Raw genomic sequence first — 56,620 nt, forward strand, 5'->3', positions numbered from 1 at the left:
GACAGAGGACAGTATCCCCTGCCCTCTTCTTCCGGACCTTGCTCTTATCCTGATTAGACAGCTGCTGTTGTTGCTCTACTATTCAATTATCGCTGTTTTATACCCACTTTTTCGGTGGTCATAGCGAAGAGGCTCCACCCGTTCCCATTCCGCACACGGTCGTTAAGCTCTTCTGCGCCAATGGTACTGCACGGGCAACTGTGTGGGAGAGTAGGTCGCCGCCGAATTCTTTATAAAAAAAGGGACAGTCCCCACAAAAGGGACTGTCCCTTTTTTTTGATATCGCACCAAACCAACTCATCTGTCTCCGATGATTTGCAACCGGCCATCGACGCTTGGCCGTATCGCGTTTACGGATGAGCGGACAATATCGGCCAGGGCCTGGGTGCAACTCAACCCAATCGCTCGAAACGGACGATCGGCCAGCAGTGTGTAACCGTCGCCGCCGTGCGTGAAGAAGGAACTACCGGCCACTCGATATGAAGCCGAAGGATCGACAGGCTCAAAGCCATTTCCGGAATCGACTACTACATCCCCAAGACTGCCATCTCGCCGATAAACAACGCGCAACCCGGAGCAATGCAAAAGACTGGTTCGCCGTATTTCCAGGGGATTGGTCAAACGGTCCGGAGCCGTCAGGGCGGAGGCTGAAAGTTCAAGAACGCGCAAAATATCCCGTCCGGTCAAATCAAAAACACAAAGGGCACCACCAAAAGGCAGGATGCGGTATACAGCGGCCAGATCGATGGAGCCGGCTGTCCAAAAGGCATCGCCCGCCAGCTGACTGGCGCTGATCAGGGCCACGTCAGATCCGGCTCGCTGCCGCAAGGCATCAGCTACGAAATTGGCCAAAGACGATTCCCCTTCGCTCACGATTCCCCTCCTCCCGTCGGCGTCTACTGCCAATTCGCCGACGACACAAGTCAGGGCGGTCTGCACTTTCGCTTCGGCCCGATCAAGATACATCTCCACGTTCGGGTCGGGTTCGACGTTCTGGTCGATCGGAACGAGAGTCCACTTCGTTTTTTCCGGATCAACCCGTCCGTCCCGCAGGGTTAGCGACAAATGCCCCAACGATGCTCCAGCCGTTCCCGCCTGAGTAACCAGCGTTTGCCAACCATCCGGAGAGCCAATAATCTCCGGACGGCTGGTCGGAGTGTGGGAATGGCCGCCGAAGATGGCATGGATACCCGATACCCGAGCTGCCACCTGGCAATCGCTCGGGGTGCCGATATGAGTCAGGGCAACGATGACCTCGCAGCCTGTAGCCCTGAGGATGGCCACCTGCTCCTGAGCCGTTTCGATAAGGTCTCTGGTCTTGAATAGAGGGTCGGGAGCAAGCCTGGCACCGGGCCCGGCCATAGCCAGTCCGAATACGCCGACCCGGGTCCGGCCACTGTTGAAAACCGCGTGGGCGGTAACGGTGCCCGCCAGGTTCGAATGAGCCGGTTCGAGATTTGCAGCCAGGATGGAAAATGGAACAGATCCCAAGACCGCTCCGGCAAGATCAGGTCCGGATTCGAACTCGTGGATGCCCGGCACGGCAGCGACAAAGCCGGCCATGTCCAAAGCCGTCATTTCAGTCTCGCCACCGAGCAATTCAAGTCCGGGCCCCATGAGATCCAGACCGGCCACCAGTGGAATGACGAGAGTCGGGCCCTCCTGTTGAAGCCGCTTGATGATCGTCGCCGCACGCGCTATGCCGCCGCGTTCAGATGGGGCTTGTTCCCCTGCCATGAAAGGCCGAAAGGGGTGGAGCCGTCCCAGAAAATCACTCATAGTCACGATGTGGATGGTCATACTTCTCCTTGATAAAAATTCGCTTCGGGCACATGTAGCATATGCTCGCCGATCAGTCCGCTCTAACAAATCTTCCCCGAATAATGTCAACGACGGGCCCGAACCGCCGCCTCACCTAGCAGACCCATCCATTGTCGAGATCATGTGTCTGCCCTTTATCCGGGCCGAACGGTGCATCGGGCTGCTCAGCGCAGCAGTGCGTCGCCAAACGTTCAATGAACTCGACAACAAATTCATTCACCTGTTCGGTGCCACCTTCGCCGATCGTATTTCCGATCTTTTGCTACGCCAACAGGCCACGGAAATCTTGATTCATAAAGCCATCCGTGATCCCTTGACCGGCCTGCTTAACCGCGGTGCCATCATCAATCGCCTCGAGAGTCAACTCGCTCTCTCCCGGCGCGACGGCCAACCATTGAGCATCATTTTATTGGATATCGATTTTTTTAAAGTCGACAACGACAGCTACGGTCACCTGCCCGGCGACGAGGTGTTGCGAGAGATAGCCCATCGTCTCAGTGCTGAAACCTGCTGCAGTGATAGCCTCGGGCGCTTTGGCGGAGAAAGATTCCTCCTGGTCCTCTATCCCTGAAGCGATAGAGACGCCGTTGTCTCGGCGGAACGGTTTCGCAAATGCATCGCCTCGGAACCTTGCACTATCTCCGACAACAACACCCCTCTCCAAATCACCGTCACCATCAGTCTGGGAACAGCAACAAGCGGACAACCAAACGACGTAGGCATGCAGGACCTTCTCAAACAAGCCGACAACGCCCTCTATCACGCCAAATCAACCGGCCGCAACCGACCACGACGATTGACGCTCCCGGTACCGAGCAAACAGTGCCGGACCAGAGCCGCTGCTCAACCCTTTCTGTCTGCTTTGCCACCCGATTCAACCCATATCAGTGCCTGCCAAGATAATACTCGTCAGTCATTCTGATCCATTACCGTTCTCACCATTATCCGTCTTCTGTACACCTCGACGCCGGGCCTGAGACAATCCCCCCGGCTTTTTCCCTACGTGATTCGCGTCTGCACGATTGTTTGTCGACCAGCATATCGGCCTGGAAGGCAACGGCACCGACATCGGTTTCTACACCGAAATCCGGCACCGATCACAACGCCTAATTTTTTTAATCATTGAAGAAAACGACGTATCAGCTGGTCCGTCTGGGAATAGACGGTTTCAATCCGGAACAGCAGATCCTCTAGCCACTCCGGCGATACGTCGCCATCACGGCACCCCGTTTCCAACTCGACGAACAACTGCTGCAATGAAGCGGCGCCGATAATTGCCGCTGTCCCCTTCAGTTTGTGGGCCTGGGCGACATTCTCGGCTGTGTCTCTTTGTTTGATGAATTTCGCCAATTGTTTGAGATAAGAGGGCATCTCCTGCAGAAACAGACGCAGGATTTCCTCGAGCATCGCCTCGTCACCCATCAAATGATCGAGCAGGCCGTGATGTTCTAACACAATGGCTCCGCCCTCCGCATCGCCGGCAACGGTCTGGGCCTCGTTCATCTGACCGGCAGCCTCACCCAGGCCATCTGCCTCGACAGCCTCAAGGGGGGCTTTGCCCGGCAGCAACCAACGCTTGATGGTTTCGGAAACGGTTTTCGGATTCACCGGTTTGGCCAGATAATCATCCATCCCGGCGGCCAGACAGGCCTGTCGATCCTCTTCCATTGCATAGGCTGTCAAGGCGATGACCGGTGTCCGGGATACCTGTCGGTTGATTTCCTCACGTCGGATGTGTTGGGTTGCCTCCAGTCCGTCCATCTCCGGCATCTGCACGTCCATGAAAACCAATTCGTAGGTCGCTCGCTGCAACGCCGCCACTGCCTCCATGCCGTTGCTGACCGTATTGATCCTATAAAAGCCTAATTTGTTGAGGATGCCGATCATGATCTGGCGATTGATTTCATTATCTTCGGCCAACAGAATCCGTTTTTGCCGGTGATGTCTGGCAATAGGCGTCATTCCCTCGGTTTCAGCGCCCCGGGAGTAGCTCGACCTTTTACCGGTCAGCAGGATCGCCAGGCTCTCAAGCAAGTCGGCATGACGTATCGGCTTGATCAGATGGGCTCCCCTCTGAAGCCCCTGAAACAGTTCCGAACCGTCGATCGATCCATCCAAGGTCGACATTGTCAGCACGTTGCTGGCGGACAATTGCTTTTCCGACCTGAGCGCATCCAAAAGCGCAGGCCCGCCGCGGCCGTGCAGATTCAGATCAATAATGATCACCGTGAATGGCGCACCGCCCTGCTCCGCCCGGCGGATCTGCTGCAGTGCTGCCGCAGCGCTGTCTGCTTCTTCGACGGTAGCTCGCCAGAAGGTTAGTTGCCTGGTCAGAAATCGCCGACAGGCGGCACTGTCGTCGACGATCAGGATCCTGTGCCGCTCGATTTCAAGCAGCCATGACGGACTTTCTCTTTCTTCACCGCCGGGACGGAATGCAACGGTAAACGTAAATCGAGACCCCTGCCCCGGTTGGCTGCTCAAAGAGATCTCACCACCCATTAACGTGACCAGTTGTTTGCATATTGCCAGACCAAGGCCGGTGCCACCATATTTTCGGGTTGTAGAAGCATCCGCCTGAGTAAAACTCTCGAAAATGCTACCCTGTTTTTCAACGGGAATGCCGATGCCGGTGTCACTGACCGAAAAGCGCAACAGAACAGCATGCTGCGCCTGATCCAGCAACTCAACGTCGATGCACACTTCACCGGCAACGGTAAATTTGATGGCATTGCCCGCCAGATTCAGCAGAACTTGGCGCAGGCGGCCCGGATCACCGACCAGGCGGCTCGGTAGCTCGGGAGCTGCCGCACAGATCAGCTCAAGTCCCTTCTGATCAGCCCTGATGGCAATGGTTCGAGACAGGTCATCGAGCAAGGTGTGCAGATCGAACTCCACCTCCTCGAGTTCGATCATGCCGGCCTCAATTTTTGAAAAATCAAGAATATCGTCGATAATAATGAGCAACGATTCGGCGCTGATTCGAACCGTTTGCGCGTAGTGCCGTTGATTATCGTCGAGGTTGGTCCCCAGAAGCAGATCGGTCATACCGAGCACACCGTTCATCGGGGTGCGGATTTCATGGCTCATGATCGCCAGAAACTGACTCTTGGCCTTACTGGCTTCTTCCGCTTCCTCTTTGGCCCGTTTCAATTCTGCTTCGGCACGTTTTCGCTCGGTAATATCCCGACACACGCAAAAAACCATCTTTTGGCCACGGACATAGACTGCATTCGATCCGATCTCGACATCGAAAGTTGAGCCGTCCTTCCGCCGATGACGAGTTTCAAACATTTCCCCATTCTCATCAACCAGTCCGACCATTGTCAACAGATGCTCACGGTCCCACTGGTCATCCCAGTCCCAAACATGCAATCGAAGGACCTCGTCCATGGTATAACCGAGCATGTCGGCATAACTCTGGCTCGCCTCGAAAACCCCGCCGTCCTGATCGAGAAGGACGATTCCGTCTCGTGACTGCTCGATCAATATTCGTCGCCGGACCGACTCTTCCCGCAGGGCCTCCTCGGCCTGCTCGAGTTTGTCTATTGATGTCGTTTTTTGACGCAGATCGCGAAGCATCTGGTTGAACGCTACGGCCAGTGCCCCGATCTCATCTCGGGTCCTGACGGCAACCTGGTGATTCCATGCCCCTTCGGGAATCAGTTTCGTCGCCTCGATCAATTCATGGATCGGTCGCAACGTATAGCCTATCAGCACCGACGAAGCGGCGACGAAGATCAACAGGATAACCGCGGCTATGGCAAAGAGTAGATTGACCGTCCTAGTCAGTGTGGCCATGGTCACTCGATACGGGATGGCGATAGCGACGAACCCGAGCTGGTTATCGGCAAAAGAGAGCGGCACCAGAATCGTTTCATACTCTTCGCCGAAACGATCAGACATCGTGACGATTCCGGCACCGGCAAGAGAACGATCAGCAGCACCCAGGTCGCCAAAGACAATATCTCCGCCGACCTGGCCGCCATCCCGGTTGAAAACGGCAAAACCGAGCTTGATCTCTTCCCGGAAGGCATCCCACAACTCGGCAAGACTGCTTTTGATTATGAACCCGCCGATATGCTCACCGGCCGTAGTCCCCGGCAAATTGACCGGAGTCGTATAGTCGAGGCGAAAAACAATCGAGGTTTCAGTACCATCTACCCGCTCGAAAGAGATCCACTGCGCTTCGACGAATTCCCGGGGAAAGGATGCCAGTAGCGAGACTTCCTTTTCATCGTAATATCCCTGCTGGTTGATCAAAAACAATGTGGTACGGCCGTTTTCCTCAACTCTGAACAGGCCGCCGATCTCGGCGTTATACAGATAGCGCAGAAGACCGGGCTGTCCGGTGTCATTGGGATAATACATGCCGAAAGATGCGGCATGAAGCGTTTCGGCAAAAGTATAGAGATTGCTGACCAGATTGCTGTCACTGACGGACAGCCCACTCCTCAGGAGATTTGTCTCCGTCGTTACCATTAAGGCGACATCGGGCTGGTTTGAAAAATACTGATAGTGCTGAAGAAAACCGGAAAGATAGGTGTCGATTCGCCGCTGGAAGTTGATCGAAGCCCCGGTCAGACGCTGCTCGTTTTCTCGCGTCGTCTCGATATAATTGAGATAGATGGCTCCGGCCATGGTTGCCAGCGCTGTCAGGAGGACCAGGACAAACGTGTAGATGATGAGTTTGAATCTGATCTTCATCGCCGATCTTACCGACTTTCCATAAGCCTTAGAGACACCTGCGGTTTCGACCCATCGAAAAGCCGATCACCGATGCGCCGCGGCACCGATCAACTCTTCATGACTCCTGGCGACTTGTTCAGGACCGATCTGCAGTTCGAACAATTGATGCACCAGGAGTTTATGCGCCTCGGCCTGGACCGGCGGCAGAATCTGGTCCCAATAGAGTTGTACGTTCTCCGCTTCGTCGAAGATGCGGGCAACCCGGCGCGCCAGCGGGTTGGTGACATAGTCGTCGGCATTGCGTACCGGCGGAACGAATCCCTGATCGGCCAGCGCCTGGAAATACTCGGGCGAGCAGATGTAATCGCGGAGAAACGACATGGCAGCTTCCGGATCTGCGCTGTCCGCAGATACCGAGAGGTAATCCTGGCCCGGACTGCCGATCAGGCTACGGGTCGTCCCCTGTCCTCCGGCAACCTCCGGAAAGACAAAAAAATCGAAGGTGTCTCTGATCTCAGCAGGCAACTCATTGAGAACTCCGAGAAACCACGTCCCCATCAAGTACATGCCGGCCTGGCCTGAAATGATCAGGGAATTCCAATTTCCCGACTCGTCACGCTGGCGATTGAAGCCTTTCGGAAAAAAATCTCTTCTGACCAGATCCTCTAACATCTCGCCGGCCTGGATGAAGGCCGGGTGCAGAAATGACTGGCCGGCCTGACCGGCGGAAGCGTTGCGAAAAAGGTCGGGGCCGCCGACTCGGTCGACGAGATACATATAGAAGAACGACCCAGGCCACTTGTTCTTGTTGGCTAATGCAATCGGTATTATACCGTTTTTTTTTAATATTTCACCGACACGTAAAAATTCTTGCCAAGTTTTCGGCGGCTGCAGATGATACCGGGCAAAGACATCTTTGCGATACCAGAAAAAAACACCTGCCAGGCCGCTGTAAGGAACACCGTAGACTCGACCGTCAAACGTGACTGGATCAAGGGCAACGGGTAACAAAACGTCTTTGGCCCGATCGACTATGGGGTCCAAAGCAATAACCCGGCCCTGTTCGACAAGAGACTGAATTGAGCTGGCGCCCCAATTGTGGAAGAGATCGGGGGCCTGGCGATTCTCAACCGCAGTACGCAGTTTAAATTTGTAAAAATTATTATCGAAATGGACCGACTTCAGATGCACCCCTTCGGTTTCTTCGGAAAATCGGGTAGTCATCTGATCGGTCAAAGCACAGAACGGCGTGCCGGGATTTATGCTCCACAATGTCATTTGCTTCTCACCATGGCAGACCTCTGCCGAGATAAAAAAAAGCGTGAGGCAGATCATCAGAAAACAACCGTATCGTTCTGCTCTCGTCTCCATCTCATATCCGTTTTTGGGTCGACGCCACGGCAATCGGCTCCTTGTGCACGACACTATCCTCAGGCCGGAAGCAACCAAACCGTCCGTCTTATTTAACCTGCAATGGATACGAAAAGTCAAACTCAGGCGGGATTTTTGTCCCCGGAATCAAGGGGAGAGATGGACCCAACAGACGATACGGCGCTGCCACTCAATGTGGCCCCGGACATAATCGCTCGGCGTAACCGAGCAGGGTCGGGGTATCTCCGTTACGGTTCTTGCCGGCCCGCGCCGTCGCCATGACGACACGGGCCCTGTCCATGAACGGTCCGGATTTATATGAAACTTCAAAGCTTCATGCTTCGTTGTGACGCCCCGTCATTGGGGTTAGCTCATTGACTAGCGGCCTATCTTCTGCAGCGCCTGCTCGGCGGCGATGGTAATCGGCTCGGCGCTCGGCTCCGAAGAAATGTCCGGGTTGCAGGCCGACGTAAAGGTGGTCAGCTCCGCAATGGTTCTGCCGCCCAGGATAAAAGCACTGACCGCATCAATTTCCCGGGCCGGCGCGATATCGTAACTAACGATCTGACCGCCAATCAGGCGCTGATTGTCACGGTTGAATACCAGTTTAATCTTCCATGGCCTCACCCCCGGAATCATGCCATGTTTACTTCTCGAATCAACGACAGCTGAGACCGTGGCTATCCCTTCCTGAGCGGCCCGCTCTTCGGTGAGGCCGGTTGCCGCGATGGTCATGTCGAACATCTTACACCCACCGGCATCGATTACTCCGGGAAAAGCAACGCTATAGCCGGCCAGACGTTTGGCGGCCAGTCGACCCTGGACGACGGCTGGCCCGCGCAACTGTCCCGGGGTGGGCTTGCCGGTCAGGAAATTGATCTTCTCCACGCAATCACCACCGGCCAGGATATCGGGGTCGGACGTTTCCTGGAACTCGTTTACCTTGATGCCGAATCGTCCCATTTCCAAGCCGATGCTCTGGGCGAGGCCGACGTTGGGGCGGACGCCGACATTCATGAACACGAGGTCGGCATCGAGTACGACGCCCGAGGCCAATTCCACCCCGACCACCTTACCGTTTCTTCCGACCAGGCGTTCAACCCTCTCGCCGGTCAGGATATGCAGCCCCTTTTCCTCGAGGTATTGTTTGACGAATGCGGCCATATCCCGGTCGAGCATTAGCGGCAGAGGGCGATCCAACAATTCCACAACGGTGATAGCAAATGCGGAACCCGGCTTCTCGGCCAGCAAGGAGGCAACCTCCATGCTGATAAAACCGGCCCCGATACAGACAATCTTCCCGTTTTTCGAGCGATCGAGCACTTCTCTGATTCTCTCGGCGTCGGGCACACCACGCAAAGTCAGCACCCCGTCCAGATCGCTGCCCTCGATCGGCGGCACAAACGAACGCGCCCCGGTGGCCAAGTACAGCTTATCATAAGCAAGGGTTCCGCCAGTCGACGTTTCAACCTTTTTCCGCTGCGAATCAACGGCCGTCACTTCATCGTGAACCACCGTTATACCCGCCCCTTCAAGCATCTTGTCCGGAACCACGATCGATGCACTGGTGACCAGACCGGCCACAACATGAGGAAGCGCTCACCTGACGATGAAAAATTCCTCTTTGCGGATCACCGTAACGTCCACCGACGGCATCAGTTTCTTTGCCATCATCGCCGCCGGGCCACCCGAACCGCTGCATCCGACAATGACCAATTTTTCACCATCTTTCATAACGCCTCCTCTCTGTCTGACCTATTGGTTGCTGAAGGACGCGATACCAGTCACTTCCTCCGGCAGCTTTCTTCCCGGGCATTCTCTTTGTCCCGCGACGACGCTACTGTTCCAAGCATATACTCACAACGAACTCAAGTCAAACACCGGCCGCTCCAAAGCCATCAATATCCGAAATCGCCCGCCACCTCCTTCTTGGAGTACCTCTTTCCTGTTGCCTCTGGGGCGTTATCCTGGCATTGCTAAGGTTCGACGCCTGAGCCTGCTGCGTAATCCCGACAACTATTGGCCAGCTGCAGCGACATCCCCGCTCACGACAGGAGAACGCCCCTGACCGACAGGTTTTCCAGGAAAAACGTCATGGTGGAAACAACGCGCTCTGTTCTTGTCACACCGACCCTGTCACTGCTGTTGACCACACCATCATGGTCCGAACCGGTCAAACTGGCGGTATTCCAAGCCAACGATCCGGCCAAGCTCCATCGCGTGATAGACGTCATAGCCCGGTATCGCGTTGCCGGAAGCAGTCCATTACGCGGAAAAACTGCGAACAATTTTTCAGGCTCCCCTTAAGAGCACCGTTTCGCCGGCCCGATCCGCATGACTGCGAGTTTCGGCGTCGCTCAATACGAATGGGGAGAAAGCGTGGACACCTTACTGATACGGGCGGAAAGCAATCTTTATCAGGCCAAACGGGCAGGCAGGGATGTTGTCGTTGCGGAGGGCGGCAGCAAAAAGCGAGGGATTGAAGCAATCGCCTGATGGGCAAGCACCGGGCTTACCCATCAGGCTCTCTGGAGCGGTTTACAACAGACTGGCGATAGCTTCACGCTCGCCGACCAGTTCGGCCTCGGTTTTAGCCATCATATCACGGCTGAACTCACTGATTTCGAGCCCCTCGACGATCTTCCACTGACCGTTTTCACAGGTAATCGGGAAAGAATACATGATGTTTTCATCGATGCCGTAAGGATTGCCGGCGGCAAAAACCCCCATGCTCACCCACTTGCCGTTACTGCCAAGGGCCCAGTCCCGCATATGATCAACTGCGGAACAGGCTGCGGAAGCAGCACTCGATGCGCCCCGGGCCTTGATGATAGCCGCCCCGCGCTGTTGCACGGTGGGAATGAACGTGTCCACATACCAGTCGTTATCCACTACCGACTTGACCGCTTTGCCGTCAACGGTGGCATAGCTGATATCGGGATACTGAGTCGCCGAATGGTTGCCCCAGACCACCACCTTCTCGACCTTGGTGGTATGACTGCCGGCCTTTTCAGCAATTTGTGACATGGCCCGATTATGGTCGAGCCGCATCATCGAAGTGATATTTTTCGGATTGAGGTTCGGCGCATTTTTCAAGGTGATCAAGGCATTGGTGTTGGCCGGGTTGCCGACGATCAGCACCTTGACATCTTTTGATGCATGATCGTTGAGAGCCTTGCCTTGGACGGAGAAAATTTTAGCATTCGCCTCAAGCAGGTCGGAACGCTCCATACCCGGTCCCCGTGGGCGGGCACCTACCAGGAATGCGTAATCGACATCCTTGAAGGCAACGTTCGGGTCGTCACTGGCGACGATTCCGGCCACCAGCGGGTAAGCACAATCCTTGAGTTCCATAACAACGCCGTTGAGCGCGCCCATCGCCGGCGGTATTTCAAGCAGCTGCAGGATTACCGGCTGATCAGGTCCAAGCATATCGCCATGGGCTACTCGGAAAATCAGGGAATAAGCGATCTGACCGGCGGCTCCGGTAACTGCTACACGTACTGGTGCTTTCATCTTCATCCTCCTCGATAACGTTTATTCGTTCGCATTGAGCCTCTTTCCGCATCGTGCCGGTATCGTCCAGTCGGTTACCCCGCCGGGAGATGTGGACAAGACAGCCATATATCTGTTGTGGTTTTACCAGTTTGCCGAACGGTGGTACAAGCCTGCTAAATTCCAATCAGCTCATTTGTAACCAATTGGAAACACGGAGGCAAAAATCGGTATCTGGAAAATCCCTCGTTATCTTAGTCCATCAACAAGCGGAAAGCAAGAGCAACCACCTGGTATTACCAGACACCAACTACACCTATCCGGACAACGCCCTCCCCCGATCAGACCTTCTCATCGATCGCCCGCTGAGAAGGCAGGGATCATTAGAAATCTTCGAGTCGCCGTCCTCTCTCGATAATTTGGCCGACTTCACGACAGCCGTTCTGCACGGTTCTGGCCATCAACACAACGTGATCAACCACCGGATCATCCGCATCGAGCACCGCGTCCGCCTGTTCCAGCAACTCCTGGCTGGCGTGCAGCAAGAGGTGCAACCGTTCCTGCAATTGCTTTCTCTGTTCATGTTTGCGCTTTTCTTCCCTGAGCAGCGGCATGATTCGCTCGATCGACGATTCGACCAGCGTATCGCGAGGAGTCTGAAACCGTTTCGAGACCCGCTCGAGATTTTCCAGGGTCCGCCGGGAAATGACATAGGTCTTCGCTACCCGATCGTCCGTCGTACCATCACTCTGCACCGCATCACGTGCCAACGCGTGGAGGGCCTGAGTATCGTCGACCAGATGATCGACTATGGATTTTTGTTTAATCCCCAGCTGCCCGGCCAGCAGGCTCAAGGCGTCGATACAACGGGGCGACAGCTTAAAGGTGGTTCGTACTGACTGCCGCCCTTTCAGGTCGGCACCATACGTCTGCGAAACCAGCATCACATCGACCCGTTCTCGTTCATCTTCCATGCCTGCATCCACGTATGAGCAAAGTAATTATTATCATATCGGCTCGGCAACTATTGATAACAACACGATTGCGCACGAACCTCGATGTCATCATACCAGGTTCCCAAAAACGATAAAACGAAAAAGAAAGCGAGCATTCACGAGCGATTGGGCTCTTGTTTTTGCTTTACAAGCGATTGTATTCCTGGTCTGCTGAAAGGGCTTCTGCTCCATGGGGAACACGATGGAGCAGATCAAACCAGGCATTTATCGCAAATATCTCAGCCCGGGCTTTGCATGAAACGACTTTTTCTCCACGGCCTTGACTCCTCCGGATTCGGCACCAAAGGGAAATTTTTCGCCGAGACCTACCCGGACGTGTTGCGTCCCGACTTCGACGGTTCACTCACGGAACGGATGGAACGGTTGCGTGCCATTGTTGCCGATTTGCAGGATCTGATCATCGTCGGCTCAAGCTTCGGCGGCCTGATGGCAACCTGTCTGGCCGTGGAACGGCCTGAGTTGGTCAAACGCTTGATACTGCTGGCACCGGCCCTTAACTTCAAAGAATATCAGCCGCCATCAACCAAATTGGCAACACAGGCCATTCTCATCATCGGCCATCACGATACAGTCACACCTCCGGATATCGTCATCCCGGCCGCCGAGGACACCTTCGCCCGGCTGGAGACGGTCATGGTCAATGACGATCACCTGCTCCATGAATCTTTCCGGCAACTGGACTGGAATACCCTGCTTGCCTGACTAACGGTTTTTCGCCCCATCCGGAAAGACGGAAACACACCGGCCTATCGGAGCTGTTCAAGCAAGCAACATCGAGTCGTTGGCCAACGCTTCTCCCTGGATAAGATAAAACTGCTCGAGAAGATCCTCGACGCCCAGCCGGCGCTTCTCCTCCCCGCCGACATCGAGAATGATCCGACCCTGGTGCATCATGATCAATCGATTGCCCAGCGTCAGCGCGTGCCGCATGTTGTGGGTGATCATCAGCGACGTCAACCCTTGATCGGCGATGATCTCACGGGTCAACTCCAGGATCTGGCGCGCCGTTTTCGGATCGAGAGCGGCGATATGTTCGTCGAGCAGCAACACTTCCGGCCGCACCAGCGTTGCCATGACCATGGTCAGTGCCTGCCGCTGCCCACCCGAGAGCAGACCAACCCGGTCCTGAAGCCGTTTTTCCAGGCCGAGCCCGATCCGCGCCAACTCCTCGCTGAAACGCTGGCGATCCCGAATGCGCACACCCGGGCCGAGTCCCCGCCGCTGACCGCGCCGCGCGGCAAGAGCCATGTTCTGCTCGATGGTCGCCGATGGGCAGGTGCCCAGCAGCGGATCCTGGAAGACCCGGGCGATCAGGGCGGCCCGACGATATTCGGGCCAACGGGTCACGTCCCGGCCGTTGATGACAATGCGGCCCGCATCAAGAGAAAAACCGCCGGCTATGGCATTGAGCAGGGTCGACTTGCCGGCGCCGTTGGAGCCGATGACCGTGACGAAATCACCGTCGTCGATGGTCAGGCTGAGCTGGTCCAGGGCCCGTACCTCGTTAACCCCGCCCTGGTTAAAATCTTTCATGCATCCTTGCAGCTCGATCACCGGAACCTCATCTTCTGCCTCAGTTGCGGGGCAATCAGCGCACCGATGACAAGCAGCGCGGTGATCAGGTTGAGATCACTCGGGCTGAACGAAAATCCTCCTATCTCCAAGGACAACGCCAATGCGATGGCAAACCGGTAGAGCACTGAACCAAGGACCACGGCGATCACCGCCCGGACGATCGAGTGTGCGCCGAAAACGGTCTCACCAATAATCACCGATGCCAGCCCGGCAATGATCGTGCCGATCCCCATGCCGACATCTGCGGCACCCTGGTTCTGGGCGACAAGGGCACCGCTGAGCGCCACCAGACCGTTTGACAGCCCGACTCCGACGATGATCACGACATGGGTATTGACGCCCTGACTGGTGATCATTTGCGGGTTGTCGCCGGTCGCCATCAGGGCTTGGCCAAACGCAGTTTTCAAGAACCAGACAAGTACCGCCATGACGATACCGGCAGACCAGGCGAACACCACCAACCCGGCCAAATGAGCAGGTACTCCGAGGGCGACGACTGGATCAAATACCGTGGGCGAACCGATCAGGGCGATATTGGGACCGCCCATAATCCGGATATTGATGGAATACAGGGCGATCATGGTGAGGATCGAGGCGAGCAGGTGCAGAATCTTGAATTTCGTGTTGAGCAGCGCCGTAACGGCACCGGCGGCAAAACCGCCGCACCCGGCAAAAAACAGGGCAAGATAAGGAGAGAGCCCGCCGGTAATGGCCACCGCGGATATCGCCGCACCGAGTGGCAGACTACCGTCAACGGTCAGGTCGGGAAAGTCGAGGATGCGAAAGGTCAGGTAGACTCCGACCACCATGATCCCGTAAACCAGCCCCTGTTCCAGAGCTCCGAGGGCGGCATAGACCGTCATTGCAGCAGATCAGCCGGCAACACGTCAGCGATAGAGCTTGGCCGCACGATCGAGTAACTCCTGGGGTGGCGGCGCAGCCATCGCATCGGCCGCTCTGAGATTGATGTGCAATTGCAGATCTCGCTGAAATTCTACCGGCAGCTCCGAGATCTTGGTACCCGCCAGAATCCGCCTGGCCATGGCGCCGGTCTGCCGGCCGTGCTGGTAATAGTCGAAGCCCATCGCGGCAACGGCGCCGCGCTCGACCGAATCGACATCGGCGGCAAAGACCGGCAGCCGATTCTCGGCTCCGACCTTGAGCACCGATTCGAGAGTGGCGACGATGGTGTTGTCGGTCGGGATGAAGACCGCATCACACCGGCCGACCAAGCTCTTGGCCGCTGCATGGACATCGGCTGTTTTGGCCGCGGTTGCCTCAACCACCTCGACACCCGCTTCGGTACTGAGTGCCCGCAGGCTGGCGACAGTGGCCCGGGAGTTGGCCTCGCCGCCATTGTAGAGGACGCCGAGTCTTTTGATCGACGGCCGATAGGTCAAAACCATCGCCAGGTGCTTGTCCAAGGGAAGAAGATCGGACACACCGGTGACAAAATCGCCGGGCCGCTCAAACGCCTCCACGAGACCCGCCGCCACCGGATCGGTCACCGCGGTGAACAGGACGGGTCGTTTCAACGAAGCCGGCGCCTTGGACATGGCCTGCACGGTTGCCTGGGCCGACGGGGTGGCGATGGCCAGAAGCAAATCGGCACGTTCACCGACCATCTGCTGGCCGATCTGGGTCGCCGTTCCCATATTGGCCTGGGCATTGTGCACCTTGAAGCGCGCTGTCACGCCGTGCTCCTGCAGATCGTCCTGGAACCCCTTGAGCACGGCGTCCAAGGCCGGATGTTCGACAAATTGGTTGACGGAAATAAGATATGAGTCAGCGGCATGGCCCTGCCCGGCTACGGCCAGACAGATGCCGAAAATCATCGTTTTCAGGCAATTCATTGCACTCCTCCGATAGTGGTCCATCATCGATGCCGGCCGACGATGCTCTTCATGGGCGATACACGGGAGAGAACAATAGCCCTAAATCGAATCGGGGGCAAGCACTCTCACCGCTGCCGCCCCGACGCACGCTACAGCAAACGCATTCCGGATGGAGAATCGAGTTCAGGAGAAATCATTACGGAGCTGACGCACGGTTTGAAAGACCGACAACGGGCTATGGTCGGTCAAGCCATGCCGAGCCGCCAGTGTATCGATCAGTTCCTTCTGCTGGACCCTCAGAAACGGATTGGTCTGTAATTCCTCGCTGACGGCAGACGGGCTTGACGGCCTCTCGGTTCGCCGTAGTTCGGCAACCGCCTGCAGCCGCTCGCCAATGGCGCCATTACCCGGCTCCAGCTGCTGCGCGAAACGCAAATTGACCATCGTATACTCATGACCGAAATAGAGGCGAGTCCGCTCGCCGCAGGCAACGATTTTTGCCAGGGAGTCGGCCATCTGGGCGGCCGTACCCTCGAACAGCCGGCCACAGCCGGCACCGAACAGGGTATCGCCGACAAAAAGGTGCTCGCCGAATCGATACACGACACTGGTTGTCGTATGTCCCGGCGTCTGCATGATGCTGCACTGCTGGCCGCAGACAGTGAACTCGTCGCCGTCGTCAAGCAATTCGTTGAGCAACGGAATGCGCTGCCGGTCCGGCCGAAATCCGACGACGCGAAGATCGGGAAACTCATCGAGCAGCTCATCAATCCCGCCGACATGATCCTGGTGATGATGGGTGCACAGCACCGCCGTCAGCTTCAGCCGGCGGCCCTGGACCAGACGCAGTACCGGCCAGGCCTCGGCCGGATCGACAACCGCCGCCTCACCGGTGGCATCGTTGACAATCAGATAGGCATAATTATCAAAGAGACTGGGGATAGTGATTACGTCCATGGTCGTCTCCACTTGGTTGGAGTGACGTGTCGACATCGTGACCGATGCCATTCTTGCCTGCTGCCGATACATTTGTTACACCATAACCAACAACGTTCTCTTTTCCAGTACGAACACTTCCCGGTCAACCAATGATCTATCGACGTTTCGGCAAGACCGGCCTGGCCATGCCGGTCCTCAGCTTCGGCTGCATGCGAAGCATGCACGCCTGGCCGGATGATCCGGCCAAATCGATCCCGACAACGGCCCAGCGACAGCTGACGGCCATTGTCGAAGAGGCCCTGGTACACGGCATTACCCATATCGAGACCGCCCAGGGCTATGGCTCGTCGGAGCGACAACTCGGCACAATCCTAACTAATCTGCCGCGCCGCAGCTACCTGCTGCAGACCAAAGCGCCTCCCCGTTCGGATCCTGAAGACTTCACCGCATCGGTCCTGCAGTCCCTCGAACGGCTTCGAGTCGACCGCCTCGACCTGCTGGCCATCCACGGCATCAACGATCATCGTACACTATGGCAGAGCTGCCGGAAAAACGGCTGCCTGGCGGCCGCCCGCAGACTGCAGGATCGTGGTATCATCGATCATATCGGGTTTTCCGGCCACGCACCGCTGGAAGTAATCCGAGCGGCGGTGGAGCACGAGGAGGACGGCGGCTTCGATTATCTCAACCTGCACTGGTACTATATCTTCGATGTCAACCGACCGGCCATCGAGGCCGCCGCAGCCCGGGACATGGGGATTTTTATCATCAGCCCGACCGACAAAGGCGGTCACCTGCACAGTCCGAGCAAACCGTTGCGCGAGTTGACCAGCCCGCTGTCTCCAATGCTCTTCAACGACTTCTGGTGCCTGCAGCAGCCCGGCATCTGCACCATCAGCATCGGCGCGTCGGCACCGGAGCACTTTGCTGAACACCTGCGAGTACTGCCGCTGCTCGAACAGCAGTCGACTCCGCTGCTCGACGGCATCGACGGTCGGTTGCGCCTGGCCATGGCAGAAGCGACCGGCACCGAACGGCCCGATGCGCACTGGTTGCGGATGCCGTCCTGGGACAACGCCCCCGGTCTGATCAACCTGTCGATGGTCATCTGGCTCTACAACCTGCTTCGCGGGTGGGGCATGAAGGATTACGCCAAGGCCCGCTACCGGATGCTGGGCCGGGGCTCGTCCTGGGTACCCGGAAACCATGCCGGCTCAACGGCGGCAGTCGACTTTTCCGGCATCTCCACCAATGCCGCCATGACGAGCGGCGAATTAAGAAAACTGCTGATAAAGGCCCACCGAGCCCTCAATTGAAAACCGATCCCAGCCGCGGAGGATTATTCCGCCGATTATGACTACCGATCAAACAGAACTACTTGTCGGCCGTGTCATATTCGCGTCTGGCCTTTTCCCAGGAGTCGTTCATCGCCTGATAGGCATCTGAAAATCCCTTTTTCATCTGTTCCCAGGCTCCGGCAGAGCTATTTTTGAAACTTCCATACCACTCGGCAAGTTCCTTTCTCTGCTCGCGCAGAGTTTGCAGGTTAGCCCTCGCTTTCTGACGGGCAGCCTGGGTCATCTTGTCCCAGTTATCGTCAATGCGACGTTCCAACTCGCCAATTCTCCGATCAAGCTTCGTGAGTGCCTGCCCTGCCTCTTCGATCGCCTGATCGCGCTGCTCAACGGTGTATTGTTGCAGGGTTGTCAACAACTCTTTCGTTTCCTTTTTGACATCCTGACCAGTCACCGTGTCATTGTCGGACTGCGCCTGTGCTATTGACAGGCAACCGAACAACATCAGGGCGATAACGTTAAGAAAGAAAGTATTTTTTCGCATAGTCGGTCTCCTGAATGGAAAATGATGAGCTCTGTTCTTGTCCCGTACTCACTATGAGGCCGTCCGTTTCGACTGTCAATCACCATTCAAACGGGCTTCTGTAGAACCCAAGAACGTTTTCGCTCCCGGAGAAATCATGCGACGCCAATGAGAGAGGAGATACACCGTGCTGACAGGAACCAGAGAACTGCGCCCTAAAACCAGAATTCCGGGTACTTTCTCGTTTTCGGAATATTATTGATAACCAGCGCCACCACCAGCATGATCAACGACCCGGCGGCGACCGGCATCAGCACGTAGAGAAACCCGAGACGATGGATGCCGTCGCCGCCGAGCACGGCAATCAGGGCCGTGGCGCCTCCGGGCGGATGCAGCGTCTTGGTCAGGTGCATCACGGCAATGGCCAGGGACACGGCCATCGCGGCGGCGACAAAGGGGGTCCCGCTCAGCAATTGCCAGACGCTCACACCGATGATTGCCGACAATACATGACCGCCGACCAGGTTGCGGGGCTGGGCCAGCGGGCTGCGAATGGCGCCGTAGATCAAAACCGCCGAAGCCCCGAACGAGCCGATCAGCAACAACAGTTCACTCTGACCGAGCAGCCGGTAATGGACCAAGGCGACGGCAGCGATCCCGAGAAAACTGCCGACCCATGACCATAAAATTTCGGTGGTGCTCACCCGGGGCGGACTCTGTCCGGCGCCGCGCATCTTCTGCAGAAAAGTCATGACCGCTCTCCTATCCCGAGCAGGCAATGGCAATGCACCAGGTCGGTACGAGTGACGATGCCGATCGGTTGCCCGTCGGGATCGACAATCGGCAGCCTGTTGATGCGCTTTTTGGCAAACAGCGCTGCCATGTCGGCCGCATTGATCTCCGGCCCACCGCTGATCGGCGGCCGGGTCATAATCTCTCCCACCCGGTGATTGCGCAATGCTGTCACCAGACAGCCCTCGTTGTTCAGACAGTGAGAGATGATCTTCATAAAGGTCGGCTCCAGACCAACGCCCATCCGCAGCAGAAAATCCTTTTCCGACAGCACACCGATCAGCAGTCCCTGATCATTGACCACCGGGGCCCCGGAAATACCCTTTTCGGCCAGCAGCAGCGCCGCCTGCTGCAGATCAAGTGCGTGGTTGAGGCAATGAACCGGCCGACTCATGATCTCTCCGGCCGTCCGGTGTCGGGTCAGGCGATCGACGGCATGGTGGTAGGCGAGCAAAAAAATTTCCCGGAAATCGCCTGGGCTGATATCGATGTACCCTTCAATGTCCCGCATCGCCTCGACAATATCGGTTTCACTGATCTCAATCTGGATATCGTCTGCTAGCCGGCGCTCTTTCATTGCTGTTCCTCTCTCTTGGGAAAATGGTAATCGCACTAGAAACATATAAAAATATTTTATCTTTGACTTAAGTCAAATGCTACACGACAAAGTCGTACTATGCTAAAAGAAAAAGAGGCGTTGACAACCCCGCAATCTTGTCAGGCTATCTTCAGACACGATCGAGACGTAAAGACCTCCAATCATAATCGCTTTTTCAGGCGATCAATACCCGAACAGGAGACCAGTATGAAACTCGACAGAAGAACCTTCCTTCAGGCGGCCATCGGCAGCGGCTGCGCCTATGCCCTCGGCCTGCAGTTTTTCGATCTGGCCGGTCTCTCGGAGGCCCAGGCGGCAGAGTTGACCGAATTGGTCCGCTCGACCTGTTCGCCGAACTGTACCGGGGCCTGCGGCTTCAAGGCGCAGGTGGTCAACGGCAGGATCAGCACGCTGATCCAGGCCGCCGACTATCCCGAGCAATCCTATAACCCACGCGGCTGTTTGCGCGGCTTGTCGATGATGGATCTGATCTACGGCAAGGACCGGCTCAAATATCCGCTGATCCGCACCGGTGCCCGCGGCAGTGGCGAGTTCCGCCGAGCCGGTTGGGACGAGGCCCTCGACTATTGTGCGGCCAAGCTGACCGAGATTGCCGAGAAATACGGCCCGGAGGCTATCGCCACCACCGTCCAGGTGCCGGGTACCGGCTACGTGCAGAAAGGGGCGATGGTGGCCCTGGCCGGTCTGGCAAACTGGACCATGCACCACGGCTACGACCAGAACGGCGACCTGCCGATGTTCTGGCCGATGACCTTCGGTGTGCAGAGCGAAGAGCTGGAATCGCTCGAGTGGCCCAACGCCCGCACGACCATGATCTTCGGTTCCAACGTGATCCAGACCCGGCTGCCCGATGCCCATCACCTGATCGAGGCCAAGCGGCGCGGCCGGGTCATCGTCGTTGATCCCGATTTCTGCAGTACCGCTGCCAAGGCCGACCACTGGTTGCCGATCAAGGCCGACACCGATGCCGCCCTGGCCCTGGGCATGGCCCGGGTGATCATCGACAACGGCCGCTACAACCGGGCCTTCATGCAGGACTTCACCGATTTTCCGCTGCTGGTCCGCCGCGACACCGGCAAACGGCTGCTGGCCGAAGAGACCGCCGTCCTGGCCGAGGCAGCCCGGCAAAAGGAAATCCCCGATTATCGCCGCTGCTTCGTCGTGCATGCTGGCGGTTCTCTGCAATTGCTCGATCCGGAAGACCTGCGGCCGACCGACGCCGACCTGGAAGGGGAGTTCCAGGTGGAGCTGATCGACGGTCGGCGTATTGTCGTTGAAACGGTCTTGACCGCACTGCGCCGCACCCTGACCGATTATGATCTCGACCGGGTCGCCGAAATTACCGGCCTTGATGCTGATCAGATCGAGCAGGTAGCCCTCGATGCGGCAGCCAATACGCCGCTGCACATCATCTACGGCGCCTCCAATTACCAATGGTACAACGGCGATCTCAAAGGCCGCGCGCTGTCCCTGCTGCCGGTGCTGACCGGCAGCATCGGCGTCAGCGGCGGCGGCATCTCCACCTACGCCGGTCAGTATCGCATCCGTTTCAACCTGAAGAGCTGGTGGTTCCCGGAAGGCTCAAAACTGAACTGGGTGCCGTACCTGCACTTTCTCCAGGGTGACGGACCCGGCTACCCGAAACACGGCATCAAGGCCATGGTCGGCGGCTGGGGCAACCCATTCGACCAGCACAACATGAGCAACATTCTCAAGGACCGGGCCACCTCCGGCGAGCTGGAATTCATCCTGACCACCGATTTTCAGATGTCCACCAGCTGCGTCTGGTCGGATGTGGTGCTGCCGGCCCCCTCCTGGTATGAAAAGCACGACCTGACCGCCACCATTCTCCATCCCTATCTGCAATTACAGCAGCCGGCCATCAAACCGTTGTTTGAGAGCCGCTCGGAACTGTGGATCTTCCGGGAACTGGCCAAACGGCTCAACCCGGCCTTCGAAAAACACTTTTACCCGGAGCTGGACGAAAACGAGGCGGCCATCAAGGCCATCGAGGTTCTACTGGCCACCGGCGGCAGAGAAACCGAAGGAATCACGCTGGAAATGCTGCGCCGCGGACCGATCCGCCTCAATTCCCCGGCCCCGGACAATCGCCAGATCCCGTTCTACGAGGAAGTACAGCACCGCCGGCCGTTTCCGCCGCGCAGCTATCCGGCACCGCTGACGGCAACCGCCCAGTTTCTGCGTTCCGGACGCATCGAGTTCTACAAGGACGAGGATCTTTTCCTCAGCGAAGGCGAACAGCTGCCGGTCCACAAGGAAACCTACCTGGAGACCGAATACAAGGTCAATCCGGACAGTCGCGTTAGCTATCGGCTGCGTTTTGTCACGAAAAACTCGCTGTATCGAGTCCATTCCACCCATTCCAACAATTCCATTCTGCTCGAATTGCAGGACAACAAACCCAAGGTCTTTCTCCACGAGGCGGATGCTCACGAGCGACACATCGACAACGGCGATCTGGTCCAGATCTACAACGATCGGGGGCAGACCAGGGCCAATGCCGTCATCGATCCGGGCTGCAGCCGGGGGACGGCGATTTTCGAGGAGGGCTGGTGGTCACGCTATCTCGCCGAGGAAGGCTACAACACGCTCACCTGTCCGTGGATCAAGCCGTTACATGAAATCTATTTCGTCCCCGGCATCTGGTCTCCGACCACGGTGTGGAACGAATGCCTGGTAGACGTCAGGAGGATCAGCGCATGAAAATGGGAATGGTCATCGATCTGGAAAAATGCATCGGCTGCCGATCCTGCATGGTGGCCTGTAAGCAGCATAACGCCCAACCGCCGAACACTTGGTGGAACCGGGTCTTCACGCCGGGCAGTCACCGCCACCTGACCCCGCCGGCCAAGGGGGTCGAGTATTTTCTGCCGGTGCACTGCCAGCACTGCGAGAACGCCCCCTGCGAAAAGGTGTGCCCGGTGGGCGCCACCTACCATGCCGAAGACGGCGCGGTACTGATCGATTTTGAGCGCTGCATCGGCTGCCGCTACTGCATGTCGGCCTGCCCATACGGGGTGCGCCAGTTCAACTGGGAGGACCCGGAAACGGCGCATCAGCGAGCCGGCTATCAGGAAGACTACCGCTTCGGCTACCCGGAAGACCATCGTCATCACGGCCGCCTGGTTTACACGCCGCTGCGCCCGAAAGGGGTTGTCGAGAAATGCACCTTCTGCGCCCAATACCGTGACCGGGGAGAATTACCGGCCTGCGTGCGCGGCTGCCCGGGCAAGGCCCGCTTCGTCGGCAACCTGGACGATCCGGACAGTGAAGTGAGCCTGATGGTCAAGAACCGCAGCGGTTTTTCCCTGCTGCCGGAAAAAGGGACCAAGCCCACCGTTTTCTACCTGCCGCCCAAAGTCAAGGAGGTGTAACATGTCAACACCCATGAAAGTCGCCCTCTGGATCAGCGGCTCGCTGTTTCTTGTCGCCTGTGCTGCCTGGATCTACCAGTTGCGTGAAGGGTTGATCCTGACCAACCTGCAGAATTCCTACTCCTGGGGGCTCTACATCTCCGGTCTCGCCTTTTTCGTCGGCAACGCCGCCGGTGGCCTGGTGCTGACCTCGTCAATTTATCTCTTCGGCGTGAAAAAGCTCAAGCCGCTGGCCAAACTCGGGGCACTGACCGCCTTTGCCAATGTCACCGCGGCAATGCTCATCGTGCTGCCCGATATCGGTAAACCGTTTCGCCTCTACCAGATGCTGCTCCACCCCAACTTGATGTCACCGCTCATCTGGGATGTCGTCGTCCTCAACCTCTATGCCCTCGCCTCGGCGCTCTATCTCTATATCCTGCTGCTGCCCGATCTGACCGGCAGACTGGCGAGATTTGCCATCCCGGTCGACGACCCGCACGCCTTCTCGGAAAAATGGGCCAAGCGCATCGCCCCGCCGGCGCTGCTCTTCGCCATCGGTATCCACGTCGTCACCGCCTGGATCTTTTCCACCCAGGGCGGCCGCGACTGGTGGCATTCCCCGGCTATGGCCCCGGACTTCGTATCTGTGGCCATCGCCGTCGGCACCACCGTGGTGCTGCTGGCCGGCGTGCTCGCCTACGGCACCGGCGAGCGTTACCAGGACGCCTACCGGACGCTCGGGCTGGTGATCTTTATCGCCACCTGTATCCATCTGTTCCTGATGATGAATGATCTGGTCATCCATGCCTGGTACGGTGGTGCTGAAACCACGAGTATCATGGCCGTCGCCTGGGGTGATTTCGCCTGGGCCCATATCCTGGAAGTGGTCGCCCCGCTGCTCGGCGCCGTGCTCTTGCTTCGTGAAGGGGTCAGGCGCTCACTGGCCGCAGTGTCCCTGGCCTCGGCACTGATCATCGGCGGCGTCTTTATCCATCGCTTCCTGCTGATGCCGGCTGCCTATAATGTCGTCCCGATGTCCCTCTCACCGCTCGGCCTGCCGGGCCACCACTGGTCGCTGCCGATCGCCTCCGGCCGCTTCTTCCCCGACCTGAGCACGTTTGTCGAGCACTATTCCTACGCTCCGTCACTGGTGGAAATCGTCATCCTGCTCGGCATCGTAGCCTATGCCGTGTTTCTGGTACTGTTGGCGGTAAGCCGCCTGCCGATCCTGCAACGGGAGGGGACATGAACGAGACGACCGATCTGTCGGCCGACCTGCGCTGTCTGTCACTGCTCTTCAGCTACCCCGATGAGCAGTGGGCGGCGGCCCCGATACCGCACAGCAAGGGAAAGGCGCTGTTGCAGGAGATGCGTGACGCAACACGAGTCACCCTGCAAAACGAATATGTGCGCCTGTTCATCAACGCCCTGCCGACCCTGCCATGTCCACCATACGGCTCTGTCTTTCTTGAAGGAACTGTTATGGGGCGCTCAACGGTGGAACTGGCCCAACGCTATAGAGCGTACGGTTTACACTCTACGGAGATGGCCGACCATATTGGCGTTGAGTGCGAATTCCTCGCACTGCTCTCTTCCATGAGAGATCGCTCGGAAATCGCAGCCGATTGCGCATTCGTTACCGATCATCTGAACAGCTGGACGGCGCCTTTTTTCGATCTTGTCGAGCAGCACGACCGGCTCGGCCCATATCACCATTGCGCCGCCTTCGGACGACAGGTTTGTGCCGCGACATCTCGATCATTACTCAGCTGGTAGGGGCTCGGCGCGCCGGCTTAATCCGGCTGCTGACACTTACCCGATGCCTTGCAACTCTCCACGTAGTGCGCTGCGGCCAGTGCCGCGGTGCAGCCGTCGGCGGCGGCCAGCACTATCTGGTTGGCGTACTTCTGCCGCAAATCGCCCACGGCGAAGATACCGGGAATACTCGTCTCACATTTTTCGTCGGTAATCACGTACCCCGTGGTGTTCTTCTTGATGCCGGCCGGCACCAATTGGTTGTTCGGGGAAAAGCCGACAAAGATGAAGACCCCCTCGGTAGCCAGCTGCCGCTCTTCACCGGTCTTGGTATCCTTCAAGGAAACACCGGTCACTCCACCGGCATCACTATCGATTTCGCTGACCACGGCATTAAAGACAATTTCGATCCGCGGTTCGGCGAAGACACGCTGCTGCAGGATTCTGCTGCCACGGAACTCATCGCGTCGATGAATCAGGTACACCTTACTGGTGATCTTTGCCAGGTACAGGGCGTCTTCCAGCGCAGTATCACCGCCTCCAACAACGGCGACGACTTTGTTCCGGAAAAAGAAGCCGTCACAGGTCGCGCAATACGACACCCCTTTGCCGAAATTCTCATGTTCTCCGGGAACCTTAAGCTTCCGGGCGGTGCCACCGGCGGCCATGATGACCGCATGACCTCGCAGCACGGTTCCGTCGGCAAGACGGACTTCGTGATAATCCACGCCCGGTTCCGTTGCGGCAACTTCCTTTTCCCTGATTTCAAGATCATACGCTTTTGCATGTTCAAGAAACTTCTCACCCAGTTCGATACCGCCGATATGTTGAAATCCCGGATAGTTTTCCACTTCCTTGGTTATCGCCACCTGTCCACCGAACATGCCCCGTTCAATCAGCACCGTCTTCATAGCGGCACGCATCGCATATATGCCGGCAGTCAGGCCGGCAGGTCCTCCACCGATAATGATGACATCATAAAACTCGTTTTTCGACATAACCTCCTCCTTCATTGATAAGCATCCGGGCGGAGATACAGCATGCTGCAGCCGTCCGCGATTTTTCGCAACACCACACTTCTATAGCAGGACGATCACTTTTGCAATAACCGGTCCGAGCCGGAAACCAAAAAAAAGCGGGCGGATCTTCCGATCCGCCCGCCGCAGGAGACTGTCTACGAAGCCGAGAACCGCAGATCCTCGCCCCCGATAGAATCTTTGAGAAATTAGAACCGGAAACGAAGTCCGGCCCCAAAGCGACCGTACTCTTTCAAACCGTCAAGCTCGTCAACCGCCGAGCGAATCTCGACAAACAATGACGTGTTAAAGGCTTCCGGCTCCCCATAGATTCTGGCGCCAAGCCCGAGGATAACATCAAGCTGACTGTCTTCGGTTTCCAGATCACTGTCCCCGTCGGTCAGCCAACCACCCAGACCGAAGTTAACAAAGTATATCGAAGCAAAAGAGTATTCGCCCAGGACGTCAACCAAAATTGCCGTCTCGCCGTCCTCACCGTCGATCTGCGGAGCGACACCGACCATGCCGAGTACCGAAAAGTCTTCATTGATGCGATATTCCGCACCGACCCGGCCAAAGAGATAGGTTCCCGGATCAAACTGGCGATAAAAGCCAACATCGGCAAGCACCCGTACCCGATCAACTCCTTGAACTCCGGCAACACACTGGGCGGATGATGACTCCGCTCCGTCGTCGTCGATGACGGATACCCGCAGCGTATTGTCACCACAGGGCATGGGAATTTGAGCTACCAGCGCTCCGGTGGCAATCTCTTCGCGGGTGAGGATCGTACCTTCCGGATCGACCACGGTAATACTCATTGAGGTAATTGATCCGTCCGGATCCGCGGAACCGCCGGCATCGATGGTTATCGGTTCACCGCAAAACGCTTTTTGCGGTGTAACGGTCATCGCACAGGTCGGAGCCTGGTTCGGCGGAGGAGCTACCGCAACCGGCTTGGGACGCTCACTGAGCAAGGCGATATTGCCGCACGCCAGCGGGATCACAAACGTGGCGATGGTGTCTCCATGTTCGACATCGAAGGTGAACCCGGGAAAAGTATCCGTATTCCCCCAGGTAACATCCCGGGAAATCTTGACTGTTCCGACACCGTTTTTCTTGTAAAACATCCACGGCAGATAGGTACCGTGCGGGTACTCGACCCGTTCAATCGACACCGTCCGGATTTGGGTGATAAATGGCTCTGCCAGTTCGTCACGGCCAGCCAGGGAAAAACCTTTTCGAACTTCTGCCTGCTTACCGTCGACCATCGCCCGCAGTTCTTCGACACTGGTCAGCGGCGGCTTATGAAAAGGGCTTCGACCAAACTCGTTGATAACTGTTGCCGCCTGCGCCGAGCCAAGCACAGCCAGACAGAACAACATAATAACAAACAGCAGACTGAACCTTTTCAAGGGGACACCTCCTTTTGCGTGATATTTATTGAAATGGATACACGAAGAGTGCTCATCTGGGTAACCTGCCGTGTTGAAGGCCTCCCGAAACCGTCCCGTGACGCAAACGGCTCGTTCACCTGTCTCTGGGTAGATATAGGTTAACTGTAGCTCATTCTCCCGGTGCTTGCAACAAGACTCCGTCTTTAACAAAAGCACGGCGCTACGGCAACCGCTCCCTTTTCTCGTAATACCCCCCATAACGGGACGCCACAACGAATAATGAAAATCGGCAGCATGGCCGGAATGGCCGACCGGTCCTTCCTCCAACTGCTGCGCTACAGCCTGATTCTCTGGCCCTTCGGGAGTTCGCGATGCAGCCTCCGGCAGAACCGGCCGGCCCGGGGAAATGATTTTCATATAAAAAGCTGGTGAAACGCCAACGACACGGCCCAAAAGGGGTGTCGAGATGAAGACAAGACGTTATTGCATTGTCAGGCAACTACAACGTACCTCCTCCTGCTCATCGGTTGAACAATGCCTTCTCCCGACAAACGTCTTGCAGGTCCGTTTCCCAAAAAAAAGCGCCCGACAGGGCAAGCCTGCCGGACGCATACTGAATGCAGAGAAGGAACGCATTTTAGAAGCGCGGCCCTCCTCCGGTCCCGGGACCATGCATCATCTGGCCGCCCATGCCACGACCACCCTTACCCGGTCCTGGTCCGCGCATACCGGGACGACAATCCCCCATTCCCAAGCCGCCGCTCATCGGCCCGAGATACTGGGCAACGCCGGCTTCAACCGCCTTTTGCCGCACGGTGGTCTGCAAGTCAAACAATTCACCGGCCACTTGGCTTGCCGCCGCCGGGTCCGGATTGTCCCCGATCATCAAGGCGCGATGCTCGGCCCGTTTCATGACCAGAGCCTTGCGCAGGTCCTGATTGGCGGTAAAAAAGGCCTCCAGTTTTTCCTGTACAGCGGGATCGAGTTGGTTATATCCCGCTGCTCCCTGGAAATTCGGACAATATCCGCTGCGAGCTCCCCAACCGGCAAACGCCTGATTGATGCCGGCCAGCCCTAATCCGGTAATGAGTACGGCAATCGCTATCTTCTTTTTCATGATCTACTCCTTTCGATCTGGTTGATAATTCGACCGCTGTCGGCCTCTCTGTTGCCTCTTTATAAGCAACGGTCGTGCCAGATATTCAGCTATCGAGGCAACCCCTCGAAAAGATAAACTATGCATTCCTCGCCGGAACATCAAGCGGATCTCTCGCGACAAGCGACAGGGTAATAATTACCCGGTTTAGCGCTGGTACGGGTAGAAATTTCCCGGTCAGCTCGAAGCCATCTCATCGCGAGTTTCATCACGGTTGAGATCGCGATGAAAGACGGTCACCGCATGACCCAGGGAAAGAAGAAAACGGTGCAGTTCCTCGACGATTGCCACCGATCGGTGCCGACCTCCGGTGCAGCCCACCGCCAGACGTAAGGAGCGTTTACCACTGCTCTCCCCCGCCTCGACAAGAAATTGCAGTAGCGGTTTAAACAGGTGGAGAAACGTTTTCCCCCGGTCACTCGCCACCACGTAGTCAAAAACCGGGGACTGGAGGCCGGACAGCGGCCGCAATTCATCTTGCCAATAGGGATTCGGCAAGAAGCGCACATCCCAGACGATAGTGGCGTCAATGGGAACCCCATACTTGAAACCGAACGAATAAAGGATCAGGCGCATCCGGCTTCCCGCCTCTCCTGCCGCGGCCATCGGTTCCTTATTCATGGGTCCTCCCCATCGATCATCAAGATTCGCGGCTCGACCGGCTTCCTGCCCGCCGGCCGTCGGAATTTGACGGCCGGGTGGCCGCATGCGATCACCGCATGGATCCTCTCGTTCACCCCAAGCCGCAGCAGGCGGCCAATTGACCTGTCCCGCCGGGCCGCCTCGACGACAAAACCGATCAAGCACGTGCCGAGGCCGAACGACTCCGCGGCCAGCAGAATGTTCTGGCTGGCAAGCAGCGCATCTTCGGCCGGACAACTGGCAGCAGTATCACCGGTAACGATGATCGCCGCGGGCGCTCCGTGAAACAACCGGTCAACCCCCTCTTCCCGCCATTCTCTCAAGGCCTCTTCTATCGTCTGGTAATATCGGCGATAATAGCTGTCCAGCCCGCCACCGGCAAACAAGCGGCTGCCCACGCGATACCAGGGGTTGGCGGCCATTTTGTTGAGACGACAATAAAACTCGGCGGTCACCTGCCCAAGTCGGACGACGTCCGCACGGCGCGGCAAAATGATAAAACCCCACCCCTGACTGTTGGTTCCCGACGGAGCGGTCGTACCGATTTTTACCAGATCACCGAGCATGTCGATCGTGACCGGATCGGTGGTAAAACGACGACAGGAGCGACGCCACCGCATCAACGATACGAGTTCGGACGGGGCAACCGTCGCCCGGCCGTTTGCCGGTCCCCGTTCGTCAATGACGGTCAACGAGAGAGCGTTCACCAGTCCCGGAACGATAATTGCAACTTCCGGGCACAACGCCGCGCAATGACCGCAGAGCATGCAACACTCGCCGTCAATCTTCGGCCGTCCCAACGAATCGAAAGCAAGGATCCGGTCCGGACAGACGTCGATGCAGGCTCCGCAACCGGTGCAGCACGTGCGGTCGATGAGCGGTACATTACACCGATCCATGCGATCCTCGCTGCTGCCGAAGCAGCATGGCAATGATTAATTGCCTGGTCTTACTATAGATCAGTGAATCCACACTGGCGCGTGGCCCGGCGACATTGAGCACTTCAACGCGATGCTGCAGGCACCAGGCACGCAGCTGTTCTACTGCCTCTTCGGGAGTGACCGTGGCGCAATCGATATGCAGCCAGGGCTTGGCCAGCCGTTGGGCTATGGCCCGGGTGAGTGCCGACCCACCGAAGAGTTTCCCGTGAGAGAGAATCAGCGTGCCGTCACTGTCGACCACGTTTTTCTCGGTGCGCTCGGGATAATGCGGTGAGTCCAACTCCTCCAGGAGGTAGTGCTTCGGCAACGGACCGGCCTCGGTTTTCCTGCCGGCCGGAATCGCTCCGCCATGAGGAACGTCACAGGCCAAGGCACCATCCAATGCTCCCTGGTCGGCCCCGGTTTGCCCACCGGAGATAATTTTCCGAATCATACGTACCTATCCCTTGATTATCGGCCAAACCGGTCCGGCCATGAGTTCCCGGCGGAACGGCCGCCTCGTGCCCGCCCGCCACACCGATCCCTGATGCCGCGACCTCCTGCCTGAACTATCTGATCCGGATCGTCGACAGCTCGGGTTCATGAATGATCATTTCCTCTCATCAACCGACGTGTCCGGTCGCTGACCTCAAACCGACAATACACAGCAACGCACACAACTCGATCACGAGCAGCGCAAGGATGAACCAGCGCCAGCCGAACGGTACATATATCAGGCCGGGGACAAAGGAACCGACCGCCCCGCCGAAATAATAAAAAGACATATAGAGACCGTTGGCAACGGGTTTATGATCTTCGACCAGGCGGCTGACGTATCCCGAAAGGGTCGCATGAGCGGCGAACATACCGAGACAAAAGACAAACATCGCCACGAACATCACCAGATAATGACCGGCGAGAAACCCCACGGTGCCGAGCATGAACACCACCAGCCCCGTCACCACGGTGGTGATCTCGCCCTTGCAGAAACGCTGTATCCGGGCGTTGCCCAGAGCGACGAAGATTCCCATGCTGTTACCGAGATAGAGCAGGCCGACGGCTGTTTCACTGAGCTGTGGATTGATGCGCATCAATTCCAACGGAATCAGGTTGAGCAACGCGGCACCGGCAAAGAAGATGAAAAAAATTGCACCATACAGCCACAACAACGGGCCACGGTGCAGGAGCGCGGCAATTTCACGCAGATCAGGGCGGGCTACACTGAGCCGAATCCTTCGGTCAAGCGCACCGAGCAAGTGCCAGCACCAGAAGAAGAGCAAGGCCAGCAGAAAGAAAAAGAGCCGCCAGCCGAACAATTCGGTACAGATACCGGAAAGTATTCTCCCCAGGATGCCGCCGATAATCGTCATGCCGACATAGACCGCGACGGCCTGCTGCACCGCGTGTCGCGGCGTGGTGTAGGAGATATAACTCATCAGCGAGATCAGCACCGCCGGTAAAACAAGCCCCTGCAAGGCCCTGATGGAGAGCAACAACACATAGCCGTTGGCGAGACTGAACAACAATTCCAGGATTCCGAGGATCAGCAACGCCCCCCGTAGAATTCGACGGGCCGGAATCAGTTCGAGCAGATAACCGTAGAACAGCGGAGCACAGCCGAGCGGCAGCATCATCAAGGTGGTGAAGAGGAGGGCCTGAAGGCTGCTCAGGCCAAACTCCTGTTGAAATACCGGCTGTATAGGCTGGGCCGCATAGAGTGAACAGATGGTCACCACGGTGGTGATAGAAAGCTTGAACAGCAGCCGCTCCCGCCCGTTACGCTGATCACTATGCAGGCTCATACTCTCGTTCATCCGGTCGCTGTCCAGTTTTTGCCCGGCCCGTTACGCCTTTTTTCCCCGGAGGTAACCGATCGGGCCGCAGCGCAGCAGGCGGTGGAAGGGCCGTCCAGCCCTTCAGATCACAACACAAATGTTCTTTGTTCGTTGTGGCTTCCGCTATTGGCGATTATATATCACGAAACACCGATCAGCCGCCAGGACGGCCGGACAATGAACAGACGAATCGTACACCGCGAACATTGGGATAATCTGCTGGTTGAAGTCATCGACAACGGTGACACCCGCTCACTCGTCTTCGGCGGCGATGTCCTGCAATCGAGCATGTCGCTCTCCCGTCCCAATCGGCTGGTCCTCTCGTATACCCACTGCATGATGGCCTCGCTGCTGGTCAATGAAGATCCCGAGCGAGTGCTCGTCGTCGGGGTCGGCGCCGGTTCTCTGGTGCGTTTTCTGCACAGTTACCTGCCCTCCTGCCGAATCGAAGGCATCGACAATGCTCCCCATATCATCAAACTGGCCCGCGGTTACTTCTTCCTGCCGGAAAACGAGAGACTGACCATCCACAACCTCGATGGTTTCGACTATCTCCGGGAGTTGCCGACTCCGCGGGGGTACGACCTGATCCTGGTCGATGCCTTCGATGGAGCGGGCATGGCTCCTTCAATCTATCACCGCGCCTGTTTTGAGCTCTGCCGCCGTCACTTGCGACCGGACGGCATCCTCAGCATCAATCTGTGGAGCGGCGACGAGGCGAGAATGGCAGAGGTGCGCCATGATCTGACCGACTGTTTCGGCCCGCCGCTTAGCCTGCCGGTCCCGAATCGCGGCAATGTCATTTGTCTTGCCGGCCGGCAGACCGATCTTAATTTGCTGATGACACGCGGCCGAAGTGAGTTGGAACGGCTCGACGATCGTTTTGATATCGATTTTGGCAAAATTGCTGGAATCTGCCGCAGGCACAACCTGACCAGACGGCAGCGGTTCGCCCGATTGTTTTCCTGAGCCTCGAATTATCGTCGCCCGCAAATGATCTCGAGTTGATCCTGGAGATCGGCGATCTCGCGCTGCCAATAGCCGTAAGAGGCATACGATTCATCTACCCTGGTTTGGCCGTCCTCCAGGTATTGCCGTCCACACCAGCTCAAATAATGAACGAACCGCATGGCCCGCAGCGACTCGATCAACTGGATCGTCTGGTCGGCAAAAGGGCTGAACGATTCGTAGCCCTCGAGCAACAACGCCAGTTCCCGCTGCACCTGATCGAGCGGGCCGGGCAGCAGCATCCAAAGATCCTGGACTGCCGGCCCGACGACCATGTCGTCGAAATCGATGATGTAAAATGACTCGCCGGGACGATAAATGAGATTGGCCGCATGGCAATCACCGTGGATACGAAGCGACTCCACTCCATCGAAACGCGGCGCCATCTCCTCGATCAGTGCATCCACCACCCGGCGAAATGGTGTTACCAGATCTTCAGGCAGCAACCGGTTGCCAAGCAGGTAATCCGCCTGTTTCCGGGTTGAATACCGTGGATGCAGTCGTTCTCTGGCGTTTGCCGTCCGAGACCGGCCAACCTGGTGGAGCCGCCCGAGCAGGCGACCGATCTGCAACCAGTGTTCATCCTGGTATTCATCGACCAGCCGGCCGCCGCACCGGGGATAGACGGCAAACCGGATATCGCCGCAGCTGCCGAGATACTCTCCGTCACCAAACGGCAACGGGGCAATGACCGGCAGTTCGTGGGCGGCGCAGTCGAGCAGGAAACGTACTTCATCCTGCAACGCCGCCTCACTCCAGCGGTGCGGCCGATAAAATTTTGCTATAATGAAGACGCCGTCTTCATCCTGCAGTTCGAAGACCCGATTGATGTAACTGGCATGGGGTCGACAGACGTTGAGCAGGCGGCGGCCCAGAGCCTGCTCGACACAGGCGAGGACGGTATCGGGATCAAGACGGGAAAACGGGTAATCAGCCATAAGAGCGATCTGCATCCATAAGGAAGGTGGGTAAACGGATTCAATGACGACATCGATTCATGATACTTGCTTTGCCGGCAACCGGCCAGGACAAAGCCGCCCACCAGCCCCGGAGAACCACTCGGCGTGCCGGGGCTGGTGTCGGTCTTGCAGCCGGGAGCACAGCCTGCCGACGGGCCGGGCCCGGGAACAGGCCGGGGCCTTGTTCGACCGGCTGACGCGCACCGGCACCATCGCCGCACCCGGCTCCGCGGCAGCCGCAGACCCGCGGCTGGCAACGGCTTCGCTCTTCGGCAAGGCGCGCGGCAAGATGTTCGGCGTACTGGAATGTCTGGCCGCTGATGGCACCTGCCAGTGGCTGTTTGCCTTTTCCGGCCAATACAACGGGCAGTGGCTGGTTCCCGGCTGGGCGCCGCCACTGTTCGATCCGGCCGCTTACCAACGAATCAACGAACCGGGTGAACGACAAGTCAAGGCCCTCGGCAGCCAGCTGGCGGCCTTACCGGCGAGCGAGCCTGACTACCGGAAGGTGGCACAAGCGCGCCGGCGATTATCGCAAGAGCTGATGGTGGCGCTTCACGAGCTCTACCGCATCCCCAATTTTCGCGGCGAGGACACGTCACTGACCGGTGCCGTCGGCGACGCGGCCGGCAAACCGACCGGGATCGGCGACTGCTGCGCACCAAAGCTGCTTGGCCAGGCCGTCGCCCGGAAACTGGCGCCGATATCGCTGGCCGAATTCTACTTCGGTCGCAGTAATCGCTCGGGCTGCCGCCAACATGGTTGTTTCTATCCACCGTGCAGTGACAAATGCCTGCCGCTGCTCGGGTTCATGCTCTGCGGGGCAGAGGAGCGACGAAACGCCTATGGCGGTTGAACCGGATATCGTCTTTTGCGACGATCAGCTGGTGCTGATCGACAAACCGGCCGGTCTGCTGGCCGTGCCGGGACGCGGACCGGCCCGGCAGGACTGTGCCGTCGTGCGGGTTCGCCGCCGTGTCCCGGACCTGCCCAAGCAGCCGGCCGTCCATCGACTCGATATGGCGACCTCCGGGCTGATGTTGCTGGCCCGCACCACCGCCGCTCACCGGGAGCTGGCTCGCCAGTTCGAACATCGCCTGGTGATCAAACGCTATATCGCCGTACTGTGCAATGCACCGCCAGCACCGTCGGGCATCATCGAAATGGCCTTCCGGCTCGACCCCGAAGACAGACCCCGACAGATCTTCGACCCGGTCAACGGCAGGGTCGGTGTCACCTTATGGCAGACCCTCGGCGAGGAACCGCTCGGCACCCGGGTCGAGTTCACGCCGCTGACCGGCAGGACCCATCAACTCAGGGTCCATGCCGCCCACCCGCGCGGCCTGAACGCGCCGATCGTCGGCGATTCGCTCTACGGCAGCAGCCGCATGGAGCAACGACTGCTGCTCCATGCCAGCTATCTGCTGTTCTATCACCCGGCATCGAGCCGGCCGCTGGAGTTTCATCGGCCGCCACCGTTCTGATCGGCAGAGACGGCTTGCCCCGGATCGGCAGCTGCTTATCGTGTAGAAATGACCACTGAAACCACAAAGAAAGCGCCTTGCCTCAGCGATCGCCGCAGCCACCGATGAAACAAACAATCACCAGCGAAGCAATTCCGATCAAACTCTGGCTTGACGACTTGGCCGGCGAAGCCCTGAAGCAGGCCCGCAATCTGGCCAACCTGCCGTTCGCCGTTCACCATATCGCCGTCATGCCCGATGCCCATGTCGGCTACGGCATGCCCATCGGTGCTATTCTGGCCGCCGACGGCATAGTGGTGCCCAATGCAGTCGGTGTCGATATCGGCTGCGGTATGAGCGCCATAAAGACCTCGCTGTCCTCCATCGAAATCGAAAACCTGAAACAGGTACTGCAATCGATCAGAACTGCCGTACCGCTCGGCTTCAAGCACCATCGGCAGCCACAGCCCCTTGACACGATGCCGCCGCTTGAAGGATCGCTGACGATTGTCGAACAGGAGTATGAAGCCGCCCGCACCCAGATCGGCACGCTGGGCGGCGGCAATCATTTCATAGAAATCCAGCGGGGGCGGGACAGGGCGATCTGGTTCATGGTCCACTCCGGCAGCCGCAATATCGGCTTTCGGGTGGCCGGCCATTACAACAAACTGGCGGTCAGCCTGAGCAAACGGTGGCAATCGACGGTCCCGGCCTCCTGGCAGCTCGCCGGCTTGCCGCTCGATAGCAAAGAGGGTCAGAACTATTTCCGGGAAATGTCCTATTGCGTCGACTTTGCCCGCGCCAATCGCAGCGCTATCTGTCGACGGGTGCGGCAGGCCCTGCTCGACGAGGTCTCGGCCGCCATTACCTTCGCCGAGCCGGTCGATATCGCCCACAACTATGCCGCCATCGAACAGCATTTCGGCAAACGGGTCATCGTGCACCGCAAAGGGGCCACTCGGGCCACCACCGGGGAGAAAGGCATCATTCCCGGATCACAGGGGAGCAACAGCTATCTGGTTCGTGGCATGGGCAACCCGGAGAGTTTTACCTCATGCTCCCACGGCGCCGGACGGAAAATGGGCCGCAAGCAGGCCCAGAAGAATCTCGATCTGGACCACGAACGGCGCCGGCTCGAAGCACAGGGGATCGTTCACGCCATTCGCGGTCGCCGAGATCTGGAAGAGGCAGCCGGTGCCTATAAGGATATTGAGAGGGTGATCGCCAATCAGCAAGACCTGGTCGAGGTCATCGACATACTGACGCCGCTGGCGGTGATCAAGGGCTAGACACCGGAAGCATTACGGCGACAATCGCTCGACAATCCAGCTCTGATCCTGCTGCCGGCGGTAGAGAAAGCGGTCATGCAGCCGGTTTTCCCGCCCCTGCCAGAACTCGATTTCCGCCGGGACGACCCGATAACCGCCCCAGAAAGACGGCAGCGGAATTGTGCCCTCGCCGAGCTTTTTCTTCATTTCCGAAAACTTCTGCAGCAATGCCTGGCGGGAGCCCAAAGAGTGACTCTGGCTCGATACCCAGGCAGCGACCCGGCTGTCTCGCGGCCGGGTGAAGAAATAGCGCGTCGAATCGGCGACCGAGATCTTGGCCGCCGTCCCGTTGATCATGATCTGGCGGTCCAGTGCGTACCAGCAGAACAACAGAGAAACCCGATTGTTGGCGGCAATCTCCCGGGCCTTGCGACTGCCGTAATTGGTAAAAAAAACGAACCCGGATTCATCGAAATACTTGAGCAGCACGGTTCGTTGGCTCGGCTGCCCATCCCGGCTGACCGTGGCCAGGACCATGCCATTCGGATCGACGATATCGGTCTGCTGCGCCTGCTCGAACCAGACACTAAACTGGAGTACCGGGTCCGGATTCAAGTCGGCGCGGTTCAGGCCGCCCTTTAAAAACTCCCTGCGAAAATGTCCGATATCCACCCCGCTTTCCGACGCTCGCCGCGCAGCTACAGGAGCTGTTCGTCAACGACTTCGATGCCTTCGAGACGCCACGCTTCGGTGCCGACCTTTCGGGCCCACGTCCAGTGTTCGGCGAATTTGACCGGGTTGGTGCGACTGCCGTCGACCACTTCACCGCTCTGTTCGTCGATGGTATAATCGAGCAGCGTTGCGGTGAACAAGACGGTGATAAAATCTTCGCCGTCGCGCTGCCCTGCCGCACCGATCTCGACACCGCGCACCGCTACGTTGTCAAGTTTGTTGATTCGACCGGCAGCACGCATTTCATCGAAATGGCGCTCATATTCGGCCGCAAGCTGATCGCCGAGCAGGTGCCGGTAGGTCGACAGATCGCGGCCGGCCCAGCCGGCTTGGATCTGGAAAAAGACGTCGGACGCGACCTCGAGGAAATAGGTCTCGTCAAAACCGGGGTCCATGCGACGAATCTGGGCCAGGCCATCCCGGACCGGATCGACGGGCGGCGGTGGTGGTGGTGCTGTCGCCCCACCACCGATCTCGAAATCGGTGTTGACCCGTGATGAACCGCCCGAGGCCGGACCGGCCGTCGCCGGTCGAGCCGACTGTGACCTGGTGTAGGAACGGTAGAGAAAGAAAGCGGCCCCGGCCAGCAGCAGAATGGGCAGCAGGCCGATACCCTGCCCGCCCATGCCGAACAACGACCCAAAGAGGAAGGCCCCCATGGCACCACCGAGCAATCCACCGGCCAACCCGCGGCCCAAGCCGCCACTCCTGTTCGGAGCAGCCTGCTGCTGGGACGCTCCCGGCTGCTGTTTCTGACTCGGCGCCTTGTAGGCCGGGGTACTCGGCTTGAACATTCGCCCGCCCTTGAATGAACGAGCCTCAACGACATCGGGAAACGTAACACTCCCAATCAGGGGCGGTACAACGGCTAGGGTCAGGGCAATCACGATCATTCGCAGTGACATCATCTTATGGCAATCCTCTGAAGAATAATGCCGGGGTGACCGGCAGGGTTCTGCTGCGGAAACCCGAGTCCTGGATCAACTGCCGAACGACTCCGGCGGGTAATCGAGAGAAAGGCCCGCATCTAAGATTCAGGAGCAGAGTATGCGCACGATCACGACGAAGTCAACGAGCTGCCGCCTCTTCGTTGATCCCGGCATCCAGCACCAATCGGAATCAGGCACTATACCAGAAAAGGAGAAAAGAGCCAGTCTTCTGCCGGCAGGGACTACGATCCTTCCAACACCTGGCGTACTACCGTCGCCAGTCGGGTCATGCTGAGCGGTTTCATCAGGAACGCTTTGATACCCGCCTGGCGGGCTTCCGGACCATCAACAGCAGTAGAGTATCCGGTATAGAGTATGACCGGCAGGCGGGGCTGCAGGCCAAGCGCCCGCCTGGCCAGATCGATACCGGACAATGCCGGCATGGTCTGGTCGGTGATCAGCAAATGGTAATGCATGGGATGTTCCCGCAGCCGCTCCAAAGCCTTAACACTGCTGGTAAAGATATCGACCTGATAGCCGAGGCGCACGAGCATTTCCCGGGCCACTTCGGCCAGAGACGCCTCGTCGTCGACAAAGAGAATCCGTTCCGTACCCCGAGGCATACTGTCGGTGGTCAGCTGCTGTTCGCTGTCGGCTGCAATCGGGGCGGCCGGGAAATAGAGCCTGAACGAACTGCCGCGACCGGGCTCGCTTGATACCCTGATCGTCCCGCCACTCTGGATGACGATTCCATGGACAACGGCCAGCCCCAATCCGGTGCCCTCCCCCTTCTGTTTCGTCGTAAAATATGGATCGAAGATGCGCGGCAGTACGCCTGCAGGAATACCGACTCCGGAATCGCTGACACTGAGGCAGAAACAGTGATCGGTGTCGATCTCCACCAGGTCTGCGGGAAAATTGTCTTTGACGAGCTTCTCCAATGTCACCCTGATCAAGCCGCTGCCGCTCTCCATGGCTTGGGTGGCATTGGAACAGAGGTTCATCATCACCTGATGGATTCGGGTCGGATCGGTCTTTATCTTCCCCAGACCGGACGGCGCTCGGGAATCGATCTCGATGGTGGCCGGGATGACCGCCCTGAGCAGTTTGAGCGCTTCCTTGACGATCGGGCCGATATCAACTGCCTCTTCCCGGAACTCCTCGGTCCTGCTGAAGGAGAGGATTTGCTGGACCAGGTCGCGGGCACGGTTGCTGGCTTTTTTAATCTGTTCGAGATTGCTCCTGATGTTCGGGGCGAGCTTCCCGGTGTAGAGACTGAGATCGGTATAACCGATAATCGCCGATAAAATATTGTTGAAGTCGTGGGCAATGCCTCCGGCCAATGTGCCGATCGCCTCCATCTTCTGCGACTGCATCAGGGCTTCTTCGCTTCGTTTCAACGACACCTGCATCTGCGCGGTCTGCAGGACCTCACTGGCATAGGAAGCGAGGATCATCCCGATCTCCCGGTCCTGGATGACGAACGGCGGCTGATTCTTACTGTGCAGGGAAATGATGGCGATGGTATTTCCGGCGGCATCGACAATCGGGAAAAACAGGATCGAATTGTCGTTGTAGTGCGGCCAGCCGCTGCCCTGGCAGTCGACATCAGTTTCCAGGTCGGCAACGAAAAACGGCTCGGAACTGGACAGGGCCCGGGCAAACAGGCTGTTCTCTTTCAACGGAAATGGCAGAAACGGTTCGGCGTGACCGGGATCAAGGCTGTGCAGGTGCTCCAGTCCATTGCTGACCACCCGGTAAATACTGCCGCCCCGGGCATTCATGTGGCGGCCGAATTCTTCGAGGATAACTCGGCCGCTCTGTTTCAACTCGCCGCAGCCAAGCAGTCGTTTGGTGCTTTCGACGACCTCCTGCAATCGGGAATTCACCAGGCTCAGCTCGGTTGTCTTGCGCTTGACCTTCTCCTCCAGCCCTCGCTGGTAATCCCGGTTCTCCCGGATCAGCCGCGCCCGTTCAAGCACAGTTTTGATGGCATGCAGAACGATAGTGTTGTCGTCAATCGGCTTGAACAGATAGTCCCAGGCGCCGAGGCGAAGGGCCTCAACCACATCCTTGCTGTCCCCGCTTCCGGAGACGACGATGACCGGCAGTTCCCTGTTGCCCGAGGCAAGTTCGGATAAGACGGCAAACCCGTTCATCACCGGCATATTCAGATCGACCAGGAGCAGATCGACTTGTTGCCGTTGACAAACGTCCAGACCGGCGGCTCCATCCGGCGCCTCGACAACCCGATAATCGTTTTTCTCCAGGAACGTTCTGATAATTTTCCTGAATACCCGGTCATCGTCGATAACCACCACGAGCGGCTGCCTGTCTGCCGTCATCTGCGCTCCCCCAAGCCCCCGTTACCGTTTCCCGGTTCGCTCCGCGAAACAGTTTGGAAACAGGAGATTATTCACAGACTGCGACACGTTGCCGACACCGGCACTTGCACCAGTATATTTACTTCGGGATGGCAAAGTCAAATCTTTCGTCGCACGGAGTCGCCTGCCGGAAAATGCAACTCCGTTGCGAGACGAGAAAACAGAAAAATCAGACCTTGAAACGGGCGACAAGGTCGGCTGAGCTGACCGCCCGCTCATTGAGGTGCCCGGCATTGAGACTGACCTCCCGGGAGCTCTCACTCATGCGGGCCGCAGCCTGATTGACCTCGGCGATATCCCGGGCGATCTCCGCCGAAACCTGGGAGCTTTCGGCGACGTTGACGTTGATCTCCTGAATTCCACTGGATATCTGCGAAACGTTCTGCGAAATTTCTCCGGCGGTGGCGGATTGCTCTTCCACCGCGGTGGCAATGGTATTAACGATATCACTATTGTCACCGATAACTCTGCTGATCTTCTCGATCGCGGCAACGGTCGCCCCTGTGGTCTGCTGGATCCCGTTGATTTGCTCCTCGATCTGACCTGCCGCTTCGGCGGTCTGACGGGCCAGCTCCTTGATTTCGGCGGCAACGACGGCAAATCCCTTGCCCGCATCACCGGCCCGGGCCGCCTCTATGGTCGCGTTCAGGGCGAGCAGATCAACCTGGTCGGAGATATCGGTAATACTCGCCAGCACCGAGCTGATCTCGTGTGCGGCCGTGCCGAGCGCGTCCACCTGGGCGGTGGCCGTCGCCGCCTGCTGCTCGGCTTGTCCGGTAATGGCCCGAGCTTTTTCCGAGGTCTCGGCAATCTCGTTGATGGTTGACGTCATCTCCTCAACCGCCGCAGCCACCATATCGACGTTGGCTGCCGTGTTTTCCATCGAGCGCGCGACGGTACCCATGTTGGCCGACATTTCCTCAACAGCGGCGGCCACCGTTTCCGACTTCGTCGACGTACTGCCGGCAGCCGCGGCCATGGACGCGGAAATCTCCGAAAGTTGTCCGGCCGACCCCTTGATATCCTTGGCATCCCCGGCGATAGTGGCGATAATACCTTGCAGCTTTTCGACAAAGATGTTGAACCACCGTGCCATATCGGCCAACTCATCTTTGGTGGTGACCGCCAGACGCCGGGTCAGGTCTCCTTCTCCCTCGGCAATGTCTTTAAGCATCTCAGCGGCCCGCCGAATAGGTCGGGAAATCGAGGCGGCGACAAAGAACATGACGAGAGAAACGACGAGGATCATCGACATACTCACCGCAATGATCCTCGTCCGTTGTCGTTTGACGGCGTCGGCGACATCCTGTCGCTGGGCGGCCATGGCCTTGTCGATATCATCGATATAGATGCCGGTACCGACAATCCAGCCCCACTCGTCGAATAATTTCACGAAAGATTGCTTCGGAACCGGTTCCTGCTCGCCGGGCTTCGGCCAGCGATAGCGCACGAAACCTTCGCCTTCCCGCCGGGAAGCACTCACCATCTCGCGAAACAGGTAGGTGCCGTCGGGATCTCGGTGATCGTTCATGTTTTTTCCGTCAAGTGCCGGATTTATCGGGTGCATCACCATGTTTACGTCGGTATCGATAATAAAAAAATAGTCATCGTTATTGGCTCCGAAGCGGAGTTTGCCGATCTGCTCCTGGGCTTCCCTTTTAAATCGCTGCTCGGCCAGTTCCAGATAGACCCCGGTGCCGATTACCCAGTCCCATGGTTCAAACAACCTGACATAGCTCAACTTGGCTATCGGTTTCTCTTCCACCGGCTTCGGCCAGAGATACGAGACAAAGCCGTGGCCGTCCCGACGGCAGAGATCGGCCATCTCGACAAATAATTTCTTTCCCTGTGGGTCCTGATAATCAGTCAGATCCTGTCCGTCGAGGGCCGGATTGATCGGATGCATCACCATGGTCGGCTGCAGATTATTGATCCAGAGGTAATTCGAGCCCTGATAACGCATGTTTTTAACGATCTCCAGGGCACGATTCATCTGTTCTTCACGGCTGAGTGACTGATCCCCGGAGATCGCTTCGATAGCGGAATAGGCAAGGTTTACTACAGCCTGCAATTCCTTCTCATAGGCCGCAGCTACCTGCTCCGGATCGTGCGCGGCCCGATAGCGGTCGGCGAGGATTTCAAACGTGTTGCGCACCAGATCACGGAGTTTTTCATTTTTCTCTTTGGTCATTACCTCCTCAATCGTTTCCAGACTGCGCTCACCCTGGACCTGGAGCGATCTGACGCTGAGAAACATGGTCACCAGACCGAGAAGAATGAAAAATGGAATAGTCGTTGCCAGAATTTTCCCCCTGATCGACATGGAACCTCCACAGCCGCGGCAAATAACCCCGTTCAGCTTCCGGCCGCCGTTGCCGGAAACCTTTTTTCATTGTCGCTTATAAAAATCATAAGTGATTATGAAACATAAAGTCAAACCACATGCCCAATATCGCCGCGGCCCATTATCGGTCTTCTGGCAAAAAGCTAACCAGACACGAACTTCATCCACTCGCGATGCAATCCTAACCGGTCGGATCGATAATCGGTTCCTCTCTTTTATCTTTGCACGCGCGCGTCGCTCTGGTAACGTGCGGTGTTCAACAACACTGACCCTGTCAAGGAGCATCGTCTCGGCATGAAACGACTGAAACGAAAGACCAAGATCATTGCCACCCTCGGACCAAGCTGTTACCAGGAGCAGCATATCGCCGACCTGATCGAGGCCGGCATGGATGTCGCACGGATCAATCTGTCACACGGCAACCAGGAAAGTCACCGCCACTTTGTCGACACCGTCAAACGCGCCAGAGAACGGTTGGGCACCTGGACGGCCATCCTGTTCGATACCCGGGGGCCGGAGATTAGAGTCGGCGAGCTTGGGGACGGAGTACAGCTCAGCGAAGACGACCTGGTCGTTTTTTCTCACGAAGTATCGAAACCAGGAGAAATTCCTGTTAGCTATGAAGGACTCTACGAGGATGTGCTACCCGGGGGGACCATCCTGCTCGACGACGGTAAGCTGCAGGTACGGGTCGAGCGAGTCGAAGCCGCCCGGGTGGTCGCCCGGGTTCTGGTCGGCGGCCTGTTGCTCTCCCGAAAAAGGGTCAGCCTGCCCGATATCGCTGTCAACCTGCCGTCGATCACCGAGCAGGATCGGCTGGACATCATCGACGGCGTCAGGCAGGACGTGGATCTGATCGCCGTCTCTTTCGTCCGCCGCGCCGACGATGTCCGGGCCGTGCGTGACGTGATCAGGGAGGCCGGCGGCCACCAGGCGGTGATCGCAAAAATCGAAAACCGTCAAGGAGTCGAAAACCTGCCGGAAATACTTGAGGAGGCCGACGGACTGATGGTCGCCCGCGGCGATCTCGGTGTGGAGATGCCGGCCGAAGAGGTTCCGGTTATCCAAAAACGGATCATCAGGGAAGCCAACAAAGCCGGAAAACCGGTCATCACGGCCACCCAGATGCTAGAATCTATGATCGCCAGCCCGACCCCGACCCGGGCCGAGGCCAGCGATGTGACCAACGCTATCTTCGACGGCACCGACGCGGTGATGTTGTCCGGAGAAACGGCAGTCGGCAGATATCCTCGCGAGGCCGTCCGCTTTCTGGCGCGCAACGCGCAGATCAGTGAAGCGGCTCTGGATTACGAAGCGATTCTCGCCGACGGTCTACGCCACCGCCGACCGGTGATCACCGATGCCATCTCCTATGCCTCCTGCGCCACCGCGGCCGACCTGTCCGCCGCGGCCATCATCACCGCCACCACCTCGGGCTCAACGGCACTTCGGGTGGCCCGCTATCGTCCGCAGACCCCGATTCTGGCCATCAGCCCGGAACCAACCAGCCTGCGCAAACTGCAATTGGTCCGGGGCGTGGTACCGCTGCCCTGCGCACGAGCGGATTCGATGGACGGTCAGATCAGCTTGGTCATACAGGCGGCAATCGACTCCGGGCTGGTAAAAAGCTGCGACCTGGTCATCATCACCGCCGGTTTCCCGTTGCACACCAGCGGTTCTACCAATATGCTGAAGGTCCATCACATCGAGGCCGACCGCTGCCCGAGCAAGTGACCCGCCATGCTTCGCATTAACGAGACCATCGCCATTCCGCTCAGCGAAATAGCCATCAGCCAAATCCGTTCATCCGGACCCGGCGGCCAGAACGTCAACAAAGTGGCCAACGGCGTGCATCTGCGCTTCAATATCAACGCTTCATCACTGCCGGAGTCCTGCAAACGACGACTGTTGGCCCGCAGCGATCGACGCATCAGCAGTGACGGGACCATTGTCATCAAGGCTCAGAGCTTCAGAAGCACGGAAAAAAACCGCGAAGACGCCCTACAGCGACTGCAGATGCTGATCGGTGCGGCGTTGCGACGGGAAAAGAAACGAGTGCCGACCTCCCCCGGCAAAGCGGCACGGCAAAAACGACTGGCCGGCAAACTTCATCGCGGCCGGCAAAAAACCCTGCGCCGCAAGATCGGTACGGAAGAATAGGCCAGTCTCATGCTGACCAGGACATTTTGCCATATCGAGGGCATCGGCCACGCCACGGAACGGAGTCTCTGGGACCGCGGCATCAGGAGCTGGGATGAATTGCTCAGCGTTTCAACACTCGTTCCGCGGGTCGGCGCCGGCATCATCACTCAAACGCTTACAGCATCGTTCGCCGCATTGGCCGCCGATCCGTTGTTTTTCACCAGCAGGCTGGCCGGGGGTGAGGTCTGGCGGATTTTTCCGCACTTCCGCAGCCGGTGCGCCTATCTCGATATAGAGACCACCGGCCTGTCCGAGACCTGCGATATCACCACCATCGCCCTCTATGACGGAGAGACTGTCCGGACCTATATCAATGGTCGCAATCTCGATGAATTCCCCGCCGATCTCGACCGATATGCGGTCCTGGTCACCTATAACGGCCGCTGTTTTGACATTCCGATGATCGAGCGTTATTTCCGGATCAAAGTCAGCCAGGCACAGATCGACTTGCGCTACATCCTCGCTCGTCTCGGCTGTCGCGGTGGCTTGAAGGGCTGCGAGAGACAGCTGGGCATCAACCGTGGCGCCCTCGATGGCGTCGACGGGGCCTTCGCCGTCACGTTATGGCGGGAATACGAACGGTACGACAACCAGGCCGCTCTGGAGACCTTGCTCGCCTACAATATCGAAGACACGGTCAACCTGGAGCGACTCATGGTGGAAGTATACAACCGTTTTGTCGAGATGACGCCGTTTCCGGAAGAGGGGCGACTCCCCTTTCCGCCCTCGCCGCTCATCCCGTATCAGCCGGATCTTCACATCATGGACCGGCTCCGGAGACGATACCGCTGATCAGTCGGTCTAGAGATCGACTTCCAACCCTTCCCGGGCAAAAAAGACTTCCATGTCACCATAGGCCCCGGGCCGGCAATAGGTTTCGGCCAACGCGTCAAGCTGGTCGTCGGTGCGGTCAGGGTCATGATGAAACAGGGCCAGTCGCTTTACCCCGGCCCGCCCGGCGGCCGCCAGGGCCTGTTCGTAGGTTGAATGTCCCCAGCCGATTTTGCCGGCATATTCCTGCTCGGTATACTGAGCGTCATGGATCAGCAGATCGGCACCGGCAAAAAACTGCTCGACGATACGGTTCTGCTCTTCGGCAACCAGTTGCCCTTCGCAGGCCATCGCCTCATCGTAATCGGGATGCACCGGGTCGGTGATAAACAGATTGCGAAACGGCTCGGTATCATAGCAGGTACACAATACCTTGCCCCGGTATTCAAAACGGTAGCCGAGGGCCAGAATCGGATGATTGAGGATCTTGGTGGTCAGGACCAGCCCGTCGCCGAGATCCATGCCCGGATCCTCCCGCAACCGAATGTATTCAATAGAGGAAGCCAGTTCACCGACGTTGACCGGGAAATAGCGATACTTCATCTGCCCGCCGACCACGTCCTGCAACGGGTCGTCCTCGAAACTGACCGGACCGTGAACCCGAAGTTTGGTACCCGGAATGTAGATCGGCGTAAAATACGGAAAGCCCATGATGTGATCCCAATGGGTGTGAGAGAGGTAGAGATCGATATCGAGCGGACCCTGGGGCAGATCGTGCTTCATCAGGTAATTGCCAAGCTCGCGGATACCGGTGCCGGCATCGATAACGATAATTCTCCCGCTGTCGCCGACCCGCAATTCGAGGCAGGCGCTGTTGCCACCGTACTTGACGGTCTGCGGGCCGGGACAGGGAATGGACCCTCTGACCCCCCAAAATCTCAATTTCATCCGCTGCCCTCTTTAGTCGACAATCATATCTGCAGGAAAATCTGAGCTTTTTCTATCTCGGTTTCGATATCTGCCCGGATCGTGACGAATTCCTGCCAGTTCAGGCCGGTCAGTTCGAGCAGGTGTTCCAACGCCCGCTCGGACGGATAGAGATCCCCGGCGTACCCGATGTCGTAGATGTTTGAATAGATATTGCCCAGCGCAATGAAGGCGGTCTGCCGACGGGCTCCTTCCCCGGCCAGCTGCGGGTCGTGGTGAAAGCCGATGCATTGCAACAACGCCTCGTTCAACTTCCACTTCTCGGCTATCATCAGGCCGACTTCCTGGTGATCGATGCCAAGCACTTCGCGTTCCACATCGATCAGCGGCACCTGCTCATCGCCGGCCAGCCGGATCACTTCGGCATACTCGTCGCCAAACGGAATTTTGCCGAGATCGTGGAGCAGGCCACCAATAAAGAATTCTTCCCGCTCCATCACCGGGATATCCTTGGCCTGGGCCAACAGTTTGGCGCTAACGCCGACGCTGATCGAGTGCGCCCAGAATTTGCTGACCGGCAACACCCTGGATTTCTTTACTCCCGACACGGTCTTGATGATCGCCGTCGACAGTGCCATATTTTTCACGGTATTCAGGCCGAGCATGGTAATGGCCCGGGTCAGTGATGTCACCTTGTTTACCAGCGAATAGTAGGCAGAGTTGATCAGCTTCAAGACCTGTCCGGTCAACACCGGGTCGAGAGAGATCACCTTGTTCAGCTCGTTCGGGGACGCATCGACTCGGCTGCAGATCTCCATGACCTTGCCGACGGTGGTCGACAGACTCGGCATCCGGGTAATGAATTTTTCGATCTGTTTGCGATGGGTTCCCGAATCTGGCGGCATCACCACTTCACCTTTTCGAATTTATTCTTCTGAATCAACATTTTACAGATCACAAAGGTAATTGTATCCAAAGAACCATCACAGGTCAAGCCCGGTGGAGACCGGTCAATGATTTTCACGGAAGCAGCAATTACAACAAGACAATCGAAGAAGCGAAGTGCAACCAGGAGGGATCAGTGCCCTATCGCCGTATCGGCATTCGGAAAACTGAGCAGCAGCCAGAGGTAAACGGCCAAGAGCACGGCAACCCAGATGACCATGTGCCCCGTCGGTCGGGTCACCGATGCTCGACCTCCGGGGTAGTGCAGGTGTGCCAGATATTCGAGCAAACCATGAATCCTCGCCAGGAACCACCCCCGAAAATCGCGGTCAATCTGCCAAATTCGAGAGAATCCAGCGCCAATGATGCGCGGAAACAGTCGCCGGTACAACCATTCGGCATCGAGATTGACGGAGTGGAGTTCGGGAGGATACAGTTTTTGCAAGTTCAGCCAGACAAATGCCAACGCGGAGAAGAACAGCAATTGTGTCTGGGTCAGTACATGGGTAGCATCATAGGGGTTATAACCTGTATCAAACGGCAGGAGTTGATACAGCCAGTGCGGATAGACGCCGATAGCAATGCACAGGACGGCCGCAATGGTCATCGCGGTCAGCATGTTCGCCGGTGGTTCAGTGGTGCGAATGCCCGAATCGTGAGAAAAAAAAGCAAAATATGGAATTTTGATGCCGGCATGATGAAAGACACCGGCCGACGCAAAGAGCAACATCAACCATACCCAATCGTATCCTTCCTCCAGCGCTGCCGCCATGACCATCGATTTGCTGACAAATCCACTGAACAAGGGGAAAGCTGATATTGATGCCGCACCGACGATACACAGTGCAGCGGTCTTCGGCATACTCTTGTACAGTCCACCGAGGTCGGAGCCATTGATCCGGCCGGTCATATGCAGTACCGCACCCATCGACATGAACAGCAATCCCTTGAAAATAATATCGTTGAACGCGTGAGATACCGCACCATTGATAGACAAGGCAGTACCGATACCGATACCGCAGATCATAAAACCGACCTGGTTGATCAGGCTGTAGGCCAAAACGCGCCGCAGATCATTCTCAATAACAGCAAAAAAAATCGGGAAACAGGTCATCGCCGCCCCGATAAAGACCAAAAGTTCTGTCCCGGGAAAACTGCGAGCCAGCGCATATACCGCTACTTTTGTAGTAAAGGCGCTGAGGAAGACGGTGCCGGTCGGCGTTGCTTCAGGGTACGCATCGGTGAGCCAGTTATGTAACAGCGGGAAACATGCCTTGATGCCGAACGCAAGAAAGATGAGCCAGCCACCGCTCCCTTCCAGGCCAATATAATCGAAAGCAAGCGAACCGGTTGCCGAAGCATGAACCAGCAGTCCGGCAAGCAAGATCACTCCGGATAGAACCTGGATAATCAGGTAACGAAGTCCGGCCAGGTAAGAACGTTGCGTTCGACGTGCCCAGATAAGAAAAACCGACGAAACTGCCAGCAATTCCCAACAGACGAACAGCGTGAGCAGATCACCCGCAAAAACGGCTCCGAGCGCAGCGGCGGCATAGACGAGCGCCGCCACCTGCTGCACGGTATCCTTGACGTGAAGAGCAAAGATGACGCCAATCAATGCGGCGATATGAAAAACATAGCCAAATATCAGGCTGAGCTTGTCCACCCGGTAGGGAACGAGGTCATAGCCGAGAAACGAGACGCTGACGGTGATGCCCTCCGGAACCTGCAGAAGATGCCAGCCACTGGCCAGAATCACGCCGAGGGTGACGATTCCACGCAGCCAGCCACGAGTAAACAAGGCCAGTACCGCTCCAATCAACAATGGTGCGAAGGCAGGAATTTCAGTGCTCCACATGATCGCCTCCGTCCGTCGTGGCCACGTTCAATTCCTCTCGATCATAATAGTCTTCGTCACGCATTAAAAATGTCCGCATCCATTTGGCAATCAACACCAATACCACGCAACCGACAAAACCGTAGACGGCATAGAACCCGACCAACCGTTCCCAGGGATGGACCAGGTGCCGCTGAATAACAAAATCAAGAATGAAGAGCAGAGCGCAGCAGCAATAGAGCACATAGAGGACGCGCCGGACATTCTTCGGATCATCGAACATATGCTTTTTTTCTGCCATATCCGTCTTCCGCGCCTATGAGAGAATTGCCAGGGCCAACTCATAGAGCGGCCCGGTAAAGAAAAAGAGCACGATGCAGCCTGCTGCAGTAACACTGAGCGCTACCAGTGACGGTAACGGTGCTTCCTTGATACCGGTCGGCCGCTCAACGTCATCGTTCGGGTAAAACGCACGTATTGGGATCGGCAGCAAATAAGCGATGTTGAGCAGTGAGCTGATCATCAACACGGCCATGATCACACCTTGTCCCGCATCAAGCGCACCGATCATCAGGAACCACTTACCCCATGTGCCGCCGGTTGGCGGCAGACCGATAATGCTGAGACTGCCGATAAAAAAGGCAATCATCGTAATTGGCATCTGCCGGCCCAAACCGCGCATTTGGCTGATCTCAGTCTTGTGCGCCGCCACCATAATCGCACCGGCACAGAAAAACAGGGTGATTTTACCGAAAGCGTGCATCGCGATATGCATGGCGCCACCGACCACACCGGCACTGGTGGCAAGCAGAGCGCCAATGGTGATATAGCTGAGTTGGCTCACCGTTGAATAAGCGAGCCGCGCTTTCAAATTATCCTGACGCATAGCAACGATCGAAGCAAGCAACACCGTAACCGCAGCCAGGTAGAGCAGATAGTCCGTCGTTGGTAATTGTCGCAGTGTATCGAGGCCAAACACATAGACGCAAATCTTGAGCACCGAGAAGACTCCGGCCTTGACGACGGCAACGGCATGCAGCAAGGCACTCACCGGAGTCGGAGCCACCATGGCGGCCGGTAACCAGCGATGAAACGGCATGATGGCCGCCTTGCCGATACCGAAAATGTACAACGGCAGCAGGACGGCGGCCGCGCCGAGCGTTGACGAATCGAACAGGCCGCCATCGCGAAAATCCAGCGATCCGGTAACAAACCAGGTGCCGATAATGGCCAACAACAAAAAGAGAATGGAGGTCGTCAGCAGGACACCAAGGTAAACCCGCCCGCCAAGTTTTGCCTTGATGGTCCCGGAATGGGTGACCAACGGGTAGGTCGACAGCGTCAGGATTTCGTAAAATATGAATAGAGTTAAAAGGTTTGCGGAAAAAGCTATACCCATGACCGACGAGATGGCCACGGCAAAACAGGCAAAAAAACGAGTCTGTTTTTCCTCTTTATGACCGCGCATATAGCCAATCGAATAAACGGTCGTAACCAACCACAGATACCCCGCGACCAGCGCAAACAGCATGCCGAGCGGTTCAATGGCAAAAGCGATAGTGAGTCCGGAAAACAGTTCCGGTCCCTGATAGGCGATTAGGCCGCCATCAGCGACAATTTGATAGAGACCGGTGACCAGGTTAATCAGGATCAGACCGGCCATGATCGACACCAACTCACGAATATTCGCCCACCGCCCGGTCAAAATAATCCCAAAAACGGCGAGAGCCGGGATCAATATGGCCGATAACAGCATCTGTTCCGGTGCCAGGTTCATCAGGGAGCCGCTCCGAACAAGCCAAACAATGATTGCGCCGCCAGTTTGCTGACCCCAACGGTAAGACTGGTATCAAGACCAAAATAGATATTGGCGATAACCAAGATCCAAACCGGAACCAGCTGACTCAGTGGGGCTTCACGAACCTCGGAGAGATGAATACGCGCCGGAGTGAAATAAACCCACTCAATGATGCGCCAGACATAAATCAGGGCAAGCAACGAACTGATCAACACGAGCACGGTAACCAGCCACCACCCTTTTTCGAGAAGAGCCAGCACCAGATACCATTTGCTGACGAAACCGACCGTAAGCGGCACTCCCACCAGACTCAGGCCACCGATAACGATGGCGGCCATGGTCCATGGCATTTTCCTGCCCAGGCCGGCCATATGGTTGAGCTGTGAGCTGTTGATTCGGTAGACAACACTGCCGATTGCCAAAAACAGAGCCCCTTTCATCAGCGCATGGTTGAACATGTGCAGCAGGGTCGCCGCCAGACCCAATTGGGTGCCGATGGCCAAACCGAGAATCATGTAACCGATTTGGGCAACACTTGAATAAGCAAAGAGACGCTTGATATTGAGTTGATAGATGGCGGAAACAGACGCTGCAAAAATGCCGACAAGGCCGAGAACCAGAAAGATCTCTTGTAGTGGCAGAACCGATTCAACGTATTCGATACCAAAAACGGTAAATACGTAGCGGATCAGGACATAGACGGCAACTTTGGTTGCCGTAGCGGCGAGAAAAGCAGTCGCAATCGATGGCGCAAAGGCATAGGCATTAGGCAACCAGAGATGTAGCGGAAACAGGGCCAGCTTCAAACAGACACCAACAATAAAAAAACCAAAGGCGCTCAACACGGTTCGCGAATGATTGACCTCCGGTAACCGTTCTGCCAGGTCGTTCATATTCAACGTACCGGTCATCATGTACATCAGGCCGACACCGATAATAATGAAGGTCGCCCCGATGGTGCCCATGATCAGATACTGGTAGGATGCGGTCAAGGCCCGTCGATCCGTGCCCAGTGCTATCAAAGTGTAGGAAGACAGTGATGAAATCTCCAGAAACACAAACACATTGAAGGCATCACCGGTCGCCAGGATACCGAGCAACCCGGTCAGGCAGAGCAAATAGGCAGTGTAGAAATAGGTCTGGCGATTCTGCGGCAATTCTCTTCGGATGCTGCTCTGCGCGGCAATCAGTACAACGGTGCTCATCGACGAAACGAGCAGCAACAAATAACTGTTCAAATAGTCTATGCGGTACTCGATCCCCCACGGCGCAGCCCAGCCGCCAAGCGCGTAGACCAGCGTTCCATGAACCATTACCTGCTGCAGCAGACCACAGCTCACCAGAAAAGCGAGGCTGCTGACCAGCAAAGCAAACAGACCGGCAAGACGCGGCACCGGAAACAACAGGCAAAGCGGCGCGCCGATCAGGGGTATGATAACCTGCAGAACGGGATAATGAGTGATCACTCGTCTAAACTCTTCACGCTAAACGCATTGTTTTTCATGAAACCGTAGGCCTCTAGCTGACACTCTATCTGGTCCTGAGCATTCAGCGTCTGGATCTCGTGTTCTTCAATCGAACCGTAGGCCTCCTGAATTCGAACCACCAGTGCCAATCCCACGGCCGTGGTAGAAATACCGACAACGATTGCCGTCAGGATTAAGACGTGCGGCAACGGATTGGAATAGAGGTGCCACTTGTCATCGAGAATCGGCGCTGTTCCACCGACGACCTTGCCCATACTGATGTAGAGGAAGAACACCGCGGTCTGAAAGATAGACAGCCCGATCAATTTCTTGATCAGGTTTTCGTGGGCGATGACGATAAAAAACCCGATCGCCATCAGTACCACCACAATCCAGTAATTGTATAGCCCGATGATATTCATTGTTCGATATACTTATGCTTGACGGTACGCCAGGTGAACTTGAAGAACAGAGTTATCATAACCGTCGCCACGGTGATCCCCACCCCCAATTCAACCAAGAGGATCCCCAGATGCTGCCCGTGCACCGGGTCATGACGCAATACGTTGTAATCAAGAAAGTTGCCGCCAAGCAGCATGCAGGCCACCCCGACACCGGCGTACAAAAGCACTCCGACCGCCGTCAACTTCTGGAGCAGAGAACTCTTGAATACCAGCCGGGCAGTACTCAGACCAAACAACATCGTATACAGAATGATTCCGGCGGCGAAAATGACGCCGGCCTGGAAGCCGCCACCCGGCCCGTAGTCTCCATGAAACTGGACATAAAGTGCGAAGAGCAAGATCAGAGGCAGCATCATTTTGGCGACGATGCGCAAAATGATCTGTTGCTGCATATCGGCGGGGACACGTTTTTGCTGCTGATCCTTGGTCTCGCGAGATACTCGGAGCAATGACATGACGCCGATGCCGGCAGTAAAGATAACGAGCGTCTCGCCCAGCGTATCATAGCCGCGATAGCTCGCCAAAATCGACGTGACAATGTTCGGTACCCCGACTTCGGCCATGGAGTCGTTGATGTAACGCGGTGCAACATGTTGGTGGATCGGGGCATCGGCAGAGCCGAAGTGAGGCATATCCAACGTCCCGTAAATCAGCAGCAGCGCCGTCGCGCCGACAACGCCTAGTGCCAGCATCGGCTTATATTTGGTCTTGCCTTCGTATCGCTTGACCATTTTCAACGAAGCGAGCATCAACAGCGTTGAAATGCCGGCACCAACCGACGCCTCGGTAAAGGCGACATCAACGGCATCCAGATCGAGGAAAAAACCTGCGGACATCAAGCTGTAAATACCAGACAGCATAACCACTGCAAACAGGTCGTTCATCCTGGTTATCGCCAAAGCCGTCATGGCCAGGAAACTGAGCAATACAATGTCGATTACTGTTGTGATGGCCTTTCTCCTTCCGGTACCCCATCTTTCTCCGCGTCATCGGACTCCAGTGGCTTCAGACCACTCTTCAATGACGCTTTGGCCATGGCATGGCTCGCCGTCGTCCCAGCGAGCAGGGAAAACATCAAAATCAACAGCAACTTCGCAAAAACCAGCCCCCACCCAGCCTGAAACATCAAGCCGACCAGGATCAGGCTGGCGCCAAGCGTATCGGTCAAACTGGCGGCATGAATTCTGGTAAAAAAATCGGGAAAGCGCAACAGCCCAATTCCGCCGGTCAGGCAGAAAAAACTCCCCGACACCAAACATACCCAGGAAATAATATCAAAGAGGACTTCCATCAGCTTTCCTCATCCATGGGCCTCTTGGAGGAATACTCGAAGAACCTCAAGACAGCGATAATACTTATAAAGTTTATCAATGCGTAGACGATGGCGATGTCCAGGAAGTCGGGACGACCACCAAGAAAGCCGAGAATCGCAATCAGCAACACTGTCTTGGTACCAAAATTATTGACTGCCAGAATCCGGTCATACAACGTTGGGCCCAGGAAAGCACGAACCAATGCCAGCCCCATGACCACAAGCAGGATCAATGCCGTCAACTCGTACATTATCTCTCCACCAAACAGACCCGACGATCCATCTCGCCGGTTTGCAGTCCTGCGGCCGAATCACGGGTCAGGGCATGCACCGTTATCTGATCGCCTTCCAGATCGACACTGACTGTTCCCGGAGTCAAGGTAATCGAATTAGCAAAGATAACCTTACCGAGATCCGTCTTCTGATGGGCGGTGACCTTGATCAACCGTGGACTGATCGTCTCCGCACCACCCCAGACGTTAGCGGCAACCGCGATGTTCGAGACGACGACTTCCTTGATCAGCCAGAGCCAGTATCCGGGGATGGAGAAAGTGAGATTGAGCGGTTGCGACTCACCGTCGACGACATCGAGACGACGACAGAGCATCGCTACGAAGACAACGGAAACAACCATGAAGAACAGCATCAACGGGGTATAGTGACCGGAATTGATCAACCAGAATACGGAGAGAAGTGTCGATAAAGCAAGTACGTATCTCATTCAAGCCAAAAAGAGTTGAAGGTGAGCCGATATCTGCTATTACACTGTGATATTGAACTATTATCCCATCGCCTGAGTGGTTCAACACATCGTTACGTACCATTTTGGCCAATATCGTGTCAATAACAACCGGTAGCGATTTGTCGATTTTCGGTTGTCCGATCTTAACGGGATGCGGGCCTCAGATCGTTACAACAGGTTTTGCACACCGTCGCTGCAGCGACGGTATCCCTATCAGCAACCGTGCTTGACGAGGAAATCGCGCACCATTTCGGTCATGCTCTCGGTTCGCGAACGACCGGTCTCTGCAACGAGGAGCCAAGAACAGCGCTGCCAGGCCCGGAACAGATCATCAGGGACCACGATTCTGAGCTCGCGCATTGCCTCTTCACCGCTATCACCCGACGACAAAAGCTCTTCATTGTGATCACCTGTCATTCGCGGTACCCCGGTGGCGCTGATGAAACGCAACAGCCTGGTGATACGTGATGCCCTGTCCTCCGAAAATATCGAGAGCGCTGCCGATGCTGGCATCAAGGCGACCGCCGCCAACCCGGAAGATAGTTTCCAAGTCGTCGAGATCTCGAATCCCTCCGGCATACGTGGTCACAATCGGGCTGTGTTTCCCGAGAATGCCGATCAATTCCGTCTCGACACCCTGGCACTTGCCTTCGACATCAGCCGCGTGAACCAGAAATTCGGCACAGTAGCCGGCCAATTCGGCCAGGGCTGAGGCGTCGATACGCACCTCGGTAAAACGCTGCCAGCGGTCGGTAACGACGAAATAGTCGGCACCCAGTCGGCGGCAGCTCAGGTCCAGCACCAAGCGGTCCCTGCCGACCTCGGCCAGCAAACGATCCAAACGATGCTGATCGAGCCGGCCGTCATGGAAGACCCAGGAGGTGACGATCACATGGGACGCCCCGCGTGACAACCACGACACCGCATTTTCCGCGGTAATACCACCGCCGATCTGCATGCCGCCGGGCCAGGCGGCCAGCGCCTCGCCGGCCGCCGTTTCA

54 protein-coding genes, 1 rRNA gene and 1 pseudogene (1 of these 56 cut by a window edge) are annotated in these 56,620 nt (G+C 57.0%); 17 read left to right on the forward strand and 39 right to left on the reverse strand.

Annotation, left to right across the window (positions count from 1 at the left end):
- The first annotated feature begins 110 nt into the window (after positions 1-110).
- Positions 111-227, forward strand: a 5S ribosomal RNA gene (gene rrf, locus BUC26_RS03380).
- A gap of 70 nt (positions 228-297) precedes the next feature.
- On the opposite strand, the gene BUC26_RS03385 is transcribed toward rrf, so the two are convergent.
- A complete protein-coding gene (locus BUC26_RS03385) occupies positions 298-1,800 on the reverse strand; it encodes a bifunctional metallophosphatase/5'-nucleotidase (protein ID WP_073373437.1) in 1,503 nt (500 codons plus the stop codon).
- A 142-nt stretch (positions 1,801-1,942) separates the two neighbouring features.
- Here BUC26_RS03385 and BUC26_RS24050 point away from each other — a divergent pair.
- A pseudogene (locus tag BUC26_RS24050) lies at positions 1,943-2,743 on the forward strand (GGDEF domain-containing protein).
- 197 nt (positions 2,744-2,940) lie between these two features.
- On the opposite strand, the gene BUC26_RS03400 reads toward BUC26_RS24050, so the two are convergent.
- The 4 genes from BUC26_RS03400 to BUC26_RS24365 all read right to left on the reverse strand — a co-directional run bounded on the left by BUC26_RS03400 (position 2,941) and on the right by BUC26_RS24365 (position 9,615).
- Entirely contained in the window at positions 2,941-6,528 is a 3,588-nt protein-coding gene (locus tag BUC26_RS03400) for a hybrid sensor histidine kinase/response regulator (RefSeq protein ID WP_073373440.1), read from the reverse strand.
- Positions 6,529-6,594: 66 nt separating this feature from the next.
- Complete coding sequence (locus BUC26_RS03405) at positions 6,595-7,881, reverse strand: extracellular solute-binding protein (RefSeq protein WP_073373441.1); 1,287 nt, start codon at positions 7,879-7,881, stop codon at positions 6,595-6,597.
- Between the two features lie 378 nt (positions 7,882-8,259).
- Complete coding sequence (locus BUC26_RS03410; RefSeq protein WP_244155774.1) at positions 8,260-9,465, reverse strand: NAD(P)/FAD-dependent oxidoreductase; 1,206 nt, start codon at positions 9,463-9,465, stop codon at positions 8,260-8,262.
- Between the two features lie 15 nt (positions 9,466-9,480).
- Positions 9,481-9,615 (reverse strand): tryptophan 7-halogenase, encoded by a 135-nt coding sequence (locus BUC26_RS24365; protein ID WP_143165894.1) that lies wholly within the window; start codon positions 9,613-9,615, stop codon positions 9,481-9,483.
- 360 nt (positions 9,616-9,975) lie between these two features.
- On the opposite strand from BUC26_RS24365, the gene BUC26_RS22885 reads away from it, so the two are divergent.
- Together BUC26_RS22885 and BUC26_RS22890 are read left to right on the forward strand one after the other, a co-directional pair.
- Complete coding sequence (locus BUC26_RS22885) at positions 9,976-10,188, forward strand: hypothetical protein (protein ID WP_143165895.1); 213 nt, start codon at positions 9,976-9,978, stop codon at positions 10,186-10,188.
- A gap of 27 nt (positions 10,189-10,215) precedes the next feature.
- The gene (locus BUC26_RS22890; RefSeq protein ID WP_143165896.1) at positions 10,216-10,377 is read left to right on the forward strand and encodes a nucleotidyl cyclase domain-containing protein; all 162 of its coding nucleotides are present in this window, start codon (positions 10,216-10,218) and stop codon (positions 10,375-10,377) included.
- Positions 10,378-10,419: 42 nt separating this feature from the next.
- On the opposite strand, the gene BUC26_RS03415 is transcribed toward BUC26_RS22890, so the two are convergent.
- Both BUC26_RS03415 and BUC26_RS03420 read right to left on the reverse strand, forming a co-directional pair.
- The gene (locus BUC26_RS03415; protein WP_073373442.1) at positions 10,420-11,397 is read right to left on the reverse strand and encodes a malate dehydrogenase; all 978 of its coding nucleotides are present in this window, start codon (positions 11,395-11,397) and stop codon (positions 10,420-10,422) included.
- Between the two features lie 362 nt (positions 11,398-11,759).
- Positions 11,760-12,350: a hypothetical protein gene (locus BUC26_RS03420; protein WP_084540420.1), complete on the reverse strand. Its 591-nt coding sequence runs from the start codon at positions 12,348-12,350 to the stop codon at positions 11,760-11,762.
- 276 nt (positions 12,351-12,626) lie between these two features.
- Here BUC26_RS03420 and BUC26_RS03425 point away from each other — a divergent pair, with 276 nt between their 5' ends.
- Positions 12,627-13,094 carry an alpha/beta hydrolase gene (locus BUC26_RS03425; RefSeq protein WP_073373443.1) on the forward strand — a complete coding sequence of 156 codons (468 nt, stop codon included), beginning with the start codon at positions 12,627-12,629 and terminating at the stop codon, positions 13,092-13,094.
- A gap of 57 nt (positions 13,095-13,151) precedes the next feature.
- Here BUC26_RS03425 and BUC26_RS03430 read toward each other — a convergent pair whose 3' ends face one another.
- The 4 genes from BUC26_RS03430 to gloB all read right to left on the reverse strand — a co-directional run bounded on the left by BUC26_RS03430 (position 13,152) and on the right by gloB (position 16,810).
- Entirely contained in the window at positions 13,152-13,946 is a 795-nt protein-coding gene (locus tag BUC26_RS03430) for an ABC transporter ATP-binding protein (protein WP_073373444.1), read from the reverse strand.
- The gene (locus tag BUC26_RS03435; RefSeq protein WP_073373445.1) at positions 13,943-14,830 is read right to left on the reverse strand and encodes an ABC transporter permease; all 888 of its coding nucleotides are present in this window, start codon (positions 14,828-14,830) and stop codon (positions 13,943-13,945) included. The genes BUC26_RS03430 and BUC26_RS03435 overlap by 4 nt, the downstream gene beginning before the upstream one ends.
- A 24-nt stretch (positions 14,831-14,854) precedes the next feature.
- Positions 14,855-15,820: an ABC transporter substrate-binding protein gene (locus BUC26_RS03440; protein ID WP_073373446.1), complete on the reverse strand. Its 966-nt coding sequence runs from the start codon at positions 15,818-15,820 to the stop codon at positions 14,855-14,857.
- Positions 15,821-15,985: 165 nt separating this feature from the next.
- A complete protein-coding gene (gloB, locus tag BUC26_RS03445; protein WP_161949795.1) occupies positions 15,986-16,810 on the reverse strand; it encodes a hydroxyacylglutathione hydrolase in 825 nt (274 codons plus the stop codon).
- 80 nt (positions 16,811-16,890) lie between these two features.
- On the opposite strand from gloB, the gene BUC26_RS03450 reads away from it, so the two are divergent.
- Entirely contained in the window at positions 16,891-18,057 is a 1,167-nt protein-coding gene (locus tag BUC26_RS03450) for an aldo/keto reductase (protein WP_073373448.1), read from the forward strand.
- 58 nt (positions 18,058-18,115) lie between these two features.
- On the opposite strand, the gene BUC26_RS03455 is transcribed toward BUC26_RS03450, so the two are convergent.
- The 3 genes from BUC26_RS03455 to BUC26_RS03465 form a co-directional block, all read right to left on the reverse strand.
- Complete coding sequence (locus BUC26_RS03455) at positions 18,116-18,580, reverse strand: sll1863 family stress response protein (RefSeq protein ID WP_073373449.1); 465 nt, start codon at positions 18,578-18,580, stop codon at positions 18,116-18,118.
- A 194-nt stretch (positions 18,581-18,774) separates the two neighbouring features.
- Complete coding sequence (locus BUC26_RS03460; RefSeq protein WP_073373450.1) at positions 18,775-19,311, reverse strand: HPP family protein; 537 nt, start codon at positions 19,309-19,311, stop codon at positions 18,775-18,777.
- Positions 19,308-19,928, reverse strand: a complete 621-nt coding sequence (locus tag BUC26_RS03465) for a CBS domain-containing protein (RefSeq protein ID WP_073373451.1) — start codon at positions 19,926-19,928, stop codon at positions 19,308-19,310. Before BUC26_RS03465 ends, BUC26_RS03460 begins: the two co-directional genes overlap by 4 nt.
- Before the next feature lie 228 nt (positions 19,929-20,156).
- Here BUC26_RS03465 and BUC26_RS03470 point away from each other — a divergent pair, with 228 nt between their 5' ends.
- From BUC26_RS03470 to BUC26_RS03485, 4 genes are read left to right on the forward strand one after another with little or no spacing between them, the layout of a single operon-like run.
- Positions 20,157-22,694: a molybdopterin-dependent oxidoreductase gene (locus BUC26_RS03470; RefSeq protein WP_073373452.1), complete on the forward strand. Its 2,538-nt coding sequence runs from the start codon at positions 20,157-20,159 to the stop codon at positions 22,692-22,694.
- Positions 22,691-23,365 (forward strand): 4Fe-4S dicluster domain-containing protein, encoded by a 675-nt coding sequence (locus tag BUC26_RS03475; RefSeq protein WP_073373453.1) that lies wholly within the window; start codon positions 22,691-22,693, stop codon positions 23,363-23,365. The genes BUC26_RS03470 and BUC26_RS03475 overlap by 4 nt, the downstream gene beginning before the upstream one ends.
- A gap of 1 nt (position 23,366) precedes the next feature.
- Positions 23,367-24,596 (forward strand): NrfD/PsrC family molybdoenzyme membrane anchor subunit, encoded by a 1,230-nt coding sequence (gene nrfD / locus BUC26_RS03480; RefSeq protein ID WP_084540423.1) that lies wholly within the window; start codon positions 23,367-23,369, stop codon positions 24,594-24,596.
- Complete coding sequence (locus tag BUC26_RS03485) at positions 24,593-25,123, forward strand: TorD/DmsD family molecular chaperone (RefSeq protein ID WP_073373454.1); 531 nt, start codon at positions 24,593-24,595, stop codon at positions 25,121-25,123. Before nrfD ends, BUC26_RS03485 begins: the two co-directional genes overlap by 4 nt.
- A 17-nt stretch (positions 25,124-25,140) precedes the next feature.
- Here BUC26_RS03485 and trxB read toward each other — a convergent pair whose 3' ends face one another.
- The 7 genes from trxB to BUC26_RS03520 form a co-directional block, all read right to left on the reverse strand.
- Positions 25,141-26,100, reverse strand: a complete 960-nt coding sequence (gene trxB, locus BUC26_RS03490) for a thioredoxin-disulfide reductase (protein ID WP_073373455.1) — start codon at positions 26,098-26,100, stop codon at positions 25,141-25,143.
- A gap of 227 nt (positions 26,101-26,327) precedes the next feature.
- Complete coding sequence (locus tag BUC26_RS03495) at positions 26,328-27,533, reverse strand: hypothetical protein (protein ID WP_073373456.1); 1,206 nt, start codon at positions 27,531-27,533, stop codon at positions 26,328-26,330.
- Between the two features lie 619 nt (positions 27,534-28,152).
- A complete protein-coding gene (locus BUC26_RS03500) occupies positions 28,153-28,632 on the reverse strand; it encodes a periplasmic heavy metal sensor (protein WP_073373457.1) in 480 nt (159 codons plus the stop codon).
- Positions 28,633-28,848: 216 nt separating this feature from the next.
- Positions 28,849-29,292 carry a RapZ C-terminal domain-containing protein gene (locus tag BUC26_RS03505; RefSeq protein WP_073373458.1) on the reverse strand — a complete coding sequence of 148 codons (444 nt, stop codon included), beginning with the start codon at positions 29,290-29,292 and terminating at the stop codon, positions 28,849-28,851.
- The gene (locus BUC26_RS03510) at positions 29,289-30,212 is read right to left on the reverse strand and encodes a nitroreductase family protein (RefSeq protein WP_073373459.1); all 924 of its coding nucleotides are present in this window, start codon (positions 30,210-30,212) and stop codon (positions 29,289-29,291) included. The genes BUC26_RS03505 and BUC26_RS03510 overlap by 4 nt, the downstream gene beginning before the upstream one ends.
- Positions 30,199-30,687, reverse strand: a complete 489-nt coding sequence (locus BUC26_RS03515; protein ID WP_073373460.1) for a putative molybdenum carrier protein — start codon at positions 30,685-30,687, stop codon at positions 30,199-30,201. Before BUC26_RS03515 ends, BUC26_RS03510 begins: the two co-directional genes overlap by 14 nt.
- Positions 30,688-30,856: 169 nt before the next feature.
- On the reverse strand, positions 30,857-32,035 hold the full coding sequence (locus tag BUC26_RS03520; protein ID WP_073373461.1) for an MFS transporter: 1,179 nt from the start codon (positions 32,033-32,035) through the stop codon (positions 30,857-30,859).
- Positions 32,036-32,245: 210 nt separating this feature from the next.
- Here BUC26_RS03520 and BUC26_RS03525 point away from each other — a divergent pair, with 210 nt between their 5' ends.
- On the forward strand, positions 32,246-33,037 hold the full coding sequence (locus tag BUC26_RS03525; protein ID WP_161949796.1) for a spermine/spermidine synthase domain-containing protein: 792 nt from the start codon (positions 32,246-32,248) through the stop codon (positions 33,035-33,037).
- Between the two features lie 8 nt (positions 33,038-33,045).
- On the opposite strand, the gene BUC26_RS03530 is transcribed toward BUC26_RS03525, so the two are convergent.
- Positions 33,046-34,014, reverse strand: coding sequence for a serine/threonine protein kinase (locus BUC26_RS03530; RefSeq protein ID WP_244155776.1), 969 nt, complete (start codon positions 34,012-34,014; stop codon positions 33,046-33,048).
- 43 nt (positions 34,015-34,057) lie between these two features.
- Here BUC26_RS03530 and BUC26_RS03535 point away from each other — a divergent pair, with 43 nt between their 5' ends.
- From BUC26_RS03535 to BUC26_RS03545, 3 genes are all read left to right on the forward strand, one after another.
- Positions 34,058-34,891: a hypothetical protein gene (locus tag BUC26_RS03535; protein WP_208609714.1), complete on the forward strand. Its 834-nt coding sequence runs from the start codon at positions 34,058-34,060 to the stop codon at positions 34,889-34,891.
- Complete coding sequence (locus tag BUC26_RS03540) at positions 34,881-35,519, forward strand: RluA family pseudouridine synthase (RefSeq protein ID WP_073373464.1); 639 nt, start codon at positions 34,881-34,883, stop codon at positions 35,517-35,519. The genes BUC26_RS03535 and BUC26_RS03540 overlap by 11 nt, the downstream gene beginning before the upstream one ends.
- A 104-nt stretch (positions 35,520-35,623) precedes the next feature.
- On the forward strand, positions 35,624-36,787 hold the full coding sequence (locus BUC26_RS03545) for an RtcB family protein (RefSeq protein WP_073373465.1): 1,164 nt from the start codon (positions 35,624-35,626) through the stop codon (positions 36,785-36,787).
- Between the two features lie 12 nt (positions 36,788-36,799).
- Here the strand turns inward: BUC26_RS03545 and pdxH are convergent, their stop codons facing one another.
- The 4 genes from pdxH to BUC26_RS03565 form a co-directional block, all read right to left on the reverse strand.
- Complete coding sequence (gene pdxH / locus BUC26_RS03550; protein WP_073373466.1) at positions 36,800-37,438, reverse strand: pyridoxamine 5'-phosphate oxidase; 639 nt, start codon at positions 37,436-37,438, stop codon at positions 36,800-36,802.
- Positions 37,439-37,464: 26 nt separating this feature from the next.
- Positions 37,465-38,406, reverse strand: coding sequence for a Tim44 domain-containing protein (locus tag BUC26_RS03555; protein ID WP_073373467.1), 942 nt, complete (start codon positions 38,404-38,406; stop codon positions 37,465-37,467).
- Positions 38,407-38,669: 263 nt separating this feature from the next.
- Positions 38,670-40,772 carry a response regulator gene (locus tag BUC26_RS03560; protein ID WP_073373468.1) on the reverse strand — a complete coding sequence of 701 codons (2,103 nt, stop codon included), beginning with the start codon at positions 40,770-40,772 and terminating at the stop codon, positions 38,670-38,672.
- A 208-nt stretch (positions 40,773-40,980) separates the two neighbouring features.
- Positions 40,981-43,134, reverse strand: coding sequence for a methyl-accepting chemotaxis protein (locus tag BUC26_RS03565; RefSeq protein WP_073373469.1), 2,154 nt, complete (start codon positions 43,132-43,134; stop codon positions 40,981-40,983).
- A gap of 315 nt (positions 43,135-43,449) precedes the next feature.
- Between BUC26_RS03565 and pyk the strand changes: the two genes are divergently transcribed.
- Genes pyk through BUC26_RS03580 form a run of 3 tightly spaced genes read left to right on the forward strand, consistent with a single transcriptional unit; the run spans position 43,450 to position 46,149 of the window.
- Positions 43,450-44,889 (forward strand): pyruvate kinase, encoded by a 1,440-nt coding sequence (pyk, locus tag BUC26_RS03570; RefSeq protein ID WP_073373470.1) that lies wholly within the window; start codon positions 43,450-43,452, stop codon positions 44,887-44,889.
- 6 nt (positions 44,890-44,895) lie between these two features.
- Positions 44,896-45,315: an alternative ribosome rescue aminoacyl-tRNA hydrolase ArfB gene (gene arfB, locus BUC26_RS03575; protein ID WP_073373471.1), complete on the forward strand. Its 420-nt coding sequence runs from the start codon at positions 44,896-44,898 to the stop codon at positions 45,313-45,315.
- A 9-nt stretch (positions 45,316-45,324) separates the two neighbouring features.
- The gene (locus BUC26_RS03580) at positions 45,325-46,149 is read left to right on the forward strand and encodes a ribonuclease H-like domain-containing protein (RefSeq protein WP_073373472.1); all 825 of its coding nucleotides are present in this window, start codon (positions 45,325-45,327) and stop codon (positions 46,147-46,149) included.
- 9 nt (positions 46,150-46,158) lie between these two features.
- On the opposite strand, the gene BUC26_RS03585 is transcribed toward BUC26_RS03580, so the two are convergent.
- The 13 genes from BUC26_RS03585 to hisA all read right to left on the reverse strand — a co-directional run.
- Positions 46,159-47,076 (reverse strand): MBL fold metallo-hydrolase, encoded by a 918-nt coding sequence (locus tag BUC26_RS03585; RefSeq protein WP_073373473.1) that lies wholly within the window; start codon positions 47,074-47,076, stop codon positions 46,159-46,161.
- A 23-nt stretch (positions 47,077-47,099) separates the two neighbouring features.
- Positions 47,100-47,960 carry an HDOD domain-containing protein gene (locus BUC26_RS03590; protein ID WP_073373474.1) on the reverse strand — a complete coding sequence of 287 codons (861 nt, stop codon included), beginning with the start codon at positions 47,958-47,960 and terminating at the stop codon, positions 47,100-47,102.
- A gap of 173 nt (positions 47,961-48,133) precedes the next feature.
- A complete protein-coding gene (locus BUC26_RS03595) occupies positions 48,134-49,858 on the reverse strand; it encodes a Na(+)/H(+) antiporter subunit D (RefSeq protein ID WP_073373475.1) in 1,725 nt (574 codons plus the stop codon).
- On the reverse strand, positions 49,845-50,138 hold the full coding sequence (locus BUC26_RS03600) for a hypothetical protein (RefSeq protein ID WP_073373476.1): 294 nt from the start codon (positions 50,136-50,138) through the stop codon (positions 49,845-49,847). Before BUC26_RS03600 ends, BUC26_RS03595 begins: the two co-directional genes overlap by 14 nt.
- Positions 50,139-50,153: 15 nt before the next feature.
- Entirely contained in the window at positions 50,154-51,614 is a 1,461-nt protein-coding gene (locus tag BUC26_RS03605) for a monovalent cation/H+ antiporter subunit D family protein (RefSeq protein ID WP_073373477.1), read from the reverse strand.
- On the reverse strand, positions 51,614-53,101 hold the full coding sequence (locus tag BUC26_RS03610) for a monovalent cation/H+ antiporter subunit D family protein (RefSeq protein ID WP_073373478.1): 1,488 nt from the start codon (positions 53,099-53,101) through the stop codon (positions 51,614-51,616). The genes BUC26_RS03605 and BUC26_RS03610 overlap by 1 nt, the downstream gene beginning before the upstream one ends.
- Positions 53,098-53,523, reverse strand: coding sequence for a cation:proton antiporter subunit C (locus BUC26_RS03615; RefSeq protein ID WP_084540426.1), 426 nt, complete (start codon positions 53,521-53,523; stop codon positions 53,098-53,100). Before BUC26_RS03615 ends, BUC26_RS03610 begins: the two co-directional genes overlap by 4 nt.
- A complete protein-coding gene (locus BUC26_RS03620) occupies positions 53,520-54,473 on the reverse strand; it encodes a Na(+)/H(+) antiporter subunit B (protein ID WP_208609716.1) in 954 nt (317 codons plus the stop codon). Before BUC26_RS03620 ends, BUC26_RS03615 begins: the two co-directional genes overlap by 4 nt.
- Positions 54,474-54,502: 29 nt before the next feature.
- Positions 54,503-54,856 (reverse strand): monovalent cation/H(+) antiporter subunit G, encoded by a 354-nt coding sequence (gene mnhG / locus BUC26_RS03625; protein WP_073373480.1) that lies wholly within the window; start codon positions 54,854-54,856, stop codon positions 54,503-54,505.
- A complete protein-coding gene (locus BUC26_RS03630) occupies positions 54,856-55,128 on the reverse strand; it encodes an MrpF/PhaF family protein (protein ID WP_073373481.1) in 273 nt (90 codons plus the stop codon). The genes mnhG and BUC26_RS03630 overlap by 1 nt, the downstream gene beginning before the upstream one ends.
- Positions 55,128-55,598 (reverse strand): Na+/H+ antiporter subunit E, encoded by a 471-nt coding sequence (locus tag BUC26_RS03635; protein WP_073373482.1) that lies wholly within the window; start codon positions 55,596-55,598, stop codon positions 55,128-55,130. Before BUC26_RS03635 ends, BUC26_RS03630 begins: the two co-directional genes overlap by 1 nt.
- Before the next feature lie 234 nt (positions 55,599-55,832).
- On the reverse strand, positions 55,833-55,979 hold the full coding sequence (locus BUC26_RS23720) for a hypothetical protein (protein ID WP_167369254.1): 147 nt from the start codon (positions 55,977-55,979) through the stop codon (positions 55,833-55,835).
- A 46-nt stretch (positions 55,980-56,025) separates the two neighbouring features.
- Positions 56,026-56,620, reverse strand: the 3' portion of a protein-coding gene (gene hisA / locus BUC26_RS03645; protein ID WP_073373484.1) for a phosphoribosylformimino-5-aminoimidazole carboxamide ribotide isomerase. 191 nt of this gene lie beyond the right edge of the window; the window shows 595 of its 786 coding nt (coding positions 192-786); its start codon lies off the right edge, out of view; the stop codon is at positions 56,026-56,028.

This window comes from Desulfofustis glycolicus DSM 9705 (assembly GCF_900130015.1).
Taxonomy (GTDB): Bacteria; Desulfobacterota; Desulfobulbia; order Desulfobulbales; family Desulfocapsaceae; genus Desulfofustis; species Desulfofustis glycolicus.

What these genes read in the sequence shown, in the direction of transcription:
- BUC26_RS03385 (WP_073373437.1), bottom strand. Translation starts at nt 1,800, where the DNA reads ATGACCATCCACATCGTGACTATGAGTGATTTTCTGGGACGGCTCCAC.
- BUC26_RS03400 (WP_073373440.1), bottom strand. Translation starts at nt 6,528, where the DNA reads ATGAAGATCAGATTCAAACTCATCATCTACACGTTTGTCCTGGTCCTC.
- BUC26_RS03405 (WP_073373441.1), bottom strand. Translation starts at nt 7,881, where the DNA reads ATGGAGACGAGAGCAGAACGATACGGTTGTTTTCTGATGATCTGCCTC.
- BUC26_RS24365 (WP_143165894.1), bottom strand. Translation starts at nt 9,615, where the DNA reads ATGAAAGATGGTGAAAAATTGGTCATTGTCGGATGCAGCGGTTCGGGT.
- BUC26_RS22885 (WP_143165895.1), top strand. Translation starts at nt 9,976, where the DNA reads ATGGTGGAAACAACGCGCTCTGTTCTTGTCACACCGACCCTGTCACTG.
- BUC26_RS22890 (WP_143165896.1), top strand. Translation starts at nt 10,216, where the DNA reads ATGACTGCGAGTTTCGGCGTCGCTCAATACGAATGGGGAGAAAGCGTG.
- BUC26_RS03415 (WP_073373442.1), bottom strand. Translation starts at nt 11,397, where the DNA reads ATGAAAGCACCAGTACGTGTAGCAGTTACCGGAGCCGCCGGTCAGATC.
- BUC26_RS03420 (WP_084540420.1), bottom strand. Translation starts at nt 12,350, where the DNA reads ATGGAAGATGAACGAGAACGGGTCGATGTGATGCTGGTTTCGCAGACG.
- BUC26_RS03425 (WP_073373443.1), top strand. Translation starts at nt 12,627, where the DNA reads ATGAAACGACTTTTTCTCCACGGCCTTGACTCCTCCGGATTCGGCACC.
- BUC26_RS03435 (WP_073373445.1), bottom strand. Translation starts at nt 14,830, where the DNA reads ATGACGGTCTATGCCGCCCTCGGAGCTCTGGAACAGGGGCTGGTTTAC.
- BUC26_RS03440 (WP_073373446.1), bottom strand. Translation starts at nt 15,820, where the DNA reads ATGAATTGCCTGAAAACGATGATTTTCGGCATCTGTCTGGCCGTAGCC.
- gloB (WP_161949795.1), bottom strand. Translation starts at nt 16,810, where the DNA reads ATGGCATCGGTCACGATGTCGACACGTCACTCCAACCAAGTGGAGACG.
- BUC26_RS03450 (WP_073373448.1), top strand. Translation starts at nt 16,891, where the DNA reads ATGATCTATCGACGTTTCGGCAAGACCGGCCTGGCCATGCCGGTCCTC.
- BUC26_RS03455 (WP_073373449.1), bottom strand. Translation starts at nt 18,580, where the DNA reads ATGCGAAAAAATACTTTCTTTCTTAACGTTATCGCCCTGATGTTGTTC.
- BUC26_RS03460 (WP_073373450.1), bottom strand. Translation starts at nt 19,311, where the DNA reads ATGACTTTTCTGCAGAAGATGCGCGGCGCCGGACAGAGTCCGCCCCGG.
- BUC26_RS03465 (WP_073373451.1), bottom strand. Translation starts at nt 19,928, where the DNA reads ATGAAAGAGCGCCGGCTAGCAGACGATATCCAGATTGAGATCAGTGAA.
- BUC26_RS03470 (WP_073373452.1), top strand. Translation starts at nt 20,157, where the DNA reads ATGAAACTCGACAGAAGAACCTTCCTTCAGGCGGCCATCGGCAGCGGC.
- BUC26_RS03475 (WP_073373453.1), top strand. Translation starts at nt 22,691, where the DNA reads ATGAAAATGGGAATGGTCATCGATCTGGAAAAATGCATCGGCTGCCGA.
- nrfD (WP_084540423.1), top strand. Translation starts at nt 23,367, where the DNA reads ATGTCAACACCCATGAAAGTCGCCCTCTGGATCAGCGGCTCGCTGTTT.
- BUC26_RS03485 (WP_073373454.1), top strand. Translation starts at nt 24,593, where the DNA reads ATGAACGAGACGACCGATCTGTCGGCCGACCTGCGCTGTCTGTCACTG.
- trxB (WP_073373455.1), bottom strand. Translation starts at nt 26,100, where the DNA reads ATGTCGAAAAACGAGTTTTATGATGTCATCATTATCGGTGGAGGACCT.
- BUC26_RS03500 (WP_073373457.1), bottom strand. Translation starts at nt 28,632, where the DNA reads ATGAAAAAGAAGATAGCGATTGCCGTACTCATTACCGGATTAGGGCTG.
- BUC26_RS03505 (WP_073373458.1), bottom strand. Translation starts at nt 29,292, where the DNA reads ATGAATAAGGAACCGATGGCCGCGGCAGGAGAGGCGGGAAGCCGGATG.
- BUC26_RS03510 (WP_073373459.1), bottom strand. Translation starts at nt 30,212, where the DNA reads ATGGATCGGTGTAATGTACCGCTCATCGACCGCACGTGCTGCACCGGT.
- BUC26_RS03515 (WP_073373460.1), bottom strand. Translation starts at nt 30,687, where the DNA reads ATGATTCGGAAAATTATCTCCGGTGGGCAAACCGGGGCCGACCAGGGA.
- BUC26_RS03520 (WP_073373461.1), bottom strand. Translation starts at nt 32,035, where the DNA reads ATGAGCCTGCATAGTGATCAGCGTAACGGGCGGGAGCGGCTGCTGTTC.
- BUC26_RS03525 (WP_161949796.1), top strand. Translation starts at nt 32,246, where the DNA reads ATGAACAGACGAATCGTACACCGCGAACATTGGGATAATCTGCTGGTT.
- BUC26_RS03530 (WP_244155776.1), bottom strand. Translation starts at nt 34,014, where the DNA reads ATGGCTGATTACCCGTTTTCCCGTCTTGATCCCGATACCGTCCTCGCC.
- BUC26_RS03535 (WP_208609714.1), top strand. Translation starts at nt 34,058, where the DNA reads ATGACGACATCGATTCATGATACTTGCTTTGCCGGCAACCGGCCAGGA.
- BUC26_RS03540 (WP_073373464.1), top strand. Translation starts at nt 34,881, where the DNA reads ATGGCGGTTGAACCGGATATCGTCTTTTGCGACGATCAGCTGGTGCTG.
- BUC26_RS03545 (WP_073373465.1), top strand. Translation starts at nt 35,624, where the DNA reads ATGAAACAAACAATCACCAGCGAAGCAATTCCGATCAAACTCTGGCTT.
- BUC26_RS03555 (WP_073373467.1), bottom strand. Translation starts at nt 38,406, where the DNA reads ATGATGTCACTGCGAATGATCGTGATTGCCCTGACCCTAGCCGTTGTA.
- BUC26_RS03560 (WP_073373468.1), bottom strand. Translation starts at nt 40,772, where the DNA reads ATGACGGCAGACAGGCAGCCGCTCGTGGTGGTTATCGACGATGACCGG.
- BUC26_RS03565 (WP_073373469.1), bottom strand. Translation starts at nt 43,134, where the DNA reads ATGTCGATCAGGGGGAAAATTCTGGCAACGACTATTCCATTTTTCATT.
- pyk (WP_073373470.1), top strand. Translation starts at nt 43,450, where the DNA reads ATGAAACGACTGAAACGAAAGACCAAGATCATTGCCACCCTCGGACCA.
- arfB (WP_073373471.1), top strand. Translation starts at nt 44,896, where the DNA reads ATGCTTCGCATTAACGAGACCATCGCCATTCCGCTCAGCGAAATAGCC.
- BUC26_RS03580 (WP_073373472.1), top strand. Translation starts at nt 45,325, where the DNA reads ATGCTGACCAGGACATTTTGCCATATCGAGGGCATCGGCCACGCCACG.
- BUC26_RS03585 (WP_073373473.1), bottom strand. Translation starts at nt 47,076, where the DNA reads ATGAAATTGAGATTTTGGGGGGTCAGAGGGTCCATTCCCTGTCCCGGC.
- BUC26_RS03590 (WP_073373474.1), bottom strand. Translation starts at nt 47,960, where the DNA reads ATGCCGCCAGATTCGGGAACCCATCGCAAACAGATCGAAAAATTCATT.
- BUC26_RS03595 (WP_073373475.1), bottom strand. Translation starts at nt 49,858, where the DNA reads ATGTGGAGCACTGAAATTCCTGCCTTCGCACCATTGTTGATTGGAGCG.
- BUC26_RS03600 (WP_073373476.1), bottom strand. Translation starts at nt 50,138, where the DNA reads ATGGCAGAAAAAAAGCATATGTTCGATGATCCGAAGAATGTCCGGCGC.
- BUC26_RS03605 (WP_073373477.1), bottom strand. Translation starts at nt 51,614, where the DNA reads ATGAACCTGGCACCGGAACAGATGCTGTTATCGGCCATATTGATCCCG.
- BUC26_RS03615 (WP_084540426.1), bottom strand. Translation starts at nt 53,523, where the DNA reads ATGAATATCATCGGGCTATACAATTACTGGATTGTGGTGGTACTGATG.
- BUC26_RS03620 (WP_208609716.1), bottom strand. Translation starts at nt 54,473, where the DNA reads ATGACGGCTTTGGCGATAACCAGGATGAACGACCTGTTTGCAGTGGTT.
- mnhG (WP_073373480.1), bottom strand. Translation starts at nt 54,856, where the DNA reads ATGGAAGTCCTCTTTGATATTATTTCCTGGGTATGTTTGGTGTCGGGG.
- BUC26_RS03630 (WP_073373481.1), bottom strand. Translation starts at nt 55,128, where the DNA reads ATGTACGAGTTGACGGCATTGATCCTGCTTGTGGTCATGGGGCTGGCA.
- BUC26_RS03635 (WP_073373482.1), bottom strand. Translation starts at nt 55,598, where the DNA reads ATGAGATACGTACTTGCTTTATCGACACTTCTCTCCGTATTCTGGTTG.
- BUC26_RS23720 (WP_167369254.1), bottom strand. Translation starts at nt 55,979, where the DNA reads ATGCGCGAGCTCAGAATCGTGGTCCCTGATGATCTGTTCCGGGCCTGG.